Source organism: Pseudomonas sp. NFACC37-1, assembly GCF_900101575.1.
GTDB lineage: Bacteria > Pseudomonadota > Gammaproteobacteria > Pseudomonadales > Pseudomonadaceae > Aquipseudomonas > Aquipseudomonas fluorescens_AA.
The window spans coordinates 1-45,973 of the sequence record NZ_FMUZ01000039.1 but is presented as its reverse complement, the minus strand read 5'-3'; the positions used below and the strand labels follow the sequence as shown (position 1 = coordinate 45,973).

37 protein-coding genes and 1 pseudogene are annotated in these 45,973 nt (G+C 62.4%); 17 read left to right on the top strand and 21 right to left on the bottom strand.

What is annotated here, in order from left to right; all coding sequences use genetic code 11:
• Positions 1-586: 586 nt before the first annotated feature.
• The 10 genes and pseudogenes from BLP82_RS26390 to ubiE all read right to left on the bottom strand — a co-directional run bounded on the left by BLP82_RS26390 (position 587) and on the right by ubiE (position 8,725).
• Positions 587-2,503: a methyl-accepting chemotaxis protein gene (locus tag BLP82_RS26390; protein ID WP_092175275.1), complete on the bottom strand. Its 1,917-nt coding sequence runs from the start codon at positions 2,501-2,503 to the stop codon at positions 587-589.
• 130 nt (positions 2,504-2,633) lie between these two features.
• Positions 2,634-3,341: a 16S rRNA (uracil(1498)-N(3))-methyltransferase gene (locus tag BLP82_RS26385; RefSeq protein ID WP_092175271.1), complete on the bottom strand. Its 708-nt coding sequence runs from the start codon at positions 3,339-3,341 to the stop codon at positions 2,634-2,636.
• Positions 3,338-4,135 (bottom strand): twin-arginine translocase subunit TatC, encoded by a 798-nt coding sequence (tatC, locus tag BLP82_RS26380; protein ID WP_092175267.1) that lies wholly within the window; start codon positions 4,133-4,135, stop codon positions 3,338-3,340. Before tatC ends, BLP82_RS26385 begins: the two co-directional genes overlap by 4 nt.
• Complete coding sequence (gene tatB / locus BLP82_RS26375) at positions 4,132-4,551, bottom strand: Sec-independent protein translocase protein TatB (protein WP_092175263.1); 420 nt, start codon at positions 4,549-4,551, stop codon at positions 4,132-4,134. Before tatB ends, tatC begins: the two co-directional genes overlap by 4 nt.
• A 10-nt stretch (positions 4,552-4,561) precedes the next feature.
• Positions 4,562-4,849 (bottom strand): twin-arginine translocase TatA/TatE family subunit, encoded by a 288-nt coding sequence (locus tag BLP82_RS26370; protein WP_060739575.1) that lies wholly within the window; start codon positions 4,847-4,849, stop codon positions 4,562-4,564.
• 24 nt (positions 4,850-4,873) lie between these two features.
• Positions 4,874-5,206: a phosphoribosyl-ATP diphosphatase gene (locus BLP82_RS26365; protein ID WP_003186671.1), complete on the bottom strand. Its 333-nt coding sequence runs from the start codon at positions 5,204-5,206 to the stop codon at positions 4,874-4,876.
• A complete protein-coding gene (gene hisI / locus BLP82_RS26360; RefSeq protein WP_003196931.1) occupies positions 5,199-5,597 on the bottom strand; it encodes a phosphoribosyl-AMP cyclohydrolase in 399 nt (132 codons plus the stop codon). Before hisI ends, BLP82_RS26365 begins: the two co-directional genes overlap by 8 nt.
• A 132-nt stretch (positions 5,598-5,729) precedes the next feature.
• On the bottom strand, positions 5,730-7,334 hold the full coding sequence (ubiB, locus tag BLP82_RS26355) for a ubiquinone biosynthesis regulatory protein kinase UbiB (RefSeq protein WP_092175259.1): 1,605 nt from the start codon (positions 7,332-7,334) through the stop codon (positions 5,730-5,732).
• A pseudogene (locus tag BLP82_RS26350) lies at positions 7,331-7,955 on the bottom strand (SCP2 domain-containing protein). Before BLP82_RS26350 ends, ubiB begins: the two are co-directional and overlap by 4 nt.
• Positions 7,955-8,725, bottom strand: coding sequence for a bifunctional demethylmenaquinone methyltransferase/2-methoxy-6-polyprenyl-1,4-benzoquinol methylase UbiE (ubiE, locus tag BLP82_RS26345; protein WP_003196937.1), 771 nt, complete (start codon positions 8,723-8,725; stop codon positions 7,955-7,957). The pseudogene BLP82_RS26350 and the gene ubiE overlap by 1 nt, the downstream one beginning before the upstream one ends.
• A gap of 155 nt (positions 8,726-8,880) precedes the next feature.
• Between ubiE and BLP82_RS26340 the strand changes: the two genes are divergently transcribed.
• The 3 genes from BLP82_RS26340 to BLP82_RS26330 all read left to right on the top strand — a co-directional run bounded on the left by BLP82_RS26340 (position 8,881) and on the right by BLP82_RS26330 (position 10,765).
• Positions 8,881-9,156: a polyhydroxyalkanoic acid system family protein gene (locus BLP82_RS26340; protein WP_092175253.1), complete on the top strand. Its 276-nt coding sequence runs from the start codon at positions 8,881-8,883 to the stop codon at positions 9,154-9,156.
• 264 nt (positions 9,157-9,420) lie between these two features.
• Positions 9,421-9,843 (top strand): phasin family protein, encoded by a 423-nt coding sequence (locus BLP82_RS26335; protein ID WP_060739572.1) that lies wholly within the window; start codon positions 9,421-9,423, stop codon positions 9,841-9,843.
• A gap of 10 nt (positions 9,844-9,853) precedes the next feature.
• The gene (locus BLP82_RS26330; RefSeq protein WP_092175250.1) at positions 9,854-10,765 is read left to right on the top strand and encodes a phasin family protein; all 912 of its coding nucleotides are present in this window, start codon (positions 9,854-9,856) and stop codon (positions 10,763-10,765) included.
• A gap of 207 nt (positions 10,766-10,972) precedes the next feature.
• Here BLP82_RS26330 and BLP82_RS26325 read toward each other — a convergent pair whose 3' ends face one another.
• The 10 genes from BLP82_RS26325 to BLP82_RS26280 form a co-directional block, all read right to left on the bottom strand.
• Positions 10,973-11,593: a TetR/AcrR family transcriptional regulator gene (locus BLP82_RS26325; protein ID WP_092175247.1), complete on the bottom strand. Its 621-nt coding sequence runs from the start codon at positions 11,591-11,593 to the stop codon at positions 10,973-10,975.
• 60 nt (positions 11,594-11,653) lie between these two features.
• Positions 11,654-13,336, bottom strand: coding sequence for a class II poly(R)-hydroxyalkanoic acid synthase (gene phaC / locus BLP82_RS26320; protein ID WP_092175244.1), 1,683 nt, complete (start codon positions 13,334-13,336; stop codon positions 11,654-11,656).
• A 113-nt stretch (positions 13,337-13,449) separates the two neighbouring features.
• Positions 13,450-14,307, bottom strand: a complete 858-nt coding sequence (phaZ, locus tag BLP82_RS26315) for a poly(3-hydroxyalkanoate) depolymerase (RefSeq protein ID WP_003186648.1) — start codon at positions 14,305-14,307, stop codon at positions 13,450-13,452.
• A 212-nt stretch (positions 14,308-14,519) separates the two neighbouring features.
• Positions 14,520-16,199: a class II poly(R)-hydroxyalkanoic acid synthase gene (phaC, locus tag BLP82_RS26310; protein WP_092175241.1), complete on the bottom strand. Its 1,680-nt coding sequence runs from the start codon at positions 16,197-16,199 to the stop codon at positions 14,520-14,522.
• A gap of 278 nt (positions 16,200-16,477) precedes the next feature.
• Positions 16,478-16,855: a gamma-butyrobetaine hydroxylase family protein gene (locus BLP82_RS26305; protein ID WP_092175238.1), complete on the bottom strand. Its 378-nt coding sequence runs from the start codon at positions 16,853-16,855 to the stop codon at positions 16,478-16,480.
• Between the two features lie 94 nt (positions 16,856-16,949).
• Positions 16,950-18,287, bottom strand: a complete 1,338-nt coding sequence (gene hslU, locus BLP82_RS26300; RefSeq protein WP_053117636.1) for an ATP-dependent protease ATPase subunit HslU — start codon at positions 18,285-18,287, stop codon at positions 16,950-16,952.
• A gap of 50 nt (positions 18,288-18,337) precedes the next feature.
• Positions 18,338-18,868 carry an ATP-dependent protease subunit HslV gene (gene hslV / locus BLP82_RS26295; protein ID WP_003196958.1) on the bottom strand — a complete coding sequence of 177 codons (531 nt, stop codon included), beginning with the start codon at positions 18,866-18,868 and terminating at the stop codon, positions 18,338-18,340.
• 277 nt (positions 18,869-19,145) lie between these two features.
• Positions 19,146-19,841 carry an SPOR domain-containing protein gene (locus BLP82_RS26290; protein ID WP_003196959.1) on the bottom strand — a complete coding sequence of 232 codons (696 nt, stop codon included), beginning with the start codon at positions 19,839-19,841 and terminating at the stop codon, positions 19,146-19,148.
• 1 nt (position 19,842) lies between these two features.
• Complete coding sequence (gene argS / locus BLP82_RS26285) at positions 19,843-21,579, bottom strand: arginine--tRNA ligase (RefSeq protein ID WP_092175234.1); 1,737 nt, start codon at positions 21,577-21,579, stop codon at positions 19,843-19,845.
• A 269-nt stretch (positions 21,580-21,848) separates the two neighbouring features.
• Positions 21,849-24,068 (bottom strand): primosomal protein N', encoded by a 2,220-nt coding sequence (locus BLP82_RS26280; RefSeq protein WP_092175230.1) that lies wholly within the window; start codon positions 24,066-24,068, stop codon positions 21,849-21,851.
• A 289-nt stretch (positions 24,069-24,357) separates the two neighbouring features.
• Between BLP82_RS26280 and rpmE the strand changes: the two genes are divergently transcribed.
• The 3 genes from rpmE (at position 24,358) to BLP82_RS26265 (ending at position 26,861) form a co-directional block, all read left to right on the top strand.
• Positions 24,358-24,582: a 50S ribosomal protein L31 gene (gene rpmE / locus BLP82_RS26275; protein ID WP_014336159.1), complete on the top strand. Its 225-nt coding sequence runs from the start codon at positions 24,358-24,360 to the stop codon at positions 24,580-24,582.
• Positions 24,583-24,593: 11 nt separating this feature from the next.
• The gene (locus BLP82_RS26270; protein WP_092175226.1) at positions 24,594-25,406 is read left to right on the top strand and encodes a thermonuclease family protein; all 813 of its coding nucleotides are present in this window, start codon (positions 24,594-24,596) and stop codon (positions 25,404-25,406) included.
• A 186-nt stretch (positions 25,407-25,592) separates the two neighbouring features.
• On the top strand, positions 25,593-26,861 hold the full coding sequence (locus tag BLP82_RS26265; RefSeq protein ID WP_072407352.1) for a malic enzyme-like NAD(P)-binding protein: 1,269 nt from the start codon (positions 25,593-25,595) through the stop codon (positions 26,859-26,861).
• Positions 26,862-27,161: 300 nt separating this feature from the next.
• On the opposite strand, the gene BLP82_RS26260 is transcribed toward BLP82_RS26265, so the two are convergent.
• Complete coding sequence (locus BLP82_RS26260; protein WP_170842383.1) at positions 27,162-29,606, bottom strand: penicillin-binding protein 1A; 2,445 nt, start codon at positions 29,604-29,606, stop codon at positions 27,162-27,164.
• A 207-nt stretch (positions 29,607-29,813) separates the two neighbouring features.
• On the opposite strand from BLP82_RS26260, the gene BLP82_RS26255 reads away from it, so the two are divergent.
• From BLP82_RS26255 to hemE, 11 genes are all read left to right on the top strand, one after another.
• Positions 29,814-30,878, top strand: a complete 1,065-nt coding sequence (locus tag BLP82_RS26255) for a pilus assembly protein PilM (RefSeq protein WP_092175217.1) — start codon at positions 29,814-29,816, stop codon at positions 30,876-30,878.
• The gene (locus tag BLP82_RS26250; RefSeq protein WP_092175212.1) at positions 30,878-31,444 is read left to right on the top strand and encodes a PilN domain-containing protein; all 567 of its coding nucleotides are present in this window, start codon (positions 30,878-30,880) and stop codon (positions 31,442-31,444) included. Before BLP82_RS26255 ends, BLP82_RS26250 begins: the two co-directional genes overlap by 1 nt.
• Positions 31,441-32,064 carry a type 4a pilus biogenesis protein PilO gene (pilO, locus tag BLP82_RS26245; RefSeq protein WP_092175209.1) on the top strand — a complete coding sequence of 208 codons (624 nt, stop codon included), beginning with the start codon at positions 31,441-31,443 and terminating at the stop codon, positions 32,062-32,064. The genes BLP82_RS26250 and pilO overlap by 4 nt, the downstream gene beginning before the upstream one ends.
• Entirely contained in the window at positions 32,061-32,609 is a 549-nt protein-coding gene (locus tag BLP82_RS26240; RefSeq protein ID WP_092175205.1) for a pilus assembly protein PilP, read from the top strand. The genes pilO and BLP82_RS26240 overlap by 4 nt, the downstream gene beginning before the upstream one ends.
• Complete coding sequence (pilQ, locus tag BLP82_RS26235; protein ID WP_092175202.1) at positions 32,606-34,693, top strand: type IV pilus secretin PilQ; 2,088 nt, start codon at positions 32,606-32,608, stop codon at positions 34,691-34,693. Before BLP82_RS26240 ends, pilQ begins: the two co-directional genes overlap by 4 nt.
• 4 nt (positions 34,694-34,697) lie before the next feature.
• Positions 34,698-35,216, top strand: a complete 519-nt coding sequence (aroK, locus tag BLP82_RS26230) for a shikimate kinase AroK (RefSeq protein WP_003196983.1) — start codon at positions 34,698-34,700, stop codon at positions 35,214-35,216.
• A gap of 129 nt (positions 35,217-35,345) precedes the next feature.
• Positions 35,346-36,446: a 3-dehydroquinate synthase gene (gene aroB / locus BLP82_RS26225; protein ID WP_092175199.1), complete on the top strand. Its 1,101-nt coding sequence runs from the start codon at positions 35,346-35,348 to the stop codon at positions 36,444-36,446.
• Positions 36,447-36,456: 10 nt separating this feature from the next.
• On the top strand, positions 36,457-38,040 hold the full coding sequence (locus BLP82_RS26220; protein ID WP_092175195.1) for an AAA family ATPase: 1,584 nt from the start codon (positions 36,457-36,459) through the stop codon (positions 38,038-38,040).
• A gap of 350 nt (positions 38,041-38,390) precedes the next feature.
• Positions 38,391-42,839 carry a glutamate synthase large subunit gene (gltB, locus tag BLP82_RS26210; protein ID WP_092175190.1) on the top strand — a complete coding sequence of 1,483 codons (4,449 nt, stop codon included), beginning with the start codon at positions 38,391-38,393 and terminating at the stop codon, positions 42,837-42,839.
• A gap of 33 nt (positions 42,840-42,872) precedes the next feature.
• Positions 42,873-44,291, top strand: a complete 1,419-nt coding sequence (locus tag BLP82_RS26205; RefSeq protein WP_092175185.1) for an FAD-dependent oxidoreductase — start codon at positions 42,873-42,875, stop codon at positions 44,289-44,291.
• A gap of 219 nt (positions 44,292-44,510) precedes the next feature.
• Positions 44,511-45,578, top strand: coding sequence for a uroporphyrinogen decarboxylase (gene hemE / locus BLP82_RS26200; protein ID WP_092175181.1), 1,068 nt, complete (start codon positions 44,511-44,513; stop codon positions 45,576-45,578).
• The last annotated feature ends 395 nt before the right edge of the window (positions 45,579-45,973 follow it).

Below are 45,973 nucleotides of genomic sequence, written 5' to 3'. Positions count from 1 at the left end.
CTTGGGATGACGGATTGTGGGAGTGGGGATTTTTGTGTGTATATCCGTTATTTGGGTAACGGCTGCTTAGGGTTCCGCCCTTACGGCGGGTCACTTTTGAGAAGCGCAAAAGTAACCAAAACGCTTTATGCCCCACCACTCGGCACCTCGCCTAGGCTCGGTGTGCCCGAACGCAGGCATTGCTCCGTGGGCCCGCCGCGAAGGGCCATCCATGGCCCAGCGCGGCTATCCCGGCATCCATGCCGGGATGCCCACTCCACAATGCCTGCGTTCGGCCAGCGTGGTTAACGGGGCGCCGAGATCAACGTCCGACGCGAGGCGGCCTTATAGCCGACCTGGTTCTTGATGGGGATCGCGTTTCCCCTGTGGGAGCGGGCTTGCTCGCGAGGCGGCCTAATAGCCGACCTGGCTCTCCCAGTCTTACTCCGGTCCAATGTGGGAGCGGGCTTGCTCGCGAAGACGGCGGCACATTCAGCATTGATGCAAGCAGGCCCACCGCTATCGCGAGCAAGCTCGGCTCCCACAGGGCTTGGCGGTGTGCATGAATATTGTGTGCCCTGAAGAGCACGGGTATCCCCACGCCAAGTTAAACCCGGAACCGTCCCACCAACGTCTGCAAATGAACCCCCAATCGCGCCAGTTCGGCACTGGAAGCCGCAGTTTCTTCACTGGACGACGCCGTCTGCTCCGACACATCACGCACATTCAGTACGCTACGGTTGATCTCCTCAGCCACCGCACTCTGTTGCTCGGCCGCGGCCGCGATCTGCTGGTTCATCGATTGGATCGCCGAAACCGTGCGAGTGATGTTCTCCAACGAGCCTCCGGCGCGGCGGGTCAGTTCGACGCTGCTGTCGGTCAGGCTGCGGCTGTTGTCCATGATGGTCGCGACCTGTTCAGTACCGGCTTGCAGGCCAACGATCAGTTCTTCGATCTCTTCCGTGGACTTCTGGGTGCGCTGGGCCAGGCTGCGGACTTCGTCGGCCACCACCGCGAAACCACGCCCGGCTTCGCCGGCGCGGGCCGCTTCGATGGCCGCGTTGAGGGCCAGCAGGTTGGTTTGCTGGGCCACGGACTTGATCACGTCCAGGACGCTGCCGATCTTGTCGCTTTCACGTTTCAAATCGCCCATGGCTGCGGTGGAGTTGCCCACTTCCTTGGCCAGCCGTTCGATCTGAGCGATGGCTTCGCCGACGACCTTGTCGCCTTCACGAGCCTGCTGATCGGCTGCGACGGCTGCTTCGGAGGCTTCCTCGGCGTTGCGCGCGACTTCCTGCACCGTGGCGGTCATTTCGTGCATGGCGGTGGCGACCTGATCGGTTTCCACTTTTTGGCTGTTGACCCCGGCGCTGGTCTGCTCGGTCACGGCTGAAAGCTGTTCGGCGGCACTGGCGATCTGGGTCACACCTTCGCTGATGCCGCCGATCAATTGCCGCAGGCCCACGGTCATGCTTTGCATGGCGCGTTGCAGTTGGCCCAGTTCGTCGCGACGGTCGGAGGTGAGGTTGTGGGTCAGGTCGCCAGCAGCCACGCGCTCGGCAACCTTCAAGGTCTCGCCGAGCGGGCCCACGATCTGCCGGGTGATGAACAGCGCGGCGATCACGCCAAACAGCAGCGCCAAGGCGGCCGCTACGATCAGGACCATCTTGGCTTGGGCGGCGTCGCGGTCACGCACGGCTGTCTGGGACACGGTCAGCTTCTGGCTGGCATCCATCAGTATCTGGCCCTGCTCGCTCATGCGCTGGAGGGCCGCGGCGTTGTCGATTTGCGAGTCGCGGAACTGGGCGACCGCCGCGCGATAGAGGTTGAACGAGTCGCTGGCCTGCTGCAGGTTGGCGGCGTGTTCCTGGGGCAATTGGTCTGGCAGGCGCGCAAGCAGTTTGAGGACGACGTCGATGGCATCGAGGGCGGGTTGCTGGGCATCGCTCTTGCCGCTGTAGGTGTAGCCGCGAACCTGGTAGCGGGCTTGCTGGATGGCTTTGCTCAGGGTGACCACGCTGTTGAACGTGGTGACATCGCCCGCTTGCAGCATCGACTTTTCAACTTCGGCGACGCGGGCCACGGCGTTGTCGGCGCTGGCGCCGAGTTTGCTGCGTGCATCTTCGCGGCTGACGGTAGCGCGGGTCATCTGGGCGAAGGCGCCTTTGTATTCGGCGACGGCGGCCAATTGCTTGTCGATCAGCGCGACGTCGGCCGGCTGTTCGATCAACTCGCGAGCGGTTTTCAGCCCGGCCTCGAGCTTGCCGAGCAGATCGTTGACCGCTTGCGGTCCTTTCTCGCCCCGCGTGGTGTTGTAGTCGATGCTGGCCAGGTTCAAGTCTTTGCTCAAGTCGTTGAGACTGGCAATGAACCCCAGTTTATCGCCCCGGCTGATGACATTGCCCAGGCTGGACCAGCCGGTGAATGCGATCATCAAGGTGAGGAACAACACCAAGCCGAAGCCTGCGCCGAGTTTGCGATTGACGCCTACATTTCCCAGACCCTGGGCAAGCCACCGGAACATGCTGATACTCCCTGGAGCGTTGAATTGGTTTTATGGGATCTGTATCGGCGGCTTTGGAGGGATCTGTAGAAAATAGGCGCTGGGTGCTCCCTCGCCACAAGGATCATGTGCCTGTGTGAGTGTTGCCGGGTCAGAACAACCGGGCAAGCAGCGCCGTAACCGCAGTCTCGACCCGCAGGATTCGCTCGCCCAGTTGAACCGGTTGCAGGCCGGCCTTGCCCAGCAGGTCGATCTCGTAGGGAATCCAACCGCCTTCGGGGCCGATGGCCAAGGTCACTGGTTCTGTCAGCGCTCGCGGGCAGGGCGGGTGGTTGCCAGGGTGGCCGACCAGGCCGAGGGTGCCATTCGCGATGGCCGGCAGGCGGTCCTCGACGAAGGGTTTGAAACGTTTCTCGATAACAACTTCAGGCAATACGCTGTCCCGAGCCTGCTCCAGCCCCAGGATCAATTGCTCACGAATGGCCTCGGGCTCGAGGAACGGCGTCTGCCAAAAGCTCTTTTCCACGCGATAGCTGTTGACCAGCACCACCCTCGGCACGCCCATGGTGGCGACCGTCTGGAACACTCGCCGGAGCATTTTCGGACGCGGCAGCGCCAGCACCAGGGTCAACGGCAACTTGGCCGGCGGCGGCTGGTCGAGGGTCACCTGCAGTTCGGCCTCGCGGGCTTCCAGGCGTAGCACCTGGGCCGTGCCCATCAAGCCACCGATGCGCCCGACCCGCAGGCTGTCACCGACGGCGCTGCGGTGGACTTCCTGCATGTGGGTCAACCGGCGATCGCTCAGGATGACGCGGTCAGGCCCGATGAAGTCGGCCTCTTCGAGCAGCAGCAGGTTCACGCTTGGGTCGCTGGCGGCTGATCGTTGTGGTCATCGACTGGCTGGTCGTCGGGCTCTTCTTCCCGGCGCTTGCGCACCAGTCCACCGAACAGGATGCCGATCTCGAACAGCAGCCACATCGGCACCGCCAGCAGGGTCTGGGAGAAAATGTCCGGCGGGGTCAGGATCATGCCGACCACGAAGCAGCCGATGATCACGTAGGGGCGGATCTTCTTCAGGTAGGCCACGTCGACCACGCCGATCCACACCAGCAGCACCACGGCCACGGGGATTTCGAACGCCACGCCGAAGGCGAAGAACAGCGTCATGACGAAATCCAGGTAGCTGCTGATATCGGTCATCATCTCCACGCCCGCCGGGGTGGCGGCGGCGAAGAACTTGAAGATCAGCGGGAACACCAGGTAATAGGCGAAGGCCATGCCGGTGTAGAACAGCAGGATGCTGGACACCAACAGCGGCACGGCGATGCGCTTCTCATGCTTGTACAGGCCCGGTGCGATGAAGCCCCAGATCTGGTGCAGGATCACCGGGATCGCCAGGAACAGCGAGACCATCATCGTCAGCTTCAATGGTGTCAGAAACGGCGACGATACGTCGGTGGCGATCATCGTCGCGCCTACCGGCAGGTACTGGCGCAGTGGCGTGGAGACGAAGGTGTAGATCTGCTGGGTGAAGGAAAACAGCCCGGCGAAGATGATGAACACCGCCGCGACGCAACGCAGCAGGCGGGTGCGCAACTCGGTGAGGTGCGATACCAGCGGCATCGGCTGGTCGTTTTCAGGAATATCGCTCATGGGGCTCGCGGCGGCAAAGTAGGATCGTTAGGCGCAGGGACAGCGGGGGGCGCTGTATCGGCGACCGTCGGTGTCACTGGCGCCGGTTCAGCCACCGGCGCGCCACCTTCTGGCGCTTGGGAAGCCACCGTCGGCTCGGCCACAGGCTGAACTGGCGTCGGTTCCTGCTGGGTGGGCGTGAAGATTTTCCGCGCCTCCTGCTCCAGGGACAGAATGTGCTCGTTGTGCAGTTGCCGACGGATGTCGTCGGCACCGATTTCACGTTCAACTTCCTGTTTGATCGCATTGAAGCTGCGCTTCAGGCGCCCGATCCAGAGACCGGCGGTGCGCGCAGCACCCGGCAGGCGCTCGGGGCCCAGTACCAGCAGGGCAACGAGGCCGACGAGCAGCAGTTCAGTGAAGCTGATCCCAAACATTAGTCAGTGCTCACGAGTCTTTGCGGATGGGCTCTTCGACTTTTTGGGCCTGCACGTCGATGGTATTCGGCGCATTCACAGGCTGGGTGGCCTGAGGGTGTACCGGTTGGGTCGGTTGTGCGGGCTGAGCCTGGTTTGTCGTCGGATCGGCCGGTTTCTCGTCATCGTTCATGGCCTTGCGAAAACCCTTGATCGACTCGCCGACATCGGTGCCGAGGTTCTTCAGTTTCTTGGTGCCGAACACCAGCACCACGACGACCAGGATGACGACCCAGTGTTTCCAGTCAAAGATACCCATGTGGCTACTCCTCTCAAAAATGGATCAGGCGGACGGGCGCGAGGCTTTCTCGACGTGCCCGGACAGACCGAAGCGACGGTCCAGTTCATCCAATACGGCCTGCGGATGCTGCCCCAGTTGGGCCAGCATGACCAGGCTGTGGAACCACAGGTCGGCGGTCTCGTAGATCACGTCGCTGCAGTCGCCGCTGATGGCGGCGTCCTTGGCAGCGATGATGGTCTCGACGGATTCTTCGCCGACTTTTTCCAGAATCTTGTTCAAGCCCTTGTGGTACAGGCTGGCGACATAGGAGCTGTCGGCCGCGGCGCCCTTGCGCTCTTCCAGCACCTGGGCCAGGCGGGTCAGGGTGTCACTCATGGGTATGTCCTGAATAAATGGCATGCGGGTCCTTGAGCACCGGGTCGACGGTTTTCCAGTCGCCGTTCTCGAAGACGCGATAGAAGCAGCTTTGACGGCCGGTGTGGCAGGCAATCTCACCGACCTGCTCGACCATCAGGATGATGACGTCGCCGTCGCAGTCCAGGCGCATCTCATGCAGATGTTGCACATGCCCGGACTCTTCACCCTTGCGCCACAGCTTGCCACGGGAACGTGACCAATAGATGGCTCGGTTCTCGGCGGCGGTCAGGGCCAGTGCTTCACGGTTCATCCAGGCCATCATCAATACGCGCCCGGTCTTGTGGTCCTGGGCGATGGCCGGCACCAGGCCGTCAGCGTCCCACTTGATCTCGTCCTGCCAGTTTTTCATCTTGAGTCCTGACGGTAGCGGCAAGCTTTAAGCTTCAAGCTGCAAGTAAAAGCAATTCTGTATCGTGCTTGCGTTGATAGGTTCAACCCATGAACTTGAGGCTTGCAGCTTATCGCTTGTGGCTGATTCCTGCTATCGACGTACGACCAGATACAAGCCGACGACCACCATGATACCGGCCGGCCAGTGACCCAGTTCGCTCAACGGCCCGCCGGTCGCCAGCACCGCGCCGCCACCCAGGTGAGCCGCGCCAAGCAAGCGCAACAGCCAATCGTCCTTGCGTCGATGCCACGGTGGCGCCGGGTCGTGGGCGTGAGGTTGGGACATGCGTTCGAGCAGGTCGCGGGTCATGTTGGCCAGGTGCGGGATCTGCTCGAACTGGCTCTGCACGTTGCCCAGCAGGGCGCGCGGGCTGACGCGCTCGCGCATCCAGCGTTCGAGGAACGGTTGGGCGGTGTTCCACAGGTCGAGGTCCGGGTACAGCTGGCGACCGAGGCCTTCGATGTTCAACAGGGTTTTCTGCAACAGCACCAACTGGGGCTGGACCTCCATGTTGAAGCGTCGCGCGGTCTGGAACAGGCGCATCAGTACCTGGCCGAAGGAAATATCTTTTAACGGTTTTTCGAAGATCGGTTCGCACACGGTTCGGATCGCCGCTTCGAATTCGTTGAGCTTGGTCTCGGCCGGCACCCAGCCCGAATCGATGTGCAGTTGGGCGACACGGCGGTAATCACGCTTGAAGAAGGCGAACAGGTTGCGGGCCAGGTAGTCCTGGTCCTCGGGGGTCAGGCTGCCGACGATGCCGCAGTCGATGGCGATGTATTGCGGGCTCCACGGCTGCACGGTGCTGACGAAGATGTTGCCCGGGTGCATGTCGGCGTGGAAGAAACTGTCGCGGAACACCTGGGTGAAGAAGATTTCCACGCCGCGCTCGGCCAGCAGTTTCATGTCGGTGCGCTGGTCGGCCAGGGTCGCCAGGTCGGTGACCTGGATGCCGTAGATGCGCTCCATCACCAGTACTTTCGGTCGGCACCAGTCCCAATAGACCTGCGGCACATAGAGCAGCGGCGAACCTTCGAAGTTGCGGCGCAGCTGGCTGGCGTTGGCGGCCTCGCGCAGCAGGTCGAGTTCGTCGTAGATGGTTTTTTCGTAGTCCTGGACCACGTCCACCGGGTGCAGCAGGCGGGCATCGGCCGACAACCGTTCGGCGGCGCGGGCGAGGATGAACAGCCACGCCAGGTCCTGGGCGATGATGGGCTTGAGGCCCGGGCGGATGACCTTGACCACCACCTCTTCGCCGCTCTTGAGCTGGGCGGCGTGCACCTGGGCCACGGAGGCCGAGGCCAGGGGCTCGACGTCGAAACGGCTGAACACTTCGCTGATCTTCTTGCCCAGTTGCTCTTCGATCAGCGCCACCGACAGCTTGGAGTCGAACGGCGGCACGCGGTCTTGCAACAGCATCAGTTCATCGGCGATGTCTTCGGGCAGCAGGTCGCGCCGGGTCGAGAGGATCTGCCCGAACTTGATGAAGATCGGTCCCAGGTCCTGCAAGGCCAGGCGCAGGCGCGCGCCACGCGTCAGGTCCAGGGTTCGTCGGGGGAACCAGCGCCACGGCAGCACGAAGCGCAGCGCCAGGAGAAACCAGGGCAGCGGCAGGGCGAACAGCAGGTCATCGAGGCGGTAGCGGATCACGACGCGCTGGATGCGCAACAAACGGCGGACGGCAAGCAGCTTCATGCGTTATCGCTTGGTTTCAAGGGATCGGGAAAGGCGCTCGAAACGCGCCTCGAGACGTTCCAGGTCAAGCTTGACCTGGTCCAGTTCATCAAAACGGGCCTGGGCCTCGCGTTGGCCTACGAGGGTACGCGATTCTTCGGCCAGGTATTCACTCAGATTCTGTCCCAGGCTGGCGAAGCCCTGGCCATACCAGCGACGGCGGCTGTGCAGATGGCCGCTGAGCAACTGGGTCGCCACCGGGCCGATCCAGCGTGACACTTCGTATTCCCAGTCCAGCTCCAGGTCCTGGAGAATCTCCGCCAGCTCCAGCAGCACGCCACTGTCGCCGTCGAGTTCGACTTCGGGGCTGTGCAGCACCGCACTCTTGTCCTTGCCCAGGGCCAGGTTCAGCAGGCTCGAGGCTGGGGCGCGCAGGGTGCAATCGGCTTCGGCTTCCCAGTGGGCGGCGAGCATCAGGCCCTCGTCGCTGGGCAGGATGAACAACTGCAACGCCGGGCTGCGGCAGTCCACGGCGATCACCTTGCCGCTCAAGTGCGCCAGGCGCGCGAGCGCCGTGCTGTCCAGGCGCAATACCCGGTTGATGCCGAGTTCGACGCTGGCGAGCAGGCCGGTGAGCAACATCAGGGTTTGATACCGCGGTGCAGGGCGACGATGCCGGCGGTCATGTTGTGGTAGGTCACGCGGTCGAAACCGGCCTCGACCATCATCGACTTCAGGGTTTCCTGGTTCGGGTGCATGCGGATCGATTCGGCCAGGTAGCGATAGCTTTCCGAGTCATTGGTGATCAGCTTGCCCATCAGCGGCATGAAGGCGAACGAGTAGGCGTCATAGGCCTTGGACATCAGCGCGTTGGTCGGCTTGGAGAACTCCAGCACCAGCAGGCGGCCGCCGGGCTTGAGCACGCGCAGCATCGAGCGCAGGGCGTCTTCCTTGTGGGTGACGTTGCGCAGGCCGAAGGCGATGGTCACGCAGTCGAAATGGTTGTCGGGGAACGGCAGCTTTTCGGCGTCGGCCTGGACGAACTCGACATTGCCGGCCACCCCCAGGTCCAGCAGGCGGTCGCGGCCGACCTTGAGCATGGACTCGTTGATGTCGGCCAGCACCACCTGGCCGGTCGGCCCGACGATGTGGGAAAACTTCTTCGTCAGGTCACCCGTGCCGCCAGCGATGTCCAGCACACGATTGCCGCTGCGCACGCCCGACAGCTCGATCGCGAAACGCTTCCACAGGCGGTGCATGCCGCCCGAGAGCAGGTCGTTCATCAAGTCGTACTTGGCGGCTACCGAGTGGAAAACCTCAGCGACTTTTTCCGCTTTCTGGCTTTCCGGCACGTTCTTGAAGCCGAAGTGAGTGGTGGGTTCGGCATCGCTGCCTTTGCGCTGATCAGTCATATCGCGGTCACCAAAAAAGAATGCGGGACATTCTAATCCCGGTGGAGGGCTTTGTCTTGGCAAGGCTGAAGGTAAGATGGGCGACCGCCGGGACGTTTTGACGCAGCCAGGGTCTGAAACGTTCAGGCAAGTCCCGATAAAACAGGAGTCACCCGATGGCCCGTATAACTGTTGAGCGTGCCCATGGCCTGGGCAAGGAAGTGGCGCGAGAGAAAGCCGACAAGCTGGCGCAGAAGTTGTCCGACAGCTATGGCCTGGAGCCGCAGTGGGTGGGCGATACCCTGAAACTCAAGCGTTCCGGGGTCAAGGGCGAAGTGCATGTGGGCGAGGATTCGATCCGCGTCGACGTGGAACTGGGCATGTTGATGTCGGCCATGAGCGGCACGATCAAGACGGAAATTGAAAAGGCGTTGGATAAGGCGTTGGCCTGATCGACCGAAAGGGTGGGGTGGAACACATCCAAGTTCACCACTACTCCTGTGGGAGCGGGCTTGCTCGCGAAAGCGGTGGGCCAGTCGACATCAATAGTGAATGGTCCACCGCATTCGCGAGCAAGCCCGCTCCCACATGAAGTCATCGCCTTCAGTGTTTGTGTCAGTTGTTAGGGTGCCGTTTCTAATTATTGTCACTACTTTGTGCCTGAGCCCGTCCATGTGCGGGCAGTTCCTCAAACCTTTTTTCGAGTGAGGTGCACCATGGCCAAAGTTATTCTGAAGAAAAAAACCGACGTTGAATCTTCCACGCTCAGCGACGTGAAAACGTACGCGCGCAAGATCTGGCTGGCTGGCCTGGGCGCCTACACGAAGGTCGGCCAGGAAGGCAGCGGGTACTTCCAGGAGCTGGTAAAGGCTGGCGAAGTTATTGAAACCAAAGGCAAAAAGAAAATCGCCGGGAAACTTGAAGCGGCCAACAGCGAATTGATTGAAGCCAAGAGTGACGTCAATACTTTCAAGGCCCGGGTTGAAGTACAACTCGATAAAGTCGAGAAGGTATTCGATGCCCGTGTTGCAAGTGCCTTGAATCGTATCGGCATTCCGTCTAAACATGACGTTGAGACACTCTCTGCTAAGCTCGATGAGCTGACAGCATTGCTCGAACGTGTCGCGCGTAAACATTAAGGAGAACGGGATGGCTGGCAAAAAAATCACAGAAAAAGAGGGCAGCTCGTGGGCCGGGAAGATTGAAAAATATTCCCGCAAAATCTGGCTTGCTGGTTTAGGCGTGTACTCGAAGATCGACACTGACGGCAGCAAGCTCTTCGAGTCCCTGGTTAAGGACGGCGAAAAGGCCGAAAAACTCACCAAGACGGCAGTCGGCAAACAAGTCGATGCCGCCAAGGACTCTGCCGAGTCTGCCAAGTCGCGTATCGGCGGCGTGAAGGATCGGGCACTGGGTAAATGGGACGAACTGGAAGGGGCTTTCGACAAGCGCTTGAACAGTGCTATCTCGCGCCTGGGCGTGCCGAGCCGTAATGAAGTCAAGGCACTGCACAGCAAGGTCGACACCCTGACCAAGCAGATCGAAAAACTCACCGGCGCCAAAGTCGCACCCGTCGCGACCAAGACGGCGGCGGCCAAACCGGCCGCTAAAACGGCAGCCAAACCACTGGTCAAGGCCGCGGCAAAAACCGCCGCCAAACCAGCGGCGAAATCAGCGGCCAAGCCTGCGGCTAAAATCGCTGCGGCCAAACCTGCTGCCAAGGCTGCGGCCAAACCGGTAGCGGCGAAAGCGGCAGCCAAGCCCGCCGCGAAACCAGCGGCCAAGCCCGCGGCCAAGACTGCTGCAGCTAAACCCGCAGCGGCCAAGCCAGCGGCTAAGCCTGCAGCCAAGCCGGCGGCAAAAGCGGCGGCCAAACCCGCTGCGGCGAAAAAGCCTGCCGTGAAAAAACCGGCTGCGCCAAAAGCTGCCGCGCCCAAGGCGCCAACCGCGGCCGCCAAACCGGCAACCCCGACGAGCACGGCGAACTCCGCCGCCGCTCCGACTCCGGTCGCCACTCCAGCACCAACGGCGGTTCCAACGACGCCTTCCACCCAGTCCTGATTCTGCGGGACATGCAAAAACGCCCGGCCTGTGAAGGTCGGGCGTTTTTGTTTGTAGGCAGGTCAATCTCAAACCTTGAAATCACCCGGAAAACAATGTGGGAGCGAGCTTGCTCGCGATAGCGGCGGGTCAGCAGTATTGATCTTGACTGATACACCTTCATCGCGAGCAAGCTCGCTCCCACAATGGATCTGCCACCGCCGGTGGTTACTCGTGTTCTTCCAGGTACCGCAACGCCAGCCGCTCCGTCGCCACTTTGGTCGCGGGCGGCAGGTGCGGTGCCACCAGCATCATGATCTGGTAGACCACCAGTCGAACCTCGCCCTCGCGGTCCAGGATCCGCTGGTAGTCCAGGGAGAACAACAACGTCATGGTGATCTGCTCAACCAGTTGCCCCAGGGCCTGGGTATCGCTGACGAGTAAATCCTGGGCCTTGAGCTGCGCCAGCAGTGAGGCGAGGGTTCGCTTCAGGGCGTTGAGCAAGTGACGGATGCCCTTGGCCAGCTTCGGCAGGCGCCCGGCCAGGTTCGACAGGTCCTGGAACAGAAACCGGTACTGGGCCAGGCGCTCGACGATCAAGTGCAGGAACAGCCAGTAGTCTTCCGGCGCCAACTGTGCGTCCGCCGGTGGGTCCAGCAGCGGTGCCAGTTCGCTCTGGAAGCGCTCGAACAACCCGAGGATCAGCGGTTCCTTGCCATGGAAGTGGTAGTAGAGGTTGCCTGGGCTGATGCCCATTTCGTTGGCAACTTCCATCGTGGATACGTTCGGTTCGCCCTTTTCGTTGAATAATTGCAGGGCACATTCAAGGATGCGGTCGCGGGTTTTCATCCGGTCTTCTTAATGATCGAGTCGTGCCACGGCCAGTCGCCTGGCCGTGGGGTAGGGCCTTCAGCGCACGCGAACATAGGTGCCGGGGGCGGCGTCCAGAGGCGGATAGTTCGCGTTGCCCAGGGTCATCTGGGTTTCGTGCTGGGCGCCGGAGCGTTCCTGGATCCAGCCCAGCCATTGCGTCCACCAACTCCCTTCGACGTGGGCGGCGTCGTAGTACCAGGCCCGTGGGTCGCTGCTCATTTTTGCGCTTTCGATGTAGTTGGCCTTGGGGTTGCCCGGCGGGTTGAGAATGCTCTGGACATGGCCGCTGTTGGAAAGCACGAAGCGTTTGTCGCCACCGAGCAACAGCGTCGAGCGATAGACGGCGTCCCAGGGCGTGATGTGGTCGTTGATACCGGCCACGCTGAAGCTGTCCACCGTCACTTTCTGCAGGTCGATGGGCGTGCCGCACACTTCCAGGCCGCCGGGGTGAGTCAGTGGGTTGTGCTTGAAGAAGTCCAGCAGGTCGCCGTGGTAAGCCGCCGGCAGCCGGGTGCAGTCGTTGTTCCAGTAGAGAATGTCGAAAGCCGGCGGCTCTTTGCCCAGCAGGTAGTTGTTGATGAAGTAGGTCCAGATCAGGTCGTTGGGGCGCATCCAGGCGAACACCCGGGCCATGTCGCGACCATCGAGAACGCCTTTCTGGTAGGAGCGGCGCTTGGCGGCCTCGAGGGTCTGCTCGTCGATGAACAGCGTGGCCGGGCTGTCGATCTGGCTGTCCAGCAGGCTCACCAGGTAGGTGGCGCTGGCTACTCGGCGCAACTGGCGCTTGGCTTGCAGGTGGCCTTGCAGGGCGGCGATGGTCATGCCACCGGCACAGGCTCCCATCAGGTTGACCTCACGAGCGCCCGTGATCGCCCGGCAGACATTCATGGCCTCTTCCGTGGCCTCGACATAGCTGGACAGGCCCCATTCGCGGTGGCGTACGTCAGGGTTGCGCCAACTGATGATGAACACCTGCAAACCGTTTTTCAGGGCGTACTGGACGAAGCTGTTGGAGGGGCTGAGGTCGAAAATGTAGAACTTGTTGATCTGTGGCGGCACGATCAGCAATGGCTTGGCGTACTGCTTTTCGCTCATGGGCCGGTACTGGATCAGTTCGAGCAATTCATTGCGAAACACCACCGCGCCGGGTGTGGTCGCCAGGGTCTTGCCGACTTCAAAGGCATGGGGCGTGGTCTGGCGCGGCAAGCCGTCGTTGTGCAGCAGGTCGTCCACCAGGTGGCTGATGCCTCGAACCAAGCTGGCACCGCCGGAGTTGAACAGCTCCTTGACCGCCAGTGGGTTGAGCAAGGTATTGGACGGCGATACGGCGTCGTTGAGCAGGGCGAAGGCGAAGTGGGCCCGGGCGCGGTCGTCCTGGCCCATGTCGCTTTCGTCAATCCAGCTCTTGACCTGTTTTTGCCAGCTCAGGTAGGCCTGCAGGCTGCGGCGGTAGAACGGATTGAGCTGCCAGGTGGGGTCGGCGAAGCGCGGGTCGTTGGGGTTGGTGGGGTGCAGGGTTTCGCCCAGCAACACACGGCCCAATTGACTACCCAGTTTCAACGCATGCCGGGCACTGTGCACCGGGTTGCGCAAGCCGTGTGCGGCCACGCTGCGCAAAGTGGACAGCAGGTCCCTGCCACGCAGGCCGGTGACCGCACTTTGTGCGTTGATGAAACTGGCAGGGGCGGGCATGGAACCCTTCGCCGGTCTGTCGCGCATGAGTCAACTCCTTCGTCATCAGGCTAAAAACAAACACACCGAACCAGACAACATAGTCGCTGTTTCGGGTCGCTGCGCGATCCGGCGTCCTGCCAGGCGCTAATGGGCGGGTTTCAGCCGCCGCCCAGCGGCGAGGGATGCGGATGCATCACGGCACGCTGACGTTCTTCCTCCAGAAACTTCATGATGATCGGCGCCACCGCTTCGGCCCGGGTGATCAGGAACAGATGGCCGTCATCGATGATGTGCAACTGGGCGTTGGGGATGCGCCAGGCCAGCATGCGCATGTTGATCAAGGGAATCAGCGGGTCGTCATCACCGGCCAGCACCAGTGTCGGCTGGTGGATCTTGTGCAGCCAATGGATGCTGGTCCAGCCGAGGCCGGCGAACAGTTGCCAGTAATAACCGAGCTTGCCCGCCGAACGAACCTTGGCCGCGTGGCTGGCCGCCAGGCTCGGATCACGGCGAAACGAACCACCATAGATCAGCGGTGCGATACGCATCACATGGGAGGGCTGAACGTAGCGCCGGGGGCTGGCCATCATCCACAGCACCTTCGGTTTGCCCGGCACCATCACCGCCCCGGCAGCCGTGGCCGCCAGCACCAGCTTCTTGCAGCGCTCCGGGTAGTCGTAGGCAAACTGCTGGGCCAGGGCGCCCCCCCAGGACACGCCGATCACGTTGACCTGCCCGTAGTCGAGGTAATCGAGCATCCGCGCGGTGAGCTTGGCCAGGCCTGGAAAGCGATACGGCCGGTTGGGCGTCGATGAACCGCCGACACCGGGCACGTCAAAGGCGATGACTTCCAGGTCCGGGTCCAGGGCCTGGATGAACGGGAACACCAGCTCCAGGTTGGCGCCGATGCCGTTGAAAATAAGCAAGGGCGTCAAGTGAGGCTTGCCGGGACGTACCGCGGTGCGCAAGGTCTGGCCATCCAGATCGACGGTACGGAAGATGTACGGTTGCGGCATGCTTCAAGCCCTATCAGGTGAATCGCTGTCGTTCATATAACCCGTCCCTGTGGGGGCGAGCTTGCTCGCGATGAGGGCATCACAGCCAGCATCGCTGTTGCCTGATACACCGTCATCGCGAGCAAGCTCGCTCCCACAGGGGGTTATCAGCGTGTCGGCTGGCGGGATGTATTCGTGAGCAAGCCCACCCCGCAGCAGACGAGTTGCATCCCTTATCGCTCATGCACATAGGTGCCGGGCGCTGCTTCACCGGCCGGGTAGGCCTTGTTGCCCAGCACGGTCGGGGCTTTTTTCAGTTTGCCCGAGCGCTCGGCCTGCCAGGCTTGCCAGTGCAGCCACCAGGAGTCGGTGTGTTTGGTTGAGTTCTCCTGCCAGTCTTCGGCCTTGGCCGGCATGTCATCACTGGTCATGTAGCGCGACTTGGGGTTGCCTGGCGGGTTGAGAATGCTTTGGATATGGCCGCTGCTCGACAGCACGAACTCCACCTTGCCGCCAAACAACTGCGCCGACTTGTAGCAGGATTTCCACGGCGTGATGTGGTCGTTGGTGCCGGCCAGGGAGAAGATATCGGCGGTGACCTGCTTGAGATCGATGGGGGTGCCGCACACTTCCAGTGCGTTGGGGCGGATCAGTGGATTGTTCTTGAACATTTCGATGAGGTCGCCGTGGAACGCCGCCGGCAGCCGCGTGGTGTCGTTGTTCCAGAACAGGATGTCGAACACGGGCGGTTCGTTGCCCAGCAGGTAATTGTTGACCCAGTAGTTCCAGATCAGGTCGTTGGGGCGCATCCAGGCGAAGACCTTGGCCATGTCGCGGCCTTCGAGTACGCCGGCCTGGTAGGAGTGGCGCTTGGCCGCTTCCAGGGTCTGTTCGTCGACGAACAGCGCCACGTCGGTGTCCAGGGTGGTGTCGAGCACGCTCACCAGCAAGGTCAGGGCATTGACCTTTTTCTCGCCGAGGGCGGCGTAATGGCCCAGCAGCGCGGTGCAGGTGATGCCGCCCGAGCAGGCGCCGAGCATGTTCACGTCCTTGCTGCCGGTGATGGCCGTGACCACATCCACCGCTTCCTTGAGCGCCTCGATGTAGGTCGACAGGCCCCACTCGCGCTGCTCCTTGGTGGGGTTGCGCCAGCTGATGATGAAGGTCTGCACGTTGCTGCGCAGGCAGAAGCGCGCCAGGCTCTTGTCCGGGCTCAGGTCGAACACGTAGAACTTGTTGATCTGTGGCGGCACCACCAGCAGCGGTCGTTCGTGGACCTGCTCGGTGATGGGCCGGTACTGGATCAGCTCCAGCACGTCGTTGCGAAACACCACGGCGCCTTCGGTCACGCCCAGGCTCTTGCCGACCTCGAACGCGCCCATGTTCACCTGGCTCGGCATCCCGCCGTTGTGCACCAGGTCCTTGGCCAGGTGGGACAGGCCGTCCAGCAGGCTCTTGCCGCCGGTTTCGAAGAAGCGCTTGACCGCCGCCGGGTTGGCCGCCGAATTGGTCGGGGCCATGGCTTCGGTCATCAGGTTGATCACGAAATGCCCGCGGCTGATGTCCGCGGGCGAGAGGCTGCTGTCGTCGATCCAGGCGTGCAGCTCCTTGCGCCACGCCAGGTAGGTTTGCAGGTAGCGTTTGTAGAGCGGGTTCTGGCTCCACGCCGGGTCGGCGAAACGACGGTCGTCGCCGGCCGGTTGCAGTTCGGATTTGCCGAACAGGACATTCTTGAGTTCGACGCTGAAATGGGCGACATGCTTGACGCTGTGCAGCGGTTGCCTGATGGCCTGCTTCAGCACCATGCGGGCAGAGGCCAGCAGGTCTTTCCTGCGCAAGCCGACGACGGGATTCAACCCCAGGGTGTTTTCCGAGGCCTGGTACTTCAGGTCATCGTTGTTCTTGTTGCTCATCTACGACGCTCCATTGTCCTTCAGACGAGTACCCGGTTGGTGCCATGAAGCCACACAGCCGATACCAGGTACGCTGCTCGGGTGACCATTAATTCCGCATCGAGGGCCAATGAGGAAACGTATGCCAGGAACTCGCCGGTTCCTTTGCAGGGAACTTGCCAGCTCCATTGGTTACCCGAGTTTAATTTTTTTCGCAAGCAGGCCAGTCATTGACGTTGCTGCGCGGGCATTCAAGCAGATGAGTCTAGAAAAATCGCCCTAAAGCGCCAGCCCTTGAGCTAGAGCATCAGCTTGACGACGGACGCGTTCGGATCGCGGGTTTTTCCGGCGGCCTTGAGTTCGCCAAGATAATCGTTCCACAGGTCCTGCTGGCGCACCGCCAACTGGTAGAGATAGTCCCAGGTGAACAATCCGCTGTCGTGGCCGTCGTCGAAGGTCAGTTTCAGTGCGTACTGGCCGGCGGGTTCGACCTTGGTCAGGGCAACGTCGAGCTTGCCGTATTGCAGGATGGGTTTGCCATGGCCCTGGACCTCGGCGGAAGGCGAGTGCACCCGCAGGAATTCGGCGGGCAGGTGATACTCCTCGTCCGGCGCGTATTTGAGCGTCAGGGTCTTGGAGGCTTTGTGCAGGTTGATGGCGGTGGGGAGTTTGGTCATGAAGGCAGCTTACAAGCTACAAGCTACAAGCTACAAGCTACAAGCTACAAGCTGGAGGTGACCAGCTTGCAGCTTGAGGCTTACAACTTGCAGCTTAAAGAATATACCGCGACAGGTCTTCGTTCTGCGCCAATTCACCCAGGTGGCTGTTGACGTACTCGGCGTCGATGAGGATCGGCGCTTCGTTGTGGGCGCTGGCTAGGTCGCCGGCGCTGAACGACACTTCCTCGAGCAAGCGTTCGAGCAACGTGTGCAGGCGACGGGCACCGATGTTCTCGGTCTTCTCGTTGACCTGCCAGGCGATCTGGGCCAGGCGCTTGATACCTTCTGGCGTGAACTCGATGCTCAGGCCTTCGGTCTTGAGCAGCGCGCAATACTGCTCGGTCAGGGACGCATGGGGCTCGCTCAGGATGCGTTCGAAGTCTTCCGGCGTCAGCGCCTTGAGTTCGACACGGATCGGCAGGCGACCCTGCAGTTCCGGCACCAGGTCGCTCGGTTTGCTCAGGTGGAACGCACCGGAAGCGATGAACAGGATGTGGTCGGTCTTGACCATGCCCAGCTTGGTGTTGACCGTGCAGCCTTCGATCAGCGGCAGCAGGTCGCGTTGCACCCCTTCGCGGGACACATCGGCACCGCCGACGTTGCCGCGCTTGGCGACCTTGTCGATTTCGTCGATGAACACAATGCCATGCTGCTCGACCGCTTCCAGGGCCTTGGCCTTCAATTCTTCTTCGTTGACCAGGCGGCCGGCTTCTTCGTCGCGCACCAGCTTCAGCGCTTCCTTGACCTTGAGCTTGCGGCTTTTCTTCTTGCCCTTGCCCATGTTGGCAAACAGGCTCTGCAACTGGTTGGTCATTTCTTCCATGCCCGGCGGCGCGGAAATGTCGACGCCGGCCATCTCGGCCACTTCGATCTCGATTTCCTTGTCGTCCAACTGGCCTTCGCGCAGGCGCTTGCGGAACAGCTGGCGGGTGTTGGAGTCCTGGGTCGCGGCGGCGTCGGCGTTGAAGCCCATGCGCGCCGGTGGCAGCAGGGCGTCGAGGATGCGCTCTTCGGCGGCGTCTTCGGCGCGGTGGCGGACCTTGGTGATTTCCTGTTCGCGCAGCAGCTTGATGGCGGCATCGGCCAGGTCACGGATGATCGACTCGACGTCGCGGCCGACATAGCCGACTTCGGTGAACTTGGTGGCTTCGACCTTGATGAACGGCGCGTTGGCGAGCTTGGCCAGGCGCCGGGCGATTTCGGTCTTGCCGACACCGGTCGGGCCGATCATCAGGATGTTCTTGGGGGTCACTTCGACGCGCAGCTCTTCGGGCAGCTGCATCCGGCGCCAGCGGTTACGCAGGGCGATGGCGACGGCGCGCTTGGCATCGTCCTGGCCGATGATATGGCGGTTGAGTTCGTGGACGATTTCGCGGGGAGTCATGGACATAATAATTGGCGGTCCTCAAGCAAGAATGAGCCGGTGCACGGGTGGCAGGCTTATTCGGCGAGGTCCTGCTCCTCAATGGTCTGGGTGTGGTTGGTGAAGACGCAGATGTCGCCGGCGATGCCCAAGGCGGTCTCGACGATCTCACGGGCCGACAGGTCGGTTTTTTTCAGCAGGGCGCTGGCCGCGGCCTGGGCGTAGGCACCGCCGGAACCCATGGCGATCAAGCCATCTTCGGGCTCAACGACGTCGCCATTGCCGGTGATGATCAGCGAAGCGTCCTTGTTGGCGACTGCGAGCATGGCCTCGAGGCGGCTCAGGGAGCGGTCGGTCCGCCATTCCTTGGCCAGCTCCACGGCGGCGCGGACCAGATGGCCCTGGTGTTTTTCAAGTTGGCCTTCGAATCGTTCGAACAGAGTGAAAGCGTCGGCGGTGGCGCCGGCGAAACCGGCGATGACCTCGCCGTGATACAGGCGGCGGACTTTCTTCGCATTGCCTTTCATCACGGTGTTGCCCAGTGAAACCTGGCCGTCGCCGCCCATGACGACTTTGCCATGACGGCGGACTGAAACGATGGTGGTCAAGGGAGAGTCTCCACGCAGCGGGGCGAAAATGCCCGGATGGAACTCATATGGGGGTGGCGTGGTTTTTTTCAACTGTGGGGGCGTAGAGGGGATGAGCGGTGCGCTGTGATTGTTCCGCGATCCTGTGGTGAGGGGATTTATCCCCGCTGGGGCGCGCAGCGGCCCTAAAAACCTGCCGCCTCGGTGTGTCAGGGCCGAATACATCAAGCTTTCTTGGGGCTGCTTCGCAGCCCCGCGGGGATAAATCCCCTCACCACAAGGGTTGGTGTCGCCTGGTTCAGCGGCTCTGGCGTTGTTGTAACAACAGGTTGCTGAAACCACTGCCGGCCAATTGTTTCTGGGCCTTGGTTAGTTCTTCGCGGTTGCTGAACGGACCGACCAGGACCCGGTACCACGTTTCGTCCTTCACCGTTCCGGATTCCACGGACACGGATTGGCCCAGCAGAATGATCTGCGCGCGGACCTTGTCGGCGTCGGCTTCCTTGCGGAACGAACCGGCCTGCAGGAAGAACTTCGTCACCGGCGCGGCTTTCTGCACCGGAGGGGCCGGTGGCGGCGTGATGCCGGCCAGGGCCGCCTGGGCGCGAGCGGTGTCGATCTTCGCCGCTTCGGCCGGGGTCACCGGTGTGGTGGGCACTTGCGGCGTCGGCAGGGTTTTCTCCGGCACGGCATCGGGCGGCACGATGACTTCCGATTCCGGCAGCAACGTGTAGAAGTCGTACTTCGGCTTCACCGGTTGTGTCGGGCTCGGCGGGGTCTTGTTGGCCTCGGCGATGCGGGTGGCTTTCTGCTGCTCTTGCCGGACGCGCTTGACGTCATCGCCCTGGCCCGGTTCCAGCTTCATCAAGAACACAATGAACGCGCCGACGGTCAGGCCGATGGCCATCCACAACCAACCTGGAATCGGTTTTTTGGCTGGAGGCTGGTAACGACTGGCGCCGCGCTTGGGTGCAGGTTTTTTCTTGGCGGCCAACTTACATGCGCTCCAGGGTTTCCAGGCCCAGCAGTTCCAGGCCTTGCTTGAGCGTGCGCCCGGTCAGTGCGGCGAGGCGCAGGCGGCTCTGCATTTGCTCCGGGGTTTGCGCATTGAGGATCGGACAGTTCTCGTAGAAGCTGGAGAACAGGCCGGCGACGTCATACAGGTAGGCACACAGGGTGTGCGGCGTGCCCTTGTCGGCGACGTTGTTCAGGACCTCGCCGAACTGCGCCAGCTTCGCCGCCAGCTCCTGTTCCTGAGAGGCCTCGAGCACAATCTGGCCGTCCACTTCGTTAAAGCCCTTGCCGAGCTTGCGGAACACCCCCGCCACGCGGGTGTAGGCGTACAGCAGGTACGGCGCGGTATTGCCTTCGAAGTTGAGCATCAGGTCGAAGTTGAAGCTGTAGTCGCTGGTGCGATGCTTGGACAGGTCGGCGTATTTCACCGCGTCGATGCCCACCACCTTGGCGATCTTGCGCAACTCGTCCTCGGCCAGGTCCGGGTTCTTGCCCTTGACCAGGGTGTAGGCGCGGTCCTGGGCTTCGGTCAGCAGGTCGATCAGCTTCACTGTGCCGCCATCGCGGGTCTTGAACGGGCGGCCGTCGGCGCCGTTCATGGTGCCGAAACCCATGTGTTCCATTTCCATCGGACGGGTCACGAAGCCGGCCAGGCGCGCCACTTCGAACACTTGCTGGAAGTGCAGGGCCTGGCGTTGGTCGACGAAATAAAGCACTCGATCGGCCTTGAGCACGCTGTTGCGGTAGCGCACGGCGGCCAGGTCGGTGGTGGCGTAGAGGTAGCCACCATCGGCCTTGACGATGATCACCGGCAACGGCTCGCCGTCGGCGGTCTTGAACTGGTCGAGGAACACGCACTGGGCGCCGTTGCTTTCCACCAGCATGCCCTTGGCCCTGAGGTCGTTGACCACGTTGACCAGGTCGTCGTTGTAGGCGCTTTCGCCCATCACGTCGGCCATGGTCAATTTGACGTTCAGCAGCTCGTAGATTTTCTGGCAGTGGGACAGGGAGATGTCCTTGAACTTGCTCCACAGTGCCAGGCACTCGGCATCGCCGGCTTGCAGCTTGACCACCAGGCCACGGGCACGGTCGGCGAACTCGGGCGACTCGTCGAAGCGTTGCTTGGCGGCGCGGTAGAAGTTCTCCAGGTCCGACAGTTCGTCGCTGGTGATCGGATTTTCCTGCAGGTAGGCCATCAGCATGCCGAACTGGGTGCCCCAGTCGCCAACATGGTTCTGGCGGATCACGGTGTCGCCAAGAAACTCCAGGACCCGGGCCACGCCGTCGCCGATGATGGTCGAGCGCAGGTGGCCGACGTGCATTTCCTTGGCGAGGTTGGGGGCCGAGAGGTCGACCACGGTGCGCTGCAACGGGCCGGCCTTGCGCACGCCAATGCGTTCGTCGGCCAGGGCCGCATCCAGGCGCGAAGCCAGGGCCTGGGTGTTCTGGAAGAAATTGATGAACCCGGGGCCGGCGATGTCAGCCTTGCTGACGTTCTCGTCGGCCGGCAGCGCGGCGATGATTTTTTCCGCCAGGTCGCGAGGTTTCATGCCGGCCGGCTTGGCGAGCATCATCGCGATGTTGCTGGCAAAGTCGCCGTGGGTCTTGTCGCGGGTGTTCTCGACCTGAATCGCCGGCGACAGGCCTTCTGGCAGCACACCTTCAGTGACGAGTTGGGCGATGGCTTGCTGGATGAGCTGGCGAATGGTGTCTTTCATGGTCTTCTCTTTCAACCGCAGGCGCGGCGGCGCTTCGATGCGCTGGTGGAAAAACTGGGCATTATCCGTGGCCCGGACGAGCTTGCCAACTGTAGCGGGTCGGTTGGGGATGTGTGGTGACTATTCTTGCTGGCCTGGATGCACTCGGTCCACCTGTGGGAGCGGGCTTGCTCGCGAAAGCGGCGGCACAGCCAACATCACCACAACTGACCCACCGCCTTCGCGAGCAAGCCCGCTCCCACAGGGGGCAAAGCTTGCGATCTGCTCAATCAATACAAATCCACCGGATCCACATCCAGCGACCAACGCACCGCCCGTCCGCTGGGCATCTGCTCCAGCGCCAGCAACCAGGCACTCAATAGCCGATGCAGCGGCGCCCGGGCGTTGGCCTGCAATAAAAGCTGCGCGCGATAGCGCCCCGCCCGGCGCTCCATCGGCGCTGGCACTGGCCCCAGGAGTTCGATGCCGGTGAGGCTCTGCTCTGCCAGCAAACGCTCCGCCTCGCTACAGGCCTCATCGAGGAAGCCTTCGGCCTGCCCCGGCTTGTGGGCTTCGGCCCGCAGCAGCGCCAAGTGGGCAAACGGCGGCAGGCCGGCGCTGCGGCGTTCGCTCAAGGCCTGTTCGGCGAAGGCGAAGTACCCCTGCTCGGTCAGTTGGATCAACAGCGGGTGATCGGCCAGGTGCGTCTGGATAATCACTTTGCCCGGCTCTTCGGCCCGTCCGGCCCGGCCGGCGACCTGGACGATCAACTGCGCCATGCGCTCGCTGGCGCGGAAGTCGCCGGAGAACAGCCCGCCATCGGCATCGAGGATCGACACCAGCGTGACCCGCGGAAAGTGATGCCCCTTGGCGAGCATCTGTGTGCCGACCAATATGCACGGCTGGCCCTTCTGGATCGTCGCGAACAACTGGTTCATCGCGTCCTTGCGCGAGGTGCTGTCGCGATCCACCCGCAAGACCGGATAGTCCGGAAACAGGATGCCCAGCCGTTCCTCGGCGCGTTCGGTGCCGGCGCCGACCGGGCGCAGGTCCACTTTGCCGCACTGGGGGCAATGCCTTGGCACGCGTTCGACGTGGCCGCAATGGTGGCAACGCAGCTCGCCATGGCGCTGATGCACGGTCATCCGCGCGTCGCAGCGTTCGCAGCCAGACATCCAGCCGCAGTCGTGGCACAGCAGAGTTGGGGCAAAACCGCGGCGATTGAGGAACACCAGGACCTGTTGCCCGGCGGCCAGGGTCTGGCCGATGGCTTGCTGCATCGGCCCGGAAATACCGCTGTCCAGTGGACGACTTTTCACGTCCAGGCGCAGGAACCGCGGTTGCTTGGCGCCGCCGGCCCGCTCGTTGAGGCGCAGCAGGCCGTAGCGGCCGGTGTAGGCGTTGTGCAGGCTTTCCAGCGAGGGCGTGGCCGAGCCGAGGACAATGGGGATGTTTTCCTGGCGGGCGCGCACCAGTGCCAGGTCGCGGGCGTGATAGCGCAGGCCCTCCTGCTGTTTATAAGAGCCGTCGTGTTCTTCGTCGATGATGATCAGGCCGGGGTTTTTCATCGGCGTGAACAGGGCCGAGCGGGTGCCGATGATGATATCGGCCTCGCCGTCCCGGGCGGCGAGCCAGGCCTCCAGGCGCTCGCGGTCGTTGACTGCTGAGTGCACCAGGGCGATCCGCGCGTTGAAGCGTTGCTCGAAACGCGCCAGGGTCTGGGGGCCGAGGTTGATTTCCGGAATCAGCACCAGGGCCTGCTTGCCGGCCTCCAGGGTCTGGCGGATCAGTTGCAGGTAGACCTCGGTCTTGCCGCTGCCGGTGACGCCCGCCAGCAGAAAGGCGTGATAACTGTCGAAACCTGCGCGAATCGCTTCGCAAGCGGCGCGCTGTTCGGCGTTGAGCGGCAGTTCCGGCTGGGCCAGCCAATGTTCGTGGCGGGCGCCGGGGGCGTGCCGGCGGATCTCCACCTGGACCAGGTCCTTGGCCAACAACAAATCGAGGCTGTCCTTGCTGAGCATCAGTTTGCTCAGCAGTTGGTGGGCCACGCCATGGGGATGTTGGGCGAGGGTCGCCAAGGCCTCGCGCTGGCGTGGCGCGCGGGCGATGCGCGGATCATCCAGCGAGGCCCCCGGAGCCACCGACCAGAACCGCTCCTGGCGCGTCTCGGCCAGTTCACCCTGGCGCAGCAGCACCGGCAGCGCCCAGCTCAGGGTGTCGCCGAGGCTGTGCTGGTAATACTGGGACGTCCACAGGCACAACTTGAACAGCGAGGCGGGCAGCGGCGGCGTGGCGTCGAGCAGGGCCAGGGCTGGCTTGAGCTTGTCGACCGGGACCTCGCTGTGATCGGTGACCTCCACCAGGATGCCGATCATTTCCCGCCGGCCGAACGGCACTCGCAGGCGCATGCCCGGCTGCAACTGGGCGCGCAGGACCCCGGCGGGGGCGCGGTAGTCGAACAGGCGGCGCAGGGGCGAGGGCAGGGCGAGGCGCAGGATGGCGTTGGGCACGCGGGGAATCTCGATAAGCGGACAAGTTCGCAAGGCTGAGCGCGATTCAATGTGGGAGCGAGCTTGCTCGCGAAAGCGGCGGCACAGCCAACATCACCGCAACTGACCCATCGCTATCGCGAGCAAGCTCGCTCCCACAGGGATTGTGCTTGAGGGCGCGAGCCTAGCAGACGGTTGGTATAAGCGACAGCTTGCGCGAATGACGATGTCTGGTAGAATCCGCGGCCTAATTACGTGCGGTATTCAACAATAGTGTTGGGTGGCGGCACGCTAGCCTGAGGAAAACAGCATGAAAACCGATATCCATCCGGAATACCCAGCAATTGCCGTAACCTGCAGCTGCGGCAACAAGTTCGAAACGCGTTCGACCTACGGCAAAGCCCTGGCGATCGACGTTTGCAACGAATGCCACCCGTTCTACACCGGTAAGCAAAAGACTCTGGATACCGGCGGCCGCGTTCAGAAGTTCGCCGATCGTTTCGGTGCTTTCGGCAAAGTTACTCCAAAAGCCTGAGGCTGATCATTTTGGATGGTCGTTTCGACTGCTCCAGATTGATAAAGAAGGCGTCCCTTGCGGGCGCCTTTTTTGTGTCTGCGATTTGGCTCGGTGGCGCCCTGGGGGCCTGTCCTTCGCCGGGCAGCCTGCCCCAGGTGGCGGTGCAGCGTGTGGTGGACGGCGACACCTTGTACCTGGAGGATGGTCGCCGCATTCGGATGATCGGTCTCAACAGCCCCGAGCTGGGCAAGCGCGGCCGCGCCGACGAACCCTTCGCCGTGGCGGCGCGCCAGCGACTCGAAGCCCTGGTGGCCGCCAACGATGGCCGGGTGGGCGTATTGCCTGGCAAGGACGACCGCGATGATTACGGTCGCACGCTGGCCCATGTCTACAACGCCCAAGGCGAGAACCTCGAAGAGCGCCTGATTGCCGAAGGGTTGGGTTTTCTGGTGGCGGTCGCGCCGAACGTCGACCTGGTCGGTTGCCAGCAAATGGCCGAACGGCATGCGCGGCAAGCCGGATCTGGTCTCTGGAGCAAATCGCCCGTCGTGCGAGCGGAGCAGATCAATGCACCCGGTTTCGTGCTGACGAGCGGGCGGGTAGAAAGCGTGCAGCGCAATCGCGGTGGTGTCTGGATTAAATTGCAGGGGCCGGTTGTCCTGCACATCGCGCCGGGTTTGCAGAGGCGCTTCGACGCCTCGGCCCTGGAGCGGCTCAAGGGGCGGAAAATCGAGGCCCGTGGCTGGGTCGTCGACCGCGCCCGGCGTGGCGGGACCAGGGCTGGTCAGGCACGATGGATGCTGCCGCTGACCGATCCGGCCATGTTGGAAGCGGTCCTGTAGGAAAAATAATTGTAGACATTATTCTGTCGGATTGTATGCATGTGGCCCTTGTGTTTCGCGGCTCTTGGTCCAAAGTCGTAGAGTAGGGCGCTTGACAGCAGTGACTGGTCAGTCTTGTAGGGACTTTGCGAGGCGCGTATCCTCGGCGGTCCGTCTGTCCAACACAGTAAAAAGCGGAATGCCCACATGTCTGATCTGAAAACTGCCGCTCTCGAATATCACGCGCATCCTCGTCCAGGAAAGCTGAGTGTCGAGCTCACCAAGGCCACCGCTACTGCTCGCGACTTGTCGCTGGCCTACAGCCCCGGCGTAGCCGAACCAGTCCGCGAAATCGCTCGCGACCCTGAACTGGCCTACAAATACACCGGTAAAGGCAACCTGGTTGCAGTCATTTCCGATGGCACCGCGATTCTCGGCCTGGGTAACCTCGGCCCATTGGCTTCCAAGCCAGTCATGGAAGGCAAGGGCGTACTGTTCAAGCGCTTCGCCGGTATCGACGTATTCGACATCGAAGTCGATTCCGAGAGCCCGCAAGCCTTCATCGACACCGTCAAGCGCATCTCCATCACCTTCGGTGGCATCAACCTGGAAGACATCAAGGCACCTGAGTGCTTCGAGATCGAGCGCGCCCTGATTGAACAGTGCGACATCCCGGTGTTCCACGATGACCAGCACGGCACCGCCATCGTCACCGCGGCCGGCATGATCAACGCCCTGGAAATCGCCGGCAAGACCCTTCCGGAAGCCAAGATCGTCTGCCTGGGTGCCGGCGCTGCGGCCATCTCCTGCATGAAGTTGCTGGTGAGCATGGGCGCCAAGATCGAAAACATCTTCATGGTCGACCGTACCGGCGTGATCCACTCCGGCCGTGACGACCTGAACCAATACAAGGCCGTCTTCGCCCACGCGACCGACAAGCGCTCCCTGGCGGACGCGCTGGACGGTGCAGACGTGTTCGTCGGCCTGTCGGGTCCGAACCTGCTGAGCCCGGAAAACCTGCTGCGCATGGCGCCGAACCCGATCGTGTTCGCCTGCTCGAACCCGGACCCGGAAATCTCCCCGGAACTGGCGCACGCGACTCGCAGCGACGTGATCATGGCCACCGGCCGTTCGGACTACCCGAACCAGGTCAACAACGTACTGGGCTTCCCGTTCATCTTCCGTGGTGCCCTGGACGTTCGCGCCAAGCGCATCAACGAAGAGATGAAAGTCGCGGCCGCCAACGCCCTGCGCGAACTGGCCAAGCTGCCGGTGCCTCAGGAAGTGTGCGACGCCTACGGCGGCATCAAGCTGGAATTCGGTCGTGAGTACATCATCCCGAAACCAATGGACGCCCGCCTGATCACCCTGATCTCCGATGCCGTGGCCAAGGCCGCCATCGAGACGGGCGTGGCCACCCTGCCGTACCCGAAAAACTACCCGCTCAAGAGCGTGGATGATGTGTTCAACGGCTAAGCCGTTGTAGCGCTTCAACGAAAAGCCCCGGCTCTTGCGAGCCGGGGCTTTTTTTGTCTGGATTTTATGGGTGGAAACCCGTTGCTGGGCAAGCCGACAACCTGTGGCGAGGGGATTTATCCCCGCTCGGCTGCGTAGCAGTCGTCATTTGGCTGACGCGGTTTCATGTATTGTTCCGCGCAGTCTGGATTTGGGGCTGCTGCGCAGCCCAGCGGGGATAAATCCCCTCGCCATAGGGGCCTTGCGCGGCATAAAAAGCCCCGCACTTCTTTCGAAGGCGGGGCTTTTGGATGAGACCGGTCAGAACAAATCGATCGGCGCCGCTTCGTCCGCTGGCAGCGGGCTGCCCGGTGCGACGCCATTGCCCAGCTCGTTGACCGACGGTGGCGTGTCTTCGCTCTTGAACAGCTCGAAGTACGCACCCGGGGTGCCCGGCGTGGCCGCGCGGCCGCTGACCGGGTCGACCCGCAGGCTGAGGATGCCTTCCGGTTCCGGCTGGGTGTGCGGCGGCTTGTCCTTGAGGGCGGCGCCCATGTAGGTCATCCAGATCGGCAGCGCCACGGTGCCGCCGAACTCACGGCGCCCCAGGCTTTCGGGCTGGTCGAAACCGGTCCAGACCGTGGTCACGTAATCGGCGTTGTAGCCGGAGAACCAGGCGTCCTTGGATTCGTTGGTGGTACCGGTCTTGCCCGCCAGGTCGGTGCGGCCCAGGGCCAGGGCGCGACGGCCGGTGCCAAGCTTGATCACGTCCTGCAACATGCTGTTGAGAATGAAGGTGGTGCGGCCATCGACAATGCGCTCCGCGACGGCGGGTGCTTGCGGCAGGCCTGGGGCCGTGGTGGCTTCGCCTGGCGTCGCATTGACCGTGAACGTGTCGGTGGTCGGTGCGGCGACGCCATCGCTGGCCTGCTCGCCCGTGGGGACCCGTGGCGGGTTGGCCACGAACAATGTCTCGCCGTTGCGACTTTCGATCTTGTCGATGATGTACGGGGTGATCTTGTAGCCGCCGTTGGCGAACGTGCTCCAGCCCGTGGCGATTTCCATCGGTGTCAGGGTCGCGGTGCCCAGGGCCAGGGACAGGTTACGCGGCAGGTCCTGCTTGTTGAAACCGAACTTGCTGATGTAGTCGATGGTGCGATCCACGCCCAGCGCCTGCAACAGGCGGATCGATACCAGGTTGCGGGATTTGTACAGCGCCTCGCGCAGGCGGATCGGGCCGAGGAACGTATTGGTGTCGTTCTTCGGCCGCCAGACCTTGTCCAGGTACTCGTCGACGAACACGATCGGCGCGTCGTTCACCAGGCTGGCGGCTGTGTAGCCGTTATCCAGGGCGGCGCTGTAGACGAACGGCTTGAAGCTCGAGCCCGGCTGGCGCTTGGCCTGCAGTGCACGGTTGTAATTGCTTTGCTCGAAGGCGAAGCCACCCACCAGCGAGCGAATGGCCCCATCCTGCGGATCAAGGGACACCAGGGCGCCCTGGGCCGCCGGGATCTGGCTGAACTTGAGCGTGTTGTCCGCCTGGCGCTGGACGCGGATCAGGTCACCGACCTGGGCAACGTCCGACGGCTGCCGTGGGTTGGCGCCCATGCTGTTGGTATTGAGGAACGGACGGGCCCATTTCATGGTGTCCCAGGCCACGTGTTCTTCCAGCTCGCCGTTGCGGGTCAGCACCTTGATGCCGTCCTTGTCCACCGAGGTGACGATCGCCGGCTCCAGGCTGCTGATTGTGCGTTGCTTGGTCAACTCCAGGGCCCAGGCTTCCTTGGTCTTGCCCGGCAGGCGCGATTCAGGACCGCGGTAGCCGTGGCGCTGGTCGTAGGTCATCAGGCCCTCGTGCAGCGCGGTGTTGGCCATTTCCTGCAGGTTGCTCGGCACCGTGGTGGTGACGCGGAAACCTTCGGTGTAGGCGTCGCTGCCATAGCGCCCAACCATCTCGGCACGGGCCATCTCGGCGATGTACGGGGCGTTCACTTCCGGGGTCGGTACGTGATAACTGGCGTTCAGCGGCTCATTGATCGCGGCGGTGTAGTCGGCCTCGCTGATCTTGCCGAGCTTGTACATGCGCCCCAGGATCCAGTCGCGACGCTCCTTGCTGCGCGCCGGGTTGGCGAGTGGGTTGAAGCGCGACGGCGCCTTGGGCAGGCCGGCGATCATCGCCATCTGCGCCAGGCTCACGTCGCGGATCGACTTGCCGTAATACACCTGTGCCGCCGCCTCGATGCCGTAGGCGCGGTTGCCCAGGTAAATCTTGTTCACGTAGAGCTCGAGGATTTCATCCTTGGTCAACTGCCGCTCGATCTGCAGGGCCAGGAGGATCTCGGTGGTCTTGCGCGAGAAGCTGCGCTCGCTGGTCAGGAAGAAGTTCTTGGCCACCTGCATGGTGATGGTGCTGCCGCCGGACTGGATGTGTCCGCTCTTGACCAACTGGCTGGCGGCGCGCATCAGGCTGCCGGGATCGACGCCGTAGTGGTTGGCGAAGTTATCGTCTTCAGCACTTAGTAACGCATTGATGAAATTGGGGGGAATGTCGGCGAAACGGATCGGTGTGCGGCGCATTTCGCCAAATTCGGCGATCAGCTTGTTATCGCTGCTGTACACCCGCAAAGGAATCTGCAACTGAATACTTCTCAGTGCCTCCACGGACGGCAATCCCGGACTAAGGTAAAGAAAGGCACCGCTCAGGCCCAGGAGCAGTCCGCAGAAAACGGCGACGATGGACCATCCGAAAAATTTCAGCAGACGAATCAAGGCTTTTGGATATCCAGGCAAAGAATGAAAAAGGCGCCAGGTGCAGGGAAGAACCCGAGCGTGCAACAAAGCGAAAAAAACGCTGGGCATTATAAGCATTTTTTTTCGTCGGGAATGCCATCCGGACGTCCGTCGGACGGCCGTGATTGAACGCAATGCATATTAGAGAGTCCGTAACTCACGGATAGTCATAGGGAATTGGTAGTGCTACGACTCTTCAATAAAAAAGCCCATGCGCTTCTGGGGATCGACATCAGTTCGACGTCGGTGAAGCTGCTCGAGTTGAGTCGCCAGGGCGAGCGGTACCGCGTCGAGTCCTATGCGGTCGAACCGTTGCCGGCCAACGCCGTGATCGAGAAGAACATCGCCGAGCTCGAAGGGGTGGGCCAGGCGTTGTCGCGGCTGTTGGCCAAGGCCAAGACACCCTTGCGCAGCGTGGCGGTGGCCGTGGCGGGTTCGGCGGTGATCACCAAGATCATCGAGATGGACGCGGGCCTGTCCGACGACGACATGGAGAACCAGCTCAAGATCGAGGCCGATCAGTACATTCCCTATCCGCTGGATGAGGTGGCCATTGATTTCGAGGTGGTGGGCGTTTCGCCGCGCAGCGCCGAGCGCGTCGAAGTGCTGCTGGCGGCCTGTCGCAAGGAAAACGTCGAGGTTCGCGAGGCTGCGTTGGCGCTCGCCGGGCTGACGGCCCGGGTGGTCGATGTGGAGGCTTATGCGCTGGAGCGAGCGTTTGGCCTGCTCGCCACGCAATTGGCGGCGTCCCAGGAACGGCTGACGGTGGCGGTCATCGACATCGGCGCCACCATGACCACCCTCAGCGTGTTGCATAACGGGCGCATCATCTATACCCGCGAACAATTGTTCGGCGGCCGCCAGTTGACCGAAGAGATCCAGCGCCGCTACGGCCTGACATCCGAGCAGGCCGGCCTGGCAAAGAAGCAGGGTGGGTTGCCGGACGATTATCTCGGCGAAGTGTTGCAACCTTTTCGCGAGGCCCTGGTGCAGCAGGTCTCGCGCTCCCTGCAATTCTTCTTCGCCTCGGGCCAGTACAGCGCTGTGGACCACATTCTGCTGGCTGGGGGCACAGCTTCGGTCGCTGGCCTGGATCGGCTGATCGAGCAGCGCCTGGGCACGCCGACCCAGGTGGCCAACCCGTTTACCAACATGGCCCTGAGCAGCAAGGTCAATGCCGGTGCCCTGGCCAGTGACGCACCGGCCCTGATGATTGCCTGTGGGCTGGCCCTCAGGAGTTTCGACTGATGGCGCGGATCAACCTGCTTCCCTGGCGCGAAGAGCTGCGCGAAGAGCGGCGCAAGCGCTTTCTGCTGGCCTTGGTCGCGGCGCTGGTCGGGGCGGTCGGCGTGGTCCTGGTCGCCGTCCGCTACCTCGACGGCGCCATCGACCACCAGGTTGCCCGCAATAGCCACCTCTCCGGGCAGATCGCCGTGCTGGACGAGCGCATCAAGCAGATCAGCGAATTGAAAGCCCGTCGCCAGCAATTGCTGGAGCGCATGCGCATTATCCAAAACTTGCAAGGGAATCGACCGGTCAGCGGGCGTATCTTCGACCAGTTGGTGAGGACTTTGCCGGACGGGGTGTACTTCACCGAAGTGAAGATGGAGGACCGGACGCTCTTCATCAAGGGGGCCGCGGAATCGAACAACCGGGTCTCGGACCTGATGCGCAACCTGGACTCGTCGGACCTGTTCGATGCGCCCAGCCTGACGGAGGTCAAGGCCACCACCGCCGGTCAGCTCGACCAGGCCAACGTTTTCCAGCTGACGGTTCGCCAGACCCGGCCGGCCGATGAGGAGAGCGCCCAATGAGGCCGGGAGAATGGCTCGACGCGTTGCGCAAGATCGACGTCAGTGACCTGGACACCAACAACATCGGTTCCTGGCCAGCGCCAATCAAGTGGGTGGCGGGCATCCTGCTGGTGGCCCTGGTGCTGGGACTGGGCTATAACGTTGCCTTGAGTGACTTGGAAAACCAGTTGCAGCAGGTGCGCGAGGAAGAAACCACCCTCAAGGAACAGTTCGCGGGCAAGGCCCACATGGCCGCGAACCTGGAACGCTACACCGAGCAGATGAAGCAGATGGAAACGTCTTTCGGTGTGCTGTTGCGGCAATTGCCCAGCGATACCGAAGTGCCGGGCCTGCTGGAAGACATTACCCGCACCGGCTTGGGTAGTGGACTGGAGTTCGAGGAAATCAAGCTGCTGCCGGAAGTCACCCAACCGTTCTACATCGAGCTGCCGATCCAGATCACCGTGACCGGCGGCTACCACGACCTGGCGACATTCGTCAGTGGAGTGGCCGGACTGCCCCGGATCGTCACGCTGCACGATTTCGAAATCGCCCCGATGGAGCCCGAGGCAGGCACGAAGCTGCGCATGAGCATCCAGGCCAGGACCTATCGCTACAACGAGCAGGAGGCGCAGCCATGAGGCCGCTGTTGTGTCGCCTCTGCCTGGTGGCGGGCCTGGTCACGCTGGCCGGTTGCAACAACGACAACGGCTTCAGCGACCTGGACGCTTACATGAACGAAGTGCGCCTGCGTCCGCCCGGCAAGATCGAGCCGACGCCGACGTTCAGGCCCTACGAGACGTTTACCTACAGCGCCGCGAACCTGCGCAGCCCGTTTTCCCGGCAGGTCCGCGTGGACCAGGCCGACCGGCAGCGCGGCTCGCACAACGTCCGGCCCGACCCCAACCGGGTCAAGCAGTACCTGGAAGGCTTCAACATCGAGCAGTTTGAAATGGTCGGTACGATCTCCAACGCCGCTGGCTCCTTCGCGCTCCTGCGGGGCGCGGGCGGGGTGCATCGGCTCAAGGTCGGTGACTATCTGGGGCGCAACGACGGGCGAATCCTCGCCATCGGCGCCACCCAGGTCGATGTGATCGAAATCGTTCCCGATGGCGAGGGCGCCTGGCTGGAACGACCTCGGACCATTCCTTTGAAAGAGCACTCAATAGTGGAACCCCAACAATGAACAGGTTTTTGTCAGCCTTCGGTATTTCGCTATGGATAGCGCTGTTGTCGCCGATGGTTCACGCGGCCAGTCTGAAGACGCTGGATGTCGCGGCGTTGCCGGGTGACCGTGTCGAGTTGAAGCTCACCTTCGACGGGCCGCCGCCGCCGCCCCGGGGCTACACCACCGAACAACCGGCCCGGATTGCCCTGGACCTGCCAGGCGTGACCAATCAACTGGCCAGCAAGCGCCGCGACCTGGGCGGGGGCAATGCGCGCAGCGCCACCGTGGTCGAGGCAGGCGATCGCACCCGGTTGATCATCGGCCTGACCCAGCTGGCGCCGTACGACACCCGGGTCGAAGGCAATAGCCTGTTCGTGGTGGTTGGCAAGGGCGCCGCTGCGAAGAACACTGCTGCGAAGAGCACCGCCCAGGCCCCGCGTCCAGCGGTGGCCAGCGCGGTGCCTGCGAGGGCCAGTGCGCCGGCGGGAAAGGCGATTCGTGGGGTGGATTTCCAGCGGGGGACCCAGGGCGAAGGCAACGTGGTGATCGATTTGTCCGATCCGTCCATCGCCCCGGACATCCAGGAGCGCGAAGGCAAGATCATCCTCAATTTCGCCAGGACCCAATTGCCCGAGCCACTGCGGGTGCGCCTGGACGTCAAGGACTTCGCTACCCCGGTGCAGTTCGTCAATGCCAGCGCCGGCAGTGACCGAGCGACCATCAGCATCGAGCCCAGTGGCACCTTCGACTACTCGACCTATCAGACCGACAACAAGCTCACCGTCAGCGTCCGGCCCATGACCGTCGACGACCTGCAAAAACGCAATGCCGACCGCGCGGCCTACAGCGGCGAGAAGCTCTCGCTCAACTTCCAGGACATCGAAGTCCGTTCGGTCCTGCAACTGATTGCCGATTTCACCAACCTGAACCTGGTGGCCAGTGACACGGTGCAGGGCGGCATCACCCTGCGCTTGCAGAATGTGCCTTGGGACCAGGCGCTGGACCTGGTGCTCAAGACCAAGGGCCTGGACAAGCGCAAGGTCGGTAACGTGCTGCTGGTGGCCCCGGCCGATGAAATCGCGGCGCGCGAACGCCAGGAGCTGGAGTCGCAGAAGCAGATCGCCGACCTGGCGCCGCTGCGGCGCGAGCTGCTGCAGGTCAACTATGCGAAGGCGGCGGACATCGCCAAGCTGTTCCAGTCGGTGACCAGTGCCGAGGCGAAAGCCGACGAGCGCGGCACGATCACGGTGGATGAGCGAACCAACAACATCATTGCCTACCAGACCCAGGACCGGCTCGACGAATTGCGCCGGATCGTGGCGCAGCTGGATATTCCGGTGCGCCAGGTGATGATCGAGGCGCGGATCGTCGAGGCCAACGTCGACTACGACAAAAGCCTGGGCGTGCGCTGGGGGGGATCGATACAGAACAAGGGCAACTGGAACTCCTCGGGGGTGACCACTGGCACCTCCACCACCATCGGCACGCCGGGCAGTACCGGCACCAACCAGCCGTTCGTCGACCTGGGCGCCTCGGGCAATACGTCGGGGATCGGCATTGCGTTCATCACCGACAACGTCTTGCTGGACCTCGAGCTGACGGCCATGGAAAAAACCGGCAACGGCGAAATCGTCTCCCAGCCCAAGGTGGTGACGTCCGACAAGGAGACGGCAAAGATCCTCAAGGGCACGGAAATCCCCTACCAGGAAGCCAGCTCCAGCGGCGCCACCTCGGTGTCGTTCAAGGAGGCCTCGCTGTCGCTGGAGGTGACCCCGCAAATCACCCCGGACAACCGCATCATCATGGAGGTCAAGGTCACCAAGGATGAGCCGGACTACCTGAACAAGGTGCAGGAAGTGCCGCCGATCAAGAAAAACGAAGTCAACGCCAAGGTCCTGGTCAATGATGGCGAGACCATTGTGATTGGCGGAGTTTTCTCAAATACTCAGAGCAAGGTCGTAGATAAGGTGCCATTTCTTGGCGATGTGCCGTATCTTGGCCGCCTTTTCCGGCGTGATGTGGTTTCGGAGAAAAAATCCGAGCTGCTGGTGTTCCTCACTCCGCGTATCATGAATAACCAGGCGATTGCTGTGAGTCGTTGATTCTGTGCGAAATTTGATTCTTGTTGGGCCGATGGGCGCTGGAAAAAGCACCATCGGCCGTTTGCTGGCCAAAGAGCTGCGCCTGCCGTTCAAAGATTCCGACAAGGAAATTGAATTGCGCACGGGTGCCAATATCCCATGGATCTTCGATAAGGAAGGCGAGCCGGGCTTTCGTGACCGTGAGCAGGCGATGATCGCCGAGCTGTGCGCATTCGATGGCGTGGTGCTGGCCACTGGCGGCGGCGCGGTGATGCGCGAAGCCAATCGTCGGGCGCTGCATGCCGGCGGACGAGTGGTCTATCTGCACGCCTCTGTCGAGCAGCAGGTCGGTCGCACCGCCCGGGATCGCAACCGACCGCTGTTGCGCACCGCCGACCCTGCCAAGACCCTGCGGGACCTGCTGGAGCTGCGTGATCCGCTGTATCGGGAGATCGCCGACCTGGTGGTGGAAACCGACGAGCGGCCGCCGCGGATGGTGGTGCTGGACATTCTCGATCGCCTGCAGCAACTGCCGCCCCGTTAATGCGCCTGGCGAAATGCGCTATCCTCGACGTCCCGTCATGGCCCGCCTGTGGCGAGGGGATTTATCCCCATAGGGTACTTTCGTTAATTGCAGGCAGGACGCCTGATTCCATCTTCACTGTGGGGACACATGCAGACACTTAAGGTCGACCTGGGCGAGCGCAGCTACCCGATTCATATTGGCGAAGGCTTGCTGGACCAGCCCGAACTGCTGGCGCCGCATATCGCCGGGCGGCAAGTGGCGATCATTTCCAATGAAACCGTCGCGCCTCTGTATCTGGAACGTCTGACCCACAGCCTCTCGGCTTTCTCGGTCATTTCCGTGGTGTTGCCCGACGGCGAAGCCTTCAAGAACTGGGAAACCCTGCAACTCATTTTCGACGGCCTGCTGACCGCACGGCATGATCGCCGCACCACGGTGGTTGCCCTGGGTGGTGGCGTGATCGGCGACATGGCCGGTTTTGCCGCCGCTTGTTATCAGCGCGGCGTCGACTTCATCCAGATCCCCACCACGCTGTTGTCGCAGGTCGACTCGTCGGTGGGTGGCAAGACCGGGATCAACCATCCGCTGGGCAAGAACATGGTCGGTGCCTTCTATCAGCCCAACGTCGTGCTGATCGACACCGCCACCCTCAATACCCTGCCGGCCCGCGAACTGTCCGCGGGGCTGGCGGAAGTCATCAAGTACGGGCTGATCTGCGACGAACCGTTCCTGGGCTGGCTCGAAGAGCACGTCGACCGCCTGCGTGCGCTGGATCAAGCGGCCCTGACCTACGCCATCGAGCGCTCCTGCGCCGCCAAGGCCGCCGTGGTCGGTGCCGATGAACGTGAGTCGGGGGTGCGCGCCACGCTCAACCTGGGTCACACCTTCGGCCATGCCATCGAAACTCACATGGGCTATGGTGTCTGGCTGCACGGTGAAGCGGTTGCGGCCGGTACGGTCATGGCCCTGGAAATGTCCGCGCGCCTGGGCTGGATCAGCGAACAGGAGCGCGATCGCGGTATTCGTCTGTTCCAGTGCGCCGGGCTGCCGGTGGTTCCGCCCGAGGAAATGAGCGAGGCGGATTTTCTTGAACACATGGCAATCGACAAAAAAGTGATCGACGGTCGTCTGCGCCTGGTGCTGCTGCGCCACATGGGCGAAGCGGTGGTGACCGACGATTATCCGAAAGAAGTTCTACAGGCCACGCTGGGAGCGGACTACCGCGCCCTGGCTCAGCTTAAAGGTTAATGAGATTCCGATGACTAGTTTGCATGCCGACGAGGCTTTCCTCGGCCATTTCCAATTGAGTCATGACCCTTTTGCCCCTCGGGTCCCGGGCTTCAAGTTCTTCCCCGCCCAGCGCAAGCCGGTGCTGGGGCAGTTGCATCACCTGGCGCGCTACAGCCAACTGCTGTTGGTGGTCACCGGCCCCCAGGGCAGCGGCAAGACCTTGCTGCGCCAGGCCCTGGTGGCCAGTACCAACAAACAGTCTGTGCAGAGCGTGGTGGTGTCGGCCCGTGGCGCCGGCGATGCCGCCGGTGTGTTGCGCCAGGTGGCCCAGGCGCTGAACGTCGCCCAGGCCGAAATCGGTGCAATCCTCGACCAGATCGTGCAACTGGCGCTGACCGGGCAGGAAGTCTATCTGCTGGTGGACGATGCCGAGCAACTCGACGAGTCGGCCCTCGAAGCCCTGCTGGCCTTGGCGGCCGGTGCGCCGGAGGGCCGCCCTCACGTGTTCCTGTTCGGCGAGTCGTCGCTGATCGCCGACCTGGACCAATTGAACCTCGAGGAAGAGCGTTTCCACGTCATCGAGCTGGCGCCCTACACCGAGGAAGAAACCCGTGAATACCTGGCCCAGCGTCTTGAGGGTGCGGGCCGGGGTATCGAACTTTTTACCGCCGATCAGATCTCTGAGATTCACGAAAGCTCCGACGGCTGGCCTGGCAACATCAACCAGGTCGCCCGCGATGCTCTGATCGAAGTCATGATTGCCAGCCGCTCAGCGGTGAAGCGTCCAAGTATGGGGTTCAACATGCCGAAGAAACACGTATTGGCAATTTCCGCCGTCGTCGCGGTCGCCGTTGCCGCCGCCTGGCTGATGCCGGGTCGCACCAAGGCACCTGCCACGGGGGCCCCTGCCAACGAACAGGCGCAACTGCCCCTCGGCCAAGGTACGCCGCAACCCAACGGTGGCGCGCCGGCCGTGGAATTCGCCGGTAACACCCAACCGATGCCGCTGCCGCTGGTCGGCCAGTCGCAGCCGGTCATGCGCGGCCCGCTGGCCGAAGCGGCCGGCGGTATCACCGAAGGCGACGACGGCGCAGCGCCACCGATCGACGACAGCAGCGACACGCCGCCGACCGTGACCACCACCGCACCGCCTGCGGGCGTGCCGGCCGGCCCGGCGCCAACGCCTGCCCCGACCGCCAAGCCGACCCCGGCACCGACCCAGGTGGCCACCGCCAAGCCTGCACCGGTCCCGGCGCCTGCGCCCAAGCCAGCGGCGCCAGCAACACCGGCGGCCAAGCCTGCTGCTACCCCAGCCAAGGCTGCGGGCGGTAGCTGGTACGCCGGCCAGGCGCCGGGCAACTACGTGGTGCAGATCCTCGGCACCAGTTCCGAAGCCGCGGCGCAGAACTTCGTCAAGGAGCAGGGCGGCGAGTATCGTTATTTCAAGAAAGTGCTCAACGGCAAGCCGCTGTATGTCATCACCTACGGCAGTTTTGCCAACCGTGATGCGGCCGTTTCCGCTATCAAGGCCTTGCCAGCGAAGGTTCAGGCTGGTAAACCTTGGCCTCGCACTGTCGCCAGCGTCCAACAGGAACTGGCAGCAACTCGCTGAAGATTCGGCGGCCTTACCCAGGCCGCCTCTCCCGGCAACCTCAAAATTTCCGCAAGGGCGGGCGACCTTTAAGGCCGCGCGCCTTGTGGTGTCTGCATCACAGTAGCGTTTGAGTCGTAGCGGTCAAACCCAAAAAAGTTTTGACTAGCACAGCATATAGCTTTAAACCTTTCACAAATGCGACATGGATTTGCGACAGTTCGTCGTCAAATTTGTGAGCCCCTGTGTCGGTGTGTACAATGACCTCCCTTTTGCCCCCGCAAAGCTGGCGTACGTTCGGCGCGGCATGCAACTGGTTGAATTGAAAAGAAATTTGCCTCGGTTAGAGGCAGCCTGGTGAGAAAGTGTCTATGAAAGCAGGTCTGTACCAACCAGATGAATTCAAGGATAACTGCGGTTTCGGCCTGATAGCTCATATGCAGGGCGAGCCCAGCCATACCCTTTTGCAAACGGCCATTGAGGCCCTGACCTGCATGACCCACCGTGGTGGGATCAACGCCGACGGCAAGACCGGCGACGGTTGTGGCTTGCTGATTCAAAAGCCTGACGAGTTCCTGCGTGCCGTAGCCCAGGAAACGTTCGGCGTGACCCTGCCCAAGCAGTACGCCGTGGGCATGGTGTTCTTCAACCAGGACCCGGTGAAGGCTGAGGCGGCTCGCGAAAACATGAATCGCGAGATCCTGGCCGCCGGCCTGCAACTGGTTGGCTGGCGCAAAGTGCCGATCGATACCAGCGTTCTCGGCCGCCTGGCGCTCGAGCGCCTGCCGCAGATCGAACAGGTGTTCATCGCCGGCGAAGGCCTGAGCGACCAGGACATGTCGATCAAGCTGTTCAGCTCCCGTCGTCGTTCGTCCGTGGCCAACGCCGCCGACACCGATCACTATATCTGCAGCTTTTCCCACAAGACCATTATCTACAAAGGCCTGATGATGCCGGCGGATCTCACCGCCTTCTATCCGGACCTGAGCGACGAGCGCCTGAAAACCGCGATCTGCGTGTTCCACCAGCGCTTCTCCACCAACACCCTGCCGAAGTGGCCGCTGGCCCAGCCATTCCGCTTCCTCGCCCACAACGGCGAGATCAACACCATCACCGGCAACCGCAACTGGGCCGTGGCCCGTCGCACCAAGTTCGCCAACGACCTGATGCCGGATCTCGAAGAGCTCGGCCCGCTGGTCAACCGCGTGGGTTCGGACTCCTCGAGCATGGACAACATGCTGGAACTGATGGTGACCGGTGGCATCGACCTGTTCCGCGGCGTGCGCATGCTGGTGCCGCCGGCGTGGCAGAACGTCGAGACCATGGACCCGGACCTGCGTGCCTTCTACGAATACAACTCCATGCACATGGAGCCGTGGGACGGCCCGGCCGGTATCGTCATGACCGACGGTCGCTACGCCGTGTGCCTGCTGGACCGTAACGGTCTGCGTCCGGCGCGCTGGGTCACCACAACCAACGGGTTCATCACCCTGGCGTCGGAAATCGGCGTCTGGAACTACCAGCCCGAAGACGTCATCGCCAAGGGCCGCGTAGGTCCGGGCCAGATCTTTGCCGTGGACACCGAGACCGGCCAGATCCTCGACACCGATGCCATCGACAACCGTCTCAAGTCCCGTCATCCGTACAAGCAATGGCTGCGCAAGAATGCCCTGCGCATCCAGGCGACCATGGAAGACAACGACCACGGCTCGGCTTTCTATGACGTCGACCAGCTCAAGCAGTACATGAAGATGTACCAGGTGACGTTCGAGGAACGTGACCAGGTGCTGCGTCCGCTGGGTGAGCAGGGCTACGAAGCGGTCGGCTCCATGGGCGATGACACGCCGATGGCCGTGCTGTCGCAGCGCGTGCGCACGCCGTACGACTATTTCCGCCAGCAGTTCGCCCAGGTGACCAACCCACCGATCGACCCGCTGCGCGAAGCGATCGTGATGTCCCTGGAAATCTGCCTCGGTGCCGAGCGCAATATTTTCCAGGAGTCGCCGGAACACGCCTCGCGGGTGATCCTCAGCTCGCCGGTCATTTCCCCGGCCAAGTGGCGTTCGTTGACCAACCTCGACCGCCCAGGCTTCGCGCGCCAGGTCATCGACCTGAACTACGACGAAAGCGTCGGCCTGGAAGCGGCGATCCGCAACGTGGCCGATCAGGCTGAAGAAGCCGCGCGCGCCGGGCGTACCCAGATCGTCCTCAGCGACCGCCACATCGCCCCGGGCAAGCTGCCGATCCACGCCTCGCTGGCCACCGGTGCGGTGCACCATCGCCTGACCGAAAAAGGCCTGCGCTGCGACTCCAACATCCTGGTGGAAACCGCCACTGCCCGCGATCCGCATCACTTCGCGGTGCTGATCGGTTTTGGTGCCTCGGCGGTGTATCCGTTCCTGGCCTATGAAGTGCTGGGCGACCTGATTCGCACCGGTGAAGTACTGGGCGATCTCTACGAGGTGTTCAAGAACTACCGCAAGGGCATCACCAAGGGCCTGCTCAAGATCCTGTCGAAGATGGGCATCTCGACCATCGCCTCGTACCGTGGCGCGCAACTGTTCGAGGCCATCGGCCTGTCCGAGGAAGTCTGCGAGTTGAGCTTCCGTGGCGTGCCGAGCCGCATCAAGGGTGCGCGTTTCGTTGACATCGAAGCCGAACAGAAAGCCCTGGCCGCCGAAGCCTGGAGCCCGCGCAAGCCGATCCAGCAGGGCGGCCTGCTGAAGTTCGTCCACGGTGGCGAATACCACGCCTACAACCCCGATGTGGTCAACACCCTGCAAGCGGCCGTACAGCAGGGCGACTACAGCAAGTTCAAGGAATACACCTCGCTGGTGGACAACCGTCCGGTGTCGATGATCCGCGACCTGCTCAAGGTCAAGACCCTCGACACGCCGCTGGACATCAACGAAGTGGAACCGCTGGAATCGGTGCTCAAGCGCTTCGATTCGGCCGGTATTTCCCTGGGCGCCTTATCCCCGGAAGCCCACGAAGCCCTGGCCGAAGCCATGAACCGCCTCGGTGCGCGTTCCAACTCCGGCGAAGGCGGCGAAGACCCGGCGCGCTACGGCACCATCAAGAGCTCGAAAATCAAGCAGGTGGCCACCGGCCGCTTCGGTGTGACGCCGGAGTACCTGGTCAACGCTGAAGTGTTGCAGATCAAGGTCGCCCAAGGCGCCAAGCCCGGCGAAGGCGGCCAGTTGCCCGGCGGTAAGGTCAACGGCCTGATCGCCAAGCTGCGTTATGCGGTCCCCGGCGTGACCCTGATCTCGCCGCCGCCGCACCACGACATCTACTCGATCGAGGACTTGTCGCAACTGATCTTCGACCTCAAGCAGGTGAACCCCAAGGCACTGGTCTCGGTGAAGCTGGTGGCGGAAGCCGGTGTCGGCACCATTGCGGCCGGCGTGGCCAAGGCCTATGCCGATCTCATCACCATCTCCGGCTACGACGGCGGCACCGGCGCATCGCCGCTGACCTCGATCAAGTACGCCGGCGCGCCGTGGGAACTGGGCCTGGCCGAAACCCACCAGACCCTGCGCGGCAACGACTTGCGCGGCAAGGTCCGGGTGCAGACCGACGGTGGCCTGAAAACCGGCCTGGACGTGATCAAAGCCGCCATCCTCGGCGCCGAGAGCTTCGGCTTCGGCACGGCGCCGATGATCGCCCTGGGCTGCAAGTACCTGCGCATCTGCCACCTGAACAACTGCGCCACCGGCGTGGCGACCCAGAACGACAAGCTGCGCAAGGACCACTACATCGGAACCGTCGACATGGTGGTGAATTTCTTCACCTACGTGGCCGAAGAGACCCGTGAGTGGCTGGCGAAGCTGGGTGTGCGTTCGCTCGAGGAGCTGATCGGCCGTACCGACCTGCTGGAAGTGCTCGAAGGCCAGACCGCCAAGCAGCATCATCTGGACCTGACCCCGTTGCTGGGCAGCGATCACATTCCGGCGGACAAGCCACAGTTCTGCCAGGTCGACCGCAACCCGCCATTCGACAAGGGTGAGCTGGCCGAGAGGATGGTCGATATGGCCGCCGCGGCGATCAACGACCTGAGCGGTGCCGAGTTCGACCTGGATATCTGCAACTGCGACCGTTCCATCGGCGCGCGGATCTCCGGCGAAATCGCTCGCAAGCACGGCAACCAGGGCATGGCCAAGGCGCCGATCACCTTCCGCTTCAAGGGCACCGCAGGCCAGAGCTTCGGCGTCTGGAACGCCGGTGGCCTGAACATGTACCTGGAAGGCGATGCCAACGACTACGTGGGCAAGGGCATGACCGGCGGCAAGCTGGTCATCGTTCCGCCCAAGGGCAGCGTCTACAAGACCCAGGACAGTGCCATCATCGGCAACACCTGCCTGTATGGCGCCACGGGCGGCAAGCTGTTCGCCGCCGGCACCGCGGGCGAGCGTTTTGCCGTGCGTAACTCCGGGGCCCACACTGTGGTGGAAGGCACCGGCGATCACTGCTGCGAGTACATGACCGGTGGTTTTGTCTGCGTGCTGGGCAAGACCGGTTATAACTTCGGCTCTGGCATGACCGGCGGTTTCGCCTACGTGCTCGACCAGGACAACACTTTCGTTGACCGGGTCAACCACGAACTGGTGGAAATCCAGCGGATCAGCGGCGAGGCGATGGAAGCCTACCGCAGCCATTTGCAGCGCGTACTGGATGAGTACGTCGAGGAAACCGACAGCGAGTGGGGTCGTGAACTCGCCGAGAACCTCGATGACTACGTGCGTCGTTTCTGGCTGGTCAAGCCCAAGGCTGCCAACCTGAAATCGTTGCTTTCCAGCACTCGTGCCAACCCGCAGTGATATGCGCCTGAAGAGTTTGATGAGGTTTTAACAATGGCTGAACGTCTGAATAACGACTTCCAGTTCATCGATGTCGGGCGCAAGGATCCGAAGAAGAAACTGTTGCGTCAACGCAAGAAAGAGTTCGTGGAAATCTACGAGCCTTTCAAACCCCAGCAGTCGGCCGACCAGGCCCACCGCTGCCTGGGTTGCGGTAACCCGTACTGCGAATGGAAGTGCCCGGTGCACAACTTCATTCCCAACTGGCTGAAACTGGTGGCCGAGGGCAACATCCTCCAGGCCGCCGAGCTGTCCCACCAGACCAACACCCTGCCGGAAGTCTGCGGCCGGGTGTGCCCGCAGGATCGCCTGTGTGAAGGTGCCTGCACCCTCAACGACGGTTTTGGCGCGGTGACCATCGGTTCGGTGGAGAAGTACATCACCGACACCGCGTTCGCCATGGGCTGGCGCCCGGACATGTCCAAGGTCAAGCCGACCGGCAAGCGCGTGGCGATCATCGGTGCCGGCCCGGCGGGCCTGGGCTGTGCCGACGTGCTGGTACGCGGTGGCGTGACCCCGGTGGTGTTCGACAAGAACCCGGAAATCGGCGGCCTGCTGACCTTTGGCATTCCCGAGTTCAAGCTGGAAAAGACCGTGCTGAGCAATCGTCGCGAAGTCTTCACCGGCATGGGCATCGAGTTCCGCCTGAACACCGAGGTGGGCCAGGACGTGACCATGGAGCAACTGCTCGAGGAATACGATGCGGTCTTCATGGGCATGGGCACCTACACCTACATGAAGGGTGGCTTTGCCGGTGAGGACCTGCCGGGCGTCTACGACGCACTCGACTTCCTGATCGCCAACGTCAACCGCAACCTGGGCTTTGAAAAGTCGCCGGAAGATTTCGTCGACATGAAAGGCAAGAAGGTCGTGGTGCTCGGCGGTGGCGACACGGCGATGGACTGCAACCGCACGTCGATTCGCCAGGGCGCCAAGTCGGTGACCTGCGCCTATCGTCGCGACGAAGCGAACATGCCCGGCTCGCGCAAGGAGGTGAAGAACGCCAAGGAAGAAGGCGTGAAGTTCCTCTACAACCGCCAGCCGATCGCCATTGTCGGTGAAGACAAGGTCGAAGGCGTGAAGGTGGTCGAGACCCGTCTCGGCGAACCGGACGCCCGCGGCCGTCGCAGTCCCGAGCCGATCCCCGGTTCCGAAGAGATCATCCCGGCCGACGCCGTGGTCATCGCCTTCGGCTTCCGCCCGAGCCCGGCACCCTGGTTCGAGCAGTTCAGTATCCAGACCGACAGCCAGGGGCGCGTGGTGGCGCCAGAACAAGGCCAGTACAAGCACCAGACCAGCAACCCGAAGATCTTCGCCGGTGGCGACATGGTCCGTGGTTCCGACCTGGTGGTGACGGCGATCTTCGAAGGCCGCAACGCGGCGGAAGGGATCCTGGATTACCTGCAAGTCTGACCGCTGTTGATCGTTCCCACGCTCTGCGTGGGAATGCAGCCCGGGACGCTCTGCGTCCCCCTGGAACGCGGAGCGTCCCTTGAGGCATTCCCACGCAGAGCGTAGGAACGATCAGTTCAACCGCGACAAATTGCCCCGATAGATAAAAGGCACGGCTCTTGCCGTGCCTTTTGCGTCGCGCTCTGAGAAAATGCCCGCACTTTTTTTCCGGATGCCGACATGACTGCCCTGAAGAACGACCGTTTCCTTCGCGCCCTGCTCAAGCAACCTGTGGACGTCACCCCCGTATGGATGATGCGCCAGGCCGGTCGCTATCTGCCGGAGTACCGCGCCAGCCGCGCCAAGGCCGGTGACTTCATGAGCCTGTGCATGAACCCCCAGTTCGCCTGCGAAGTCACGATGCAGCCGCTGGACCGTTATCCACAGTTGGACGCGGCGATCCTGTTCTCCGATATTCTCACCATTCCCGACGCCATGGGGCAGGGCTTGTACTTCGAGACCGGCGAAGGCCCGCGTTTCAAGAAAGTCGTCAGCACCCTGGCCGACATCGAGGCCCTGCCGATTCCCGATCCGCAGAAGGACCTGGGCTACGTCATGGACGCGGTCAGCACCATTCGCCGTGAACTCAACGGGCGCGTGCCGCTGATCGGTTTCTCCGGTAGCCCCTGGACCCTGGCCACCTACATGGTCGAAGGCGGTTCGTCGAAGGACTTCCGCAAGACCAAGGCGATGCTCTACGACAACCCGCAAGCCATGCACCTGTTGCTGGACAAGCTGGCCCAGTCGGTCACGTCCTACCTCAACGGCCAGATCCTGGCCGGTGCGCAAGCGGTACAGATCTTCGATACCTGGGGCGGCAACCTGTCGGCGGCGGCCTACCAGGAGTTTTCCCTGGCCTACATGCGCAAGATCGTCAGCGGCCTGATCCGCGAGCACGAAGGTCGCAAAGTCCCGGTGATCCTGTTCACCAAGAACGGCGGCCTATGGCTGGAAAGCATCGCCGAGGCCGGCGCCGACGCCTTGGGCCTGGATTGGACCTGCGACATCGGCAACGCCCGCGAACGTGTCGGTCATAAAGTCGCCCTGCAAGGCAACATGGACCCGACCGTGCTCTACGCCAAGCCTGAAGCCATCCGCGCTGAAGTCGGACGCATCCTGGCCAGCTACGGCAGTGGCAGTGGCCATGTGTTCAACCTGGGCCATGGCATCACCCCGGAAGTCGACCCGGAACATGCCGGCGCCTTCTTGCGCGCAGTGCATGAGTTGTCGGCGCAATATCACGTCTGATTGCTGCCCCTGTCACCCAGCCTGTCCGGTTCTGTGCCGGACGGGCTTTTTATGTGCGCCCAGCATGGGCGCAATTTTGTGGGTGAAAGTCCCGCCGTAAGCTGACCACAGCGAACGAAGTGAAGCGCAACTGCATGAGGGCGACCGAGTGTGGGGAGGAAGCGTGGATCGAAGCCATGAGCCGATGTACAAGAACCGGATAGAAGGCGAAGCCGATCAGGGCGAGCGGGCATAAAACCGCGAAGTTCTTGTGGTCAAGGATCAGGCTGCGTAAATCCGGCGGTTGTGTGGTGAAGGATTGCGTTCTTACCTGGGGAGATCTCGCCTTGTGCCTGAAAGGGCGACGGTGCAAGCCGGAGCGAGAAGTCAGCAGAGGCCGTAGTAGTCTTTTTTTT

Excerpts from the sequence above, each read along its gene's own strand:
- BLP82_RS26340 (WP_092175253.1), top strand. The coding sequence starts at position 8,881 with ATGGCCCGTATAACTGTTGAGCGTGCCCATGGCCTGGGCAAGGAAGTG.
- BLP82_RS26240 (WP_092175205.1), top strand. The coding sequence starts at position 32,061 with ATGAGGCCGCTGTTGTGTCGCCTCTGCCTGGTGGCGGGCCTGGTCACG.
- phaZ (WP_003186648.1), bottom strand. The coding sequence starts at position 14,307 with ATGCCGCAACCGTACATCTTCCGTACCGTCGATCTGGATGGCCAGACC.
- aroB (WP_092175199.1), top strand. The coding sequence starts at position 35,346 with ATGCAGACACTTAAGGTCGACCTGGGCGAGCGCAGCTACCCGATTCAT.
- BLP82_RS26330 (WP_092175250.1), top strand. The coding sequence starts at position 9,854 with ATGGCTGGCAAAAAAATCACAGAAAAAGAGGGCAGCTCGTGGGCCGGG.
- ubiB (WP_092175259.1), bottom strand. The coding sequence starts at position 7,334 with ATGAAGCTGCTTGCCGTCCGCCGTTTGTTGCGCATCCAGCGCGTCGTG.
- pilO (WP_092175209.1), top strand. The coding sequence starts at position 31,441 with ATGAGGCCGGGAGAATGGCTCGACGCGTTGCGCAAGATCGACGTCAGT.
- tatC (WP_092175267.1), bottom strand. The coding sequence starts at position 4,135 with ATGAGCGATATTCCTGAAAACGACCAGCCGATGCCGCTGGTATCGCAC.
- BLP82_RS26265 (WP_072407352.1), top strand. The coding sequence starts at position 25,593 with ATGTCTGATCTGAAAACTGCCGCTCTCGAATATCACGCGCATCCTCGT.
- pilQ (WP_092175202.1), top strand. The coding sequence starts at position 32,606 with ATGAACAGGTTTTTGTCAGCCTTCGGTATTTCGCTATGGATAGCGCTG.
- BLP82_RS26390 (WP_092175275.1), bottom strand. The coding sequence starts at position 2,503 with ATGTTCCGGTGGCTTGCCCAGGGTCTGGGAAATGTAGGCGTCAATCGC.
- rpmE (WP_014336159.1), top strand. The coding sequence starts at position 24,358 with ATGAAAACCGATATCCATCCGGAATACCCAGCAATTGCCGTAACCTGC.
- hemE (WP_092175181.1), top strand. The coding sequence starts at position 44,511 with ATGACTGCCCTGAAGAACGACCGTTTCCTTCGCGCCCTGCTCAAGCAA.
- argS (WP_092175234.1), bottom strand. The coding sequence starts at position 21,579 with ATGAAAGACACCATTCGCCAGCTCATCCAGCAAGCCATCGCCCAACTC.
- BLP82_RS26335 (WP_060739572.1), top strand. The coding sequence starts at position 9,421 with ATGGCCAAAGTTATTCTGAAGAAAAAAACCGACGTTGAATCTTCCACG.
- hisI (WP_003196931.1), bottom strand. The coding sequence starts at position 5,597 with ATGAAAAACTGGCAGGACGAGATCAAGTGGGACGCTGACGGCCTGGTG.
- BLP82_RS26370 (WP_060739575.1), bottom strand. The coding sequence starts at position 4,849 with ATGGGTATCTTTGACTGGAAACACTGGGTCGTCATCCTGGTCGTCGTG.
- BLP82_RS26365 (WP_003186671.1), bottom strand. The coding sequence starts at position 5,206 with ATGAGTGACACCCTGACCCGCCTGGCCCAGGTGCTGGAAGAGCGCAAG.
- phaC (WP_092175244.1), bottom strand. The coding sequence starts at position 13,336 with ATGCGCGACAGACCGGCGAAGGGTTCCATGCCCGCCCCTGCCAGTTTC.
- phaC (WP_092175241.1), bottom strand. The coding sequence starts at position 16,199 with ATGAGCAACAAGAACAACGATGACCTGAAGTACCAGGCCTCGGAAAAC.
- ubiE (WP_003196937.1), bottom strand. The coding sequence starts at position 8,725 with ATGACTGATCAGCGCAAAGGCAGCGATGCCGAACCCACCACTCACTTC.
- BLP82_RS26305 (WP_092175238.1), bottom strand. The coding sequence starts at position 16,855 with ATGACCAAACTCCCCACCGCCATCAACCTGCACAAAGCCTCCAAGACC.
- gltB (WP_092175190.1), top strand. The coding sequence starts at position 38,391 with ATGAAAGCAGGTCTGTACCAACCAGATGAATTCAAGGATAACTGCGGT.
- BLP82_RS26205 (WP_092175185.1), top strand. The coding sequence starts at position 42,873 with ATGGCTGAACGTCTGAATAACGACTTCCAGTTCATCGATGTCGGGCGC.
- tatB (WP_092175263.1), bottom strand. The coding sequence starts at position 4,551 with ATGTTTGGGATCAGCTTCACTGAACTGCTGCTCGTCGGCCTCGTTGCC.
- BLP82_RS26325 (WP_092175247.1), bottom strand. The coding sequence starts at position 11,593 with ATGAAAACCCGCGACCGCATCCTTGAATGTGCCCTGCAATTATTCAAC.
- hslU (WP_053117636.1), bottom strand. The coding sequence starts at position 18,287 with ATGTCCATGACTCCCCGCGAAATCGTCCACGAACTCAACCGCCATATC.
- BLP82_RS26220 (WP_092175195.1), top strand. The coding sequence starts at position 36,457 with ATGACTAGTTTGCATGCCGACGAGGCTTTCCTCGGCCATTTCCAATTG.
- BLP82_RS26250 (WP_092175212.1), top strand. The coding sequence starts at position 30,878 with ATGGCGCGGATCAACCTGCTTCCCTGGCGCGAAGAGCTGCGCGAAGAG.